Genomic DNA, 57,671 nt, shown 5'->3' with positions numbered 1-57,671 from the left:
AGCGAAGGGAAAAGTAGCTCCATTTATTGCGACTTTAGCAACAATGACTATTTTTCGTGGGTTGACGCTTGTTTATATGGACGGACGTCCGATCACTGGTCTTGGTGATCATTTAATGTTTCAAATGTTTGGCCGCGGTTATTTTCTCGGTATTCCGGTACCAGCTGTTACAATGATGATCGCTTTTGCAGTACTGTACTTTATTTTGAAGAAAACGACATTTGGCCGCCGTACATTTGCAATTGGTGGAAATGAAGAAGCAGCAGCACTATCAGGTATTAATGTTACGAGAATTAAAGTAATGATTTACGGTCTTTCCGGAATTTTGGCAGCGCTTGCAGGTATTGTCTTAACATCACGATTAGATTCTGCACAGCCGACTGCAGGTACTTCTTATGAATTAGATGCAATTGCAGCAGTTGTATTAGGTGGAACAAGTCTTTCTGGGGGAAGAGGATGGATTGTTGGTACATTCATCGGTGTACTTATTATCGGTGTACTAAATAACGGTTTAAATTTATTAGGTGTATCTTCTTTCTTCCAACAAGTTGTAAAAGGACTTGTAATCTTATTAGCTGTATTAATTGATCGTAGAAAAGAAGCGTAATGGAGGGACAGTTCATGAAGAAATGGTTACTTATACTCGTTGCATGTATTATGGTCATTACTGCTGGTTGTTCAATGGAACCGCCAGAATGGGCAAAGGATTCTAGCGATAAAGGTCGAAATAAAACTATTAAAGTTGGATTCTCTGTTTCAACTTTAAATAATCCCTTCTTTGTAACTTTGAAAAAGGGTGCAGAAAAGAAGGCGAAAGAAAGCGGCATTGAATTGATTGCTGTTGATGCACAAAATGATGCAGCAAAGCAAACAAATGATGTTGAAGATTTAATTCAAAAAGGTGTCGATGTAGTTGTTATTAACCCGACCGATTCAGATGCTGTTGCTTCAGCAGTAAGTGCTGCAAATGCAGCGAACGTTCCTGTTATTACAGTAGACCGCGTTGCAAATTCAGGTAAGGTTGTTTCTCACATTGCCTCTAATAACATCGAAGGTGGTCAAATGGCTAGTGATTACATTCGTGAATTAGTCGGCGAAGGAGCAAATGTTGCTGAGTTAGAAGGCATCCCTGGATCTTCTGCTGCTCGTGAACGTGGGAAAGGATTCCATAACGTAGCCGATAAGTCTTTAAAAGTAGTTGCCAAACAAGCGGCTGATTTTGATAGAGCGAAAGGATTATCTGTTATGGAAAACATTTTGCAAGCAAATAGCGATATTAAAGCCGTGTTTGCTCATAACGACGAGATGGCATTAGGTGCACTTGAAGCATTGAAGTCTGCTGGAAAAACAGATGTAGTAGTTGTTGGATTTGATGCAACAGAAGATGCTGTGAAAGCGGTTAACGATGGGCGTATGGCTGCAACAGTTGCTCAAAAACCGGAATTAATCGGAGAGAAGGCGATACAAACAGCAAAAGAGATAACACAAGGTAAAAAAGTGGACAAATCTATTCCGATTGAATTAGAGCTTATTAAGAAAAATAAATAAATATAAAATGAAAATTAGGAAGGAAGAACAACAAATGAAATTCTTTATTGATACAGCAAACATTAACGAAATTAAAGAGGCAAATGAATTAGGCGTATTAGCTGGAGTAACGACAAATCCATCACTTGTAGCAAAAGAAGGCGTAGATTTCCACGAGCGCATTCGTGAAATTTGCAACGTCGTAGAAGGACCTGTAAGTGCAGAAGTAATTAGTTTAGAAGCAGATAAAATGATCGAAGAAGGAAAAGAGTTAGCGAAAATTGCTCCAAACGTTGTTGTAAAAGTTCCAATGACAACAGAAGGTTTAAAAGCAGTAAAAGCGTTCTCTGACTTAGGAATTCGTACAAACGTTACATTAGTGTTCTCAGCAGTTCAAGCATTACTTGCAGCTCGTGCTGGTGCAACATACGTTTCACCATTCTTAGGTCGCTTAGATGATATCGGTCATAACGGTATGGACTTAATTCGCCAAATCGCAGAAATCTTTGCAATTCACGGTATCGAAACAGAAATTATCGCAGCATCTGTACGTCACAGTGTTCACGTAACTGACGCAGCATTAAATGGTGCACATATTGCAACAATCCCAGCAAACGTAATTGCTTCATTAGTGAAGCACCCATTAACAGATCAAGGAATTGAGAAATTCTTAGCTGATTGGGAAAAAACACAAGAGAAATAATAGAAAATCAAGAATCCTAGTTTAATTGACTAGGATTCTTTTTTTATTTAAAAGAATTTTCATGCAATTTTGCATATTGTCTTTTAAATTTTTTATATAAGCTATTTAATATATATCAAATCACTTTTTATGTTTCATATTTCGACATAAAACGGTAGAAGTTCTGACCAGAAAACTGGAGGGCATGATTCTATAACAGAAAGCTTAACGTTTATAGAATTATGCCTTTTTATCCCGCATTAACGGTCAGTAAGACTCCCACCTCAAAATTCAGCTGGGGCAAAGAAGTTAGGTGGGAAATCAACTGCCCGTAAATGCCCGATTGGTTCAACTAATAATCAGTGGGGATGAACAAACTCCCCACTGATTAAAGTTTCACTTTATATAGGGAGGGCAGTAAACAGGGATTTCGACAAAAATGCACTTATTTATCTGAATTTTAAGTTTTATAAAAGGAGAGAAATAGAATGAGAAGAAAAGCGCCATTTAAAGTGTTATCGTCATTAGCAATTGCGGCAATTATCGGATGTACATCTGTCATGAGTGCTCCATTAGCATACGCAGAAACGCCAGCAAAAGAGAAAGAAAATGTATCTACAACACCAATTGATTACAACTTAATTCAAGAAGATCGTTTAGCGGAAGCGTTGAAAGAAAGAGGAACAATTAATCCAGCATCTTCTAAGGAAGAGACGAAAAAAGCTGTAGAGAAATATATTGAAAAGAAACAAGGGGATCAGGCAAATAAAGAAATTTTCCCAGCCGATACTGCTAAAGAGGCATCTGATTTCGTGAAAAAAGTAAAAGAGAAAAAAATGGAAGAAAAGGAGAAAGTAAAGAAACCTGAAAAAAATGTTAGCCCTGAGCAAAAGCCTGAACCAAATAAAAAACAATTGAATGGGCAAGTTCCAACATCTAAAGCAAAGCAAGCGCCGTATAAGGGATCTGTTCGAACAGATAAGGTATTAGTATTACTCGTTGAATTTAGTGATTATAAACATAATAATATTGATCAAACGCCAGGGTATATGTATTCGAAGGACTTTAGTAGAGAGCATTATCAAAAGATGTTATTTGGTAATGAACCATACACGTTATTTGATGGTTCGAAAGTAAAAACATTTAAACAATATTACGAAGAGCAGTCTGGTGGTAGTTATACGACAGATGGATATGTAACGGAGTGGCTAACTGTTCCAGGAAAAGCATCTGACTACGGTGCGGATGGTAGTAGTGGTCACGATAATAAAGGACCAAAAGGCGCACGTGATTTAGTGAAAGAAGCTTTACATGCAGCTGCTGAGAAAGGGTTAGATTTATCTCAATTTGATCAGTTTGATAGATATGATACAAATGGTGATGGGAATCAAAATGAGCCTGACGGTGTAATTGATCATTTAATGATAATCCATGCAGGTGTTGGTCAAGAAGCTGGTGGTGGTAAATTAGGCGATGATGCCATTTGGTCACATCGTTCAAAATTAGCAATAGATCCAGTAGCAATTGAAGGGACAAAATCAAAGGTAGATTACTTTGGTGGCAAAGTAGCAGCACATGATTACACAATTGAACCAGAAGATGGAGCAGTAGGTGTATTTGCGCATGAATTTGGACATGACCTTGGCTTACCAGATGAATACGATACGAAATATACTGGAACTGGTTCACCTGTCGAAGCTTGGTCACTCATGAGTGGGGGAAGTTGGACAGGGAAAATTGCAGGAACAGAGCCAACTAGTTTCTCACCACAAAATAAAGATTTCTTACAAAAGAATATGGGTGGCAACTGGGCAAAAATTTTGGAAGTAGATTACGATAACATTAAGCGTGGTGTAGGAGTTCCTACATATATCGATCAAAGTGTTACAAAATCAAATCGTCCAGGCGTTGTACGTGTTAACTTACCAGGTAAAAGTGTCGAAACGATTAAGCCGGAGTTTGGAAAGCATGCATATTACAGTACAAGAGGAGATGATATGCATACAACACTAGAAACACCATTCTTTGATTTAACAAAAGGAACAAATGCAAAATTCGATTATAAAGCAAATTATGAGTTAGAAGCAGAGTGCGATTTTGTCGAAGTACATGCAGTAACAGAAGATGGAACGAAAACATTAATTGATAGACTTGGAGAAAAAGTAGTCCAAGGAGATAAAGATACAACAGATGGGAAATGGATAGATAAATCATATGATTTAAGTCAATTTAAAGGAAAAAAAGTGAAACTGCAATTCGATTATATTACAGATCCAGCTGTAACATATAAAGGTTTCGCGATGGATAATGTAAATGTAACTGTTGATGGACAAGTAGTATTTTCTGATGATGCAGAAGGAACACCTAACATGCAGTTAAATGGATTCGTTGTTTCTGATGGAACAGAGAAAAAAGCTCATTATTACTACTTAGAGTGGAGAAACTATGCAGGATCAGATAATGGATTAAAAGCAGGAAAAGGTCCAGTGTATAATACAGGTCTTGTCGTTTGGTACGCAGATGATAGCTTTAAAGATAACTGGGTTGGGGAGCATCCAGGTGAAGGCTTTCTTGGTGTTGTAGATTCGCATCCAGAGGCACTTGTTGGCAATTTAAACGGAAAACCAACTTACGGTAATACAGGTATGCAAATTGCAGACGCAGCATTTTCATTTGATCAAACACCAGCATGGAGTGTAAATTCATTAACACGTGGACAGTTTAACTATTCTGGATTACAAGGTGTTACAACTTTTGATGATTCAAAAGTATATAGTAATAAACAAATTGCAGACGCAGGAAGAAAAGTTCCGAATCTTGGACTTAAATTCCAAGTTGTTGGACAGGCAGAGGATAAATCAGCAGGTGCTGTTTGGATTAAACGTTAATAACAGAAAAGCACATTCTTCATATGAGGAATGTGCTTTTGAATTTGTACAGTAAGTTATTATTTTAGCTTATGTAATACAAGTGTCTGTTTATATGTAGTGTATCAAATTATGTAGGGAAAGGAAATATTTCCGAGGAAATTGTCGAAGTATCGTTGGTATTGATACACTTTTTTGTAAAAGAAGAAATGTAGTATTGCCTTTACCATTCAATTTATTTACATTGTTACTTAGCTACACACAAAAGTAATATATTCGGCAAAAAAAGACAATGATGGAATTATCCTATCATTGTCTTTTTTACTTTGTCTCTGCCTTTTATTTTGCTTCTTACGTAAATCATTCCGGCAAATGTTAATAAGAATGCAGTTCCAATAACGAAGCTGGCGCTAGGGGATGCCCCGATTGCTCCAACTGTAAAGGATCCAGCAACAACTCCTAATGAGAAGAAAGCATAAAACAATCCAAATGCTTTTCCGCGTTTATCATCTGTCGTATTTTCAACAAGTAATGCATTTATCGATGGGAAAAGGATAGCGAATCCAATGCCATAAATCATCATAACGATAAAGAGCATGCCTTTTGTTGCAAATAATCCAAGTAAAGATAATGCTAATGCCATTACTGCAATACCAATTAGCATTAGTTTTGAACGATTAAATCGATCGTAAATACGATTTGTTGGTAGTAAGAAGAAGAGGATAGCGGTAATACCGAATACACTTAACATCATGCCTGTTGTAGATGCTTTAAGCGCTAATGCCTCAACTTTCACTGGTAACATATAAGTGACAATTCCTTGTGAAAACATGAGTGTGAAAGCACCAATATATGCCTGTAATAACGGTTCTGATTTCAATAGTTCAAACATATCTTCTTTATTCATCATTTGTGTTCTTGAAGTATCTTTTCTTGATACGTTATTTGGTAAGAAGAAGAGAGATACGATTGTACCAAGAACCATTAAAATAGAAATGGTAATGAACACCCACTCTATACCAGCAGTTGCTTTCATAATCCCGCTGAAGGCAGGTCCTACAATTGCCGCTGTTCCAACAGCAGCACCAGATAGGGCCATTGCCTTACCTTGTCTTGCTGAATTTGTTTGTTTTGATAAAAACGTAAAGGCAGCAGGAATTAAAAATCCGTCACTAAACCCATGCATAAAGCGCACAACTAATAGTTGTTCACCACTTTGAACAACGGTGTATAACAAGACTATGAAACTCGTGAGTCCCATGCTTATATAAAGTATTTTTTTTGCACCAAATTTATCGACAGCAGCGCCAGCAATAATATTACCAATCATATTAGCGAATGAGTACATGCCGACAACTAGCCCAATAATAAGAGGGGATCCTCCAAGACTTTGAGCGAACGTACTCATAATAGGTAATTGTGAAAATGTATCTAGAAACGCTACGATAACAATAAAGTAAATAAAATATTTCAAGCGATATTCACCTCTCCTATGCTATTATGGCATAATGCTAATTTCAACCGCAATGAAATTGAGTTAACAGATGTGGAAAAAAGTACAAAGTGACAAAATATTGAACGTTATTTGTTAAAATTTAGTGGAAATGAGATTGTTTTTTTGAAATATATGGATAGAAGTATTATAATAGATTTGTAAACTTCACCAGGTTAAGTATATACATAGAGAGGGATGTATAAAATGAAAGCATTACTTTGGCATAATCAACGTGATGTAAGAGTAGAAGAAGTACCAGAACCAACTGTAAAACCAGGAGCAGTTAAGATTAAAGTTAAATGGTGTGGTATCTGCGGGACAGACCTGCATGAATATTTAGCAGGACCTATTTTTATTCCAACAGAAGAGCATCCATTAACACATGTAAAAGCACCGGTTATTTTAGGTCATGAGTTTAGCGGTGAGGTAGTTGAAATCGGTGAAGGCGTTACATCTCATAAAGTGGGAGACCGCGTCGTTGTAGAACCAATTTATTCTTGTGGTAAATGTGAAGCTTGTAAACATGGACATTACAATGTTTGTGAACAACTTGTTTTCCACGGTCTTGGCGGAGAAGGCGGCGGTTTCTCTGAATATACAGTAGTACCAGAAGATATGGTTCACCATATTCCAGATGAAATGACGTATGAACAAGGTGCACTTGTAGAACCAGCAGCTGTAGCAGTTCATGCAGTACGTCAAAGTAAATTAAAAGAAGGGGAAGCTGTAGCAGTATTTGGTTGTGGTCCAATTGGACTTCTTGTTATCCAAGCAGCTAAAGCAGCAGGAGCAACTCCTGTTATTGCAGTCGAGCTTTCTAAAGAACGTCAAGAGTTAGCAAAATTAGCAGGTGCGGATTACGTATTAAATCCAGCTACTCAAGATGTATTAGCAGAAATTCGTAACTTAACAAATGGTTTAGGTGTAAATGTGAGCTTTGAAGTAACAGGTGTTGAAGTAGTACTTCGTCAAGCAATTGAAAGTACAAGTTTCGAAGGACAAACTGTAATTGTTAGTGTATGGGAAAAAGACGCAACAATTACTCCAAACAATCTTGTACTAAAAGAAAAAGAAGTGGTTGGTATTTTAGGATACCGTCATATCTTCCCAGCTGTTATTAAATTAATTAGCTCTGGCCAAATTCAAGCAGAGAAATTAATTACGAAAAAAATCACAGTGGATCAAGTTGTTGAAGAAGGATTTGAAGCACTTGTAAAAGATAAAACACAAGTGAAAATTCTTGTTTCACCTAAATAATATAGAATAGTAAAAAGTAGCTCTTTTCTAGAAATAGAAGAGGGCTACTTTTTTTCTGTACAGAAAGGTGATAGACTTTCCTGTAACTACAGGTATTTTGTTTGGAAGGGGAAGTCTAATGCTTTCATTTATGTTGACATTGAAACGGATGCTAAAAGCTTGTTTACGAGCGTGGAAAGATAAAGAATTTCAAGTATTATTCGTATTAACATTTTTAACATTAATGTCTGGTACAATTTTTTATAGTACAGTTGAAGGATTACGTCCTCTTGACGCTTTATATTTTAGTGTGGTCACGTTGACGACTGTCGGTGATGCGAATTTTAGTCCGCAAACTGATTTTGGAAAGATATTTACAATCTTATACATATTTATTGGAATTGGATTAGTGTTTGGATTTATTCATAAGTTGGCAGTTAATGTCCAACTGCCAAGTATATTATCGAATAGAAAAAAAGAGTAAAGCATGTGTATGCTTTACTCTTTTTTTACATTAGTTTAGATAAGCCTTAATAATAGTTTATTAAAATGAAAGTGCATTCATTCATTATATTCACTATGTATAAAGTTATAATGATATGAACATTTGCATATTTTAATTTAGTGATAGAAATTTCGTGAAAGGTGGGATATTCTAGTCATAGGTTAACCGGACGACATCATAGGATCCTAACAAAAAGTTTACAATAATTCGATTATAAAATGGAGGATTTCAGATGAAAAAGAAAGTACTTGCTTTAGCAGCAGCTATTACAGTAGTAGCTCCTTTACAAAGCGTTGCATTTGCTCATGAAAATGATGGGGGAAGTAAAATAAAAATAGTTCACCGCTGGTCTGCTGAAGATAAACATAAAGAAGGTGTAAATTCTCATTTATGGATTGTAAACCGTGCGATTGATATTATGTCTCGCAATACAACACTTGTAAAACAAGATCGAGTTGCACAATTAAATGAATGGCGTACGGAGTTAGAGAACGGTATTTATGCTGCTGACTATGAAAATCCTTATTATGATAATAGCACATTTGCTTCACATTTCTATGATCCAGACAATGGAAAAACATATATTCCATTTGCAAAGCAGGCAAAAGAAACTGGCGCTAAATATTTTAAATTAGCTGGTGAATCATACAAAAATAAAGATATGAAACAAGCATTCTTCTATTTAGGATTATCTCTTCATTATTTAGGAGATGTAAACCAACCGATGCATGCGGCAAACTTTACAAATCTTTCATATCCACAAGGATTCCATTCTAAATATGAAAACTTTGTAGATACGATAAAAGATAATTATAAAGTAACGGATGGAAATGGATATTGGAACTGGAAAGGTACAAATCCAGAAGAGTGGATTCATGGAGCGGCAGTAGTAGCGAAACAAGATTACTCTGGAATTGTAAATGATAATACGAAAGATTGGTTCGTAAAAGCAGCTGTGTCACAAGAATATGCAGATAAATGGCGCGCTGAAGTTACACCAATGACAGGTAAGCGATTAATGGATGCACAACGTGTTACTGCTGGATACATTCAGCTTTGGTTTGATACGTACGGAGATCGTTAAGTATTTAAAAAAGGTCAAATCTCACAATAGAGTATTTGACCTTTTTATTACTATACAAATGGAGGTATGGAACGTGAAAGGTAAATTGCTAAAAGGTGTACTTAGCTTTGGGATTGGTTTAGGAGTTTTATACGGAGGTTCTTCAGTGCAAGCAGATACGTCTACAGATCAAAACAACACTTTGAAAGTGATGACGCACAACGTGTATATGCTATCAACTAACTTATATCCGAACTGGGGACAAAGTCAGCGTGCCGATTTAATTGGGGCGGCAGATTATATTAAGAATCAGGATGTAGTTATATTAAATGAAGTGTTCGATAATAGCGCATCAGATCGTTTGTTAGGGAATTTGAAGAAAGAATATCCAAATCAAACAGCAGTATTAGGTCGTAGTAATGGAAATGAATGGGATAAAACGTTAGGTAGCTATTCATCTTCAACGCCTGAAGATGGAGGCGTTGCAATCGTGAGTAAATGGCCGATCGTTGAAAAGATTCAATATGTATTTGCAAAAGGATGCGGACCAGATAATTTATCAAATAAAGGGTTTGTATACACGAAAATTAAGAAAAATGATCGTTTCGTTCATGTAATTGGGACACACTTGCAGGCTGAAGATAGTATGTGTGGAAAAACTTCACCTGCATCTGTACGTACAAACCAGCTAAAAGAAATTCAAGATTTTATTAAAAATAAGAATATACCAAATGACGAGTACGTTCTATTTGGTGGTGATATGAACGTGAATAAAATAAATGCAGAGAACAATAGTGACTCAGAGTACGCATCCATGTTTAAAACATTGCATGCGTCAATTCCATCTTATACGGGACATACAGCAACTTGGGATGCAACGACAAACAGTATTGCAAAATATAATTTCCCTGATAGTCCTGCCGAGTATTTAGATTATATTATTGCAAGTAAGGACCATGCGAATCCATCATTTATAGAGAATAAAGTATTACAACCAAAATCTCCACAGTGGACTGTTACATCATGGCTCAAAAAATATACGTATGATGATTATTCTGATCATTATCCAGTAGCAGCAACTATTTCTATGAAGTAGTCCTAAAAAAGTTTCTTCTTAAATAGGAAGAAACTTTTTTATTTTGTAGAGGAGATTCCAACTTTCTTTCCAATATGTATAAGACATATAGAGAAGAGGAGAGAAAGAATGTGGATCGAGGAATTTTTAAAGAAGTTCCATTACCTTGTGCATTTTTGGATGAAGTAGCTTTAGATAGAAATATTCAATTGATTATAGAATTAAGTGGAAATAAGAAGATTCGTATAGCGAGTAAATCGTTACGTTCTGTTCCGGTTATGCAAAAGATTTTAGCTGCAAATGATCGTTTTCAAGGTATTATGTGTTTTTCACCTAGGGAAGTTTTGTTTTTAATTGAACAAGGATTCAATGATTTATTGCTCGGATATCCTGCTTATGATGAAAGAGCGTTACATGAAATAAGTTTGCTAACAAAGCAAGGGCTCATTATAACTTGTATGGTGGATTGTGAAGATCATATTGTTTATTTAGAAAAAATTGCTGAGAAATCTAAAGGATGTTTTCGTGTTTGTTTAGATATTGATATGAGTAGTCGTTTTCTTAAGTTCCATTTTGGGGTCAAAAGATCACCGGTAAAAGATGTGCAAGGTGCTTTGAAAATAGTAAAAAGGTTGAAAGAATCATCATTTTTAATATTAGATGGTGTAATGGGATATGAAGCCCAAATTGCAGGGGTAGGAGATCGGATACCGAATCAACGAGTGAAAAGTAAAGTAATTTCACATTTAAAGAAGAAATCAGTGTTAGAAGTTAAAGAAAGAAGAGGGCATATCGTAAAAGAAATACAAAATCTAGGTATTGAACTAAGGTTCGTAAATGGGGGAGGCACAGGAAGTATAAAAACAACTGAGCAAGATCATTCAGTTTCAGAGATTACAATAGGTTCGGCTTTTTATGCCCCGAAGCTGTTTGATTATTATAAAGAGGTGCAATTTCATCCAGCTGTCGGATTTGCTTTACCAGTTGTGCGTAAACCAGCCCCAACAATTTACACTTGTCTAGGTGGTGGATATATTGCCTCAGGCGCAATTGGGAAAGATAAAGAACCTGAAATTTGGAGGCCGGGTGGTGCCAAACTATTAGCTGTAGAAGGCGCGGGTGAAGTGCAAACACCGATTTTCTATAATGGTGAGGAACGAGTAGAGATAGGAGATTCTATCTTGTTTCGCCATAGTAAAGCTGGAGAATTATGTGAGCGGTTTCCGTTTTTATATCGTGTGAAAGAAGGAGAGATTGTTGGGGAGTATTCAACATATCGGGGGGATGGCCAATGCTTTCTATAAAGGGACAAAAATGGAGAAATTGGACAGGGAATGTAGAAGGAACACCGCATTATACGATGTATCCAGAAAGTATACAAGATGTAGTAGAAGTTATAGAGCTTGCGCGAAAGAAAGGGAAGAAAATTCGTGTTGTCGGTTCAGGACACTCGTTTACACCCCTTGTGCAAACGGAAGAAATTTTAGTTTCTTTAGATGAATTGAAGGGAATTGTGAATATTGATACGGAGAAAATGGTTGCCGAAGTATGGGCAGGAACAAAGTTACATGAGCTAGGGAAGTTACTTGAGGAAAAAGGTTATGCGCAAGAAAATTTAGGGGATATTGATTCACAATCTATTGCAGGAGCAATTAGTACGGGGACGCATGGAACGGGTATTACCTTTGGAAGTTTATCAACACAAGTTATAGAAATTACGGCAGTTTTATCTACAGGTGAGACTATAGTTTGTTCGGAAACGGAGAATGTAGAATATTGGAGGGCCTTTCAGTTGTCACTTGGGATGCTAGGTATCATTGTAAGGATAAAATTGAAAGTTATCAGGGCGTATTCACTTGTGTATGAAAGTGAAAAACAATCATTATCTACTGTAATGAACAAATTAGAAGAATATAAGAAGAATCGCCACTTTGAATTTTTTGTTTTTCCTTATTCAGATGAAGTGCAAGTGAAAGTTACAAACGAAACAACGGGTAAAAAAAGTGATTTGAAATGGCATAAATTAAAGGTAGAGTTACTAGAAAATAAGATGTTTTCTTTGTTATCTAAAGGATGTAAATGGTTTCCTTCTATAAGTAAAGGAGTAAGTCGATTATCGGCTAAAGCTGTACCGAATACAAAAATAATTGGTCCGAGTTATGAAGTATTTGCTACATCGCGTGCGGTTCCATTTTATGAAATGGAGTATAGTGTTCCTTCAAAGTATATGCAGGCCGTTGTAGAAGAAATTTCAAACCTTATTGAAAAGAAAAAGTATAAAGTACACTTCCCAATTGAATGCCGTTATGTGAAAAGGGATGACATATGGCTCAGTCCAGCGTATGGAAGAGATTCTGCGTATATAGCTGTTCATATGTATAAAGGTATGAAGTATGCTGCTTATTTTGGTGAAGTGGAGAAAATTTTTCTAAAGTATGAAGGACGCCCGCATTGGGGGAAAATGCATACGTTAACGTATGAAAAATTACAAAATATATATCCAGAATTGCATTCGTTTCTAAAGGTGAGGAAATTATTAGATGAAGCAGAAATGTTTTCAAACCCTTACACAGAAAAGTTATTTACGATTATGAAAAAAAGCTGACAAAGTATTACTTGTCAGCTTTTTTTAGTACGATCGCATTTCTTGTTTGACTAATTCGCTCGTAAAATAGTAACTTATCACGACTAAATACATGTAATAAAACATGAATAATAAATAGACCGTTAATTACGAGTTGGAATAATAATATAACTACTAATACTAAAGGTTCTTTAAGATTTAAGATAGAGCTACTAGAAAGAATATAATTGATTCCACCTAAAACGAAATAGAATATACCATAACGGATGAATAGTTCCTTCAACGTAATACGATCTGATTTTCCTTTCACGTAAATACGAAGTAAAGCTTTACCAATTGTCTTTCCATTCGTAAAGTATGGAATGATAATAAAGTAAATAAAGATCGAACACGTTATGAAAATGAGTTCGTATATGTTCGTGTAAGATTGAATATTAGAAACAAAGAAAGAATTTCCTTTGTTTTTAATGAAAGGTACAACGATGGATAAGAAAATCCAATCAATTTGCATCGCGATAAAGCGACGAACGAATCCGACTGGTTTCGTTTCTAAATCAATATGACTATCTAATTCGCTTGCTTTCGGAAGGAAGTACGTAAATATTGGTGCAATGATAAAGCCGATTATGCCGCCTAATGTATTTAAAAACAGATCGTCTATATCAAATAAGCGGTACGCACAATTGTATATACCGTATAGTCCAGTCACTTGTGTTAGCTCGAAAAAGAGTGAAAGACAAAAAGAAATACAAATTGTTTGTAAGAAACTACGTCGGAAATAATAACGTAAGTAAATACCGAATGGAACGGTTAATAGAACGTTAAATGCTACTTGTAAAAACGCAGATTCTTTTAATAGGTAGAAATAAGTAGCTGGTTTCGTTAAAATTGCCGAAGTATGATTACTAATTTCTTGTATGAAATAAAATGGTGATAGTTGCATGTGCTGCGTATTAGCCGGTTGTAGGCTACAAGTATCATATGTTTGTGGTAACGGCAAAATCACAAGAAAATAGGCATTTAATAAGTAAAGTAATAATGAGTACAAAATCAATGAACGCCATTTATTTAAATAACCATACTTTCGGTAGTTAAATATTAAAAAAGGTATTAAGAGAAACATTGCTAAAATAGGAAATAAAATAAATGCTGTTTTTATTGGAAATATATATGCAGTCAAAATGAAGCTCCTTTCAATGAAAATTCGTTTATCATTATAACGTTAAAAGAGCCTAAAAACAAAATTGAAATATTTAGAAATAGAAAAAATTACAAATTTCAATAGAATTAAGTTATACTAAATTTAATATGAGGATATTATGATTATTACAAGTTGAGAGAGGGTACAAGATATGCGATATGAACTTTTTTCTGTAAGTGGGGATCATATTACAACTTTTGAAAGTGCATGGCGTTTTCAGGAGGGAGAACAGATTTTTGTTCATGATGATCAAATAAAACGAAATTTTATTATTATCCGCCTAACGCATGATGTATTTCAACAAAATAAACATGTTATTCGTTTGTATTGTCAAGAAAAGAAAGTATATGCATAAAAAAGCGAGTCATCCTAGTGTAATAGAATGACTCGCTTTTGATTTGCAAGTTTCACTTTATAAGAAAATAAGAGTAAGTACACCTACGATAATGCAATAGAAAGAGAAATATTTTAAATTTCCTTTTGCCATAATGTTCATAAACCATTTTAACGAAATATACGTCATAATAAATGTTGCGATAAATGCAACGACATATGGTACGAATAATGTGTCTAGATTTGGATCTTTTGCAATGTCTGTAATACTTAGTAATAAACCACCTAAGCTAACAGGGATATATAGTAAGAATGAGAAACGAAGAGCCGTTTCCTGCTTCATACCAAGTAACATCGCTGCTACAATTGTTGCACCTGATCGGCTTATTCCAGGAATTAGTGCGCAAGCTTGTGCTAATCCGACAATGATTGCATCTTTCATAGAAAGATCGCCATCATTTTTACGTCCACGCAAGTTTCTAATAATCCAAAGGCCGACAGCGGTAATAAGAAGGGAAATCCCAACCATTTTCACACCTTTTAAGTACTGATCGATGTAATCTTTAAATAAAACACCAATAACACCTGCTGGAATGGTCGCAATAACAAGGTAAATAATAAAGAAGAAATCTGATTTTGCATCTTCTGCTCTTGTAAATATATAAGATAGACCATTCTTCGTTAGACGAATTAAATCATTTCTATAAATAAGTAATACAGCTAATAATGAAGCTGAATTAACAAGTAGTTCAAAGCTAAACCCTTCTATTTTTAGTCCTAGCAAATGCTGTGCTAAAACGAGGTGACCGCTTGAAGAAATCGGAATCGGTTCTGTTAGTCCTTGGAACAGACCAAGAATTAAATATTTTAAAATGTAGTAAAATTGTTCCATAATAACCTCCTTGTTTAATAGTTGAAAGAAACAACTTGTCCATTATAACAAAGATACGGATGAATATTGAGAAGAAATAAATATTCGAAATATAATAAAAATCCCTTATAACAGCATAAGGGATTTTTATTATTAATGAGAACCTACTGTTTCTTCAAGACTTTTCGTTAATTGAACATCGACTTTCTCAGCATCATGAATGTGATTCATAATAGTAGTATTTAACTTTTGGAACATTTGTTGTGTATTAGCGAATTCTCGTAATATATCATCATTACAAGACTTTTGGTTTTCAATAGCTCTAATAACATTAGTAGCACCGTTTTGTAACGTTTGAATCATAATTAAAATATTTTCAATTCTAGCATTTGTATCAGCACTCATTTCTACACCTTCATCGACTAAATGCAAATTATCTTTTGTATTATCGTATGCTTTTTCAATTTCTTCTTGAATTTTTTTCGTTAAGTTACCAATGTTTTTTGTACTTTCTGCTGTACTTTCCGCTAGTTTTCTTACTTCATTGGCAACGACAGCGAAGCCTTTACCGTGTTCTCCAGCACGTGCAGCTTCAATGCTTGCATTTAAAGCAAGTAAATTTGTTTGTGCTGCAATGTTTTGAATGACTTCTACAATTTGCTCGATTTCTTTTGAGCGTTCACTTAAATGATTCATACTATTAGACGTGCGCTGAGATTGTTCACCTAATTTATTAATTACAATAAGTAAACGATGAACAGATTCTTTTCCTTCGTTAGAACAATCAATAATTTCTTCAATAGATTGAATTAAGCTTTGTTCTTTTTGTAACATTTCGTTATTCAATTCATTGGAATGTGTCGTACGTGTTGAAACATTTTCGAAACATGAGCTTAATTGTTGAACTAAACTTTGAAGCGTATTGTGCTGGTTATTTACAAGTTTATGCTCTTGAACAACGCTTTGTACACAATCGTGGATAGAAGAAATGGTCTCTTGTTGTTCAATATCCTTTTGTTTTAATTTTGCTTCAAGTTCCTGGATACGATTTTCTAATTGATCAATTTTATGTTGGAGAGATTTCTTTTGCGTAAACATATATTTATTTCAACCGCCTTTAGAAGTTATATTTTCTCTATATTTGGATTTTAGCATCTTTTATAATTTTTAAATATAGGAATTGTTAAATATTTAAGAATCTATTACATTTTATGCATAATTCCCTTTTTTTCGTCATGAAAAATAAACTGTATTTAATGGTATTGTAAACAAACTGTAAAATAAATCATGTATAACTGTATAAGAAGGGAGTCGGATTATGAACTATTTTAAGCGAATCAGTAGTCTTGTATTAGCAGGCATTATCGGTCTATCTAGTACAGTCGCTGTTAAAGCAGAGTCAAACGACGAGAAACTTAACAACATGCAACAGCAATTGCAGCAAAACGATGCAGATATGCAAAAGAAAGAGCAAGAGAAGCAAGCTGTTAGTAAAGAAATTCAAGGTATCGAAAACGAACTACATAATTTAAATAATACAATTGCAAAAAATAAAGAGGATCAAGCTGCTATTCAACGTAAAATTGATGAAACACATAAGCAGATTGAGCAAAAAAAGGAAGAAATTGTCGTTTTAGAGGATAAAGTCCTTGCTCGTAAAGATATTATGAGAAAACGTATGGTTTCTGTTCAAAACAGTTCAAATACAAGTTTAGTAGTAGAAGTTGTAGTAGAGTCAAAAAACTTTGCAGATTTCTTACAACGTATGAACGCAGTTTCTACTATTCTAGAAGCTGATAAAGAAATTTTACGTCTACAGGAACAAGATCTTCGTCAAATTGAAGCAGACAAGAAAACAATTGACGAAAAAGAAGCATCTTTAGTAGTAGACAAACAAAAATTAGCAAAAGCGCAAGCTGATTTGCAAGATAACTTGAAAAAGCGTCAAGATAACTTACAAACAGTTCAAGCTAAATATAACCAGATTGCAAGCCAACTTAATTTAGCAGCAGAAGAAAAAGCTAAAATTGAGTCAAATATGAAGGCAGTACAAGAAACAATTGCTCGTGAACAAGAAGCAGCAAGAATTGCAGCAGAAGAACGTGCAAAAGCAGAAGCAGCTGCAAAGGCTGAGCAAGAAGCTTTAGCGAAAGCACAAGCAGAAATTGCTGAAAAGCAAAAACAAGAAAAAGCTAATAAACCAGCTGAACCAGTTGCTAATAATAATTCGAAGGTAGAACCTCCACAACCTGAACCATCTCCTAAGCCAACTGCTGGTGGGAAAGAAATTTATGTAGAAGCTACAGCTTATACAGCTGATCCAGCGGAAAATGGTTATGCGCCAGGTCAACAAGTATTTTCTGCATGGGGACACTATAACTTAACTGCAAACCCAGGAATGAAATTAATTGCTGTAGATCCAAATGTTATTCCATTAGGTAAAACTGTAAATGTTGAAGGTTATGGAGTCGCAATTGCAGCAGATACTGGTGGAGCGATTAAAGGTAACAGAATTGATGTGTTAATGCCTGATAAAGGGTCTTCTAGTCAATGGGGAAGAAAAATCGTTAAAGTTACAATTTTAAACTAACACGTAATCCAACTTTACAATACGTAGAGTTGGATTTTTTTATAAAAACAATGTTAAGTTGAGTTTACATTTTGTTAAGGGTAGCATACAATGATGGTGAGAGGTGGTAAATTTGACCATTTTAAATAGAGTGAAGGAATTAAGAGCTCGATTTAATTTTTCGCAAAGTGTATTAGCAGAAAAGGTTGGAGTGACGAGACAAACAATCGCGGCAATTGAAAAAGGGGATTATGTTCCTTCCTTGTTATTAGCGCTTACGATTTGCGATGTGTTCGAGCTCAAGATGGAAGATGTGTTTGTTTTAAATAAGGAGGGGGAAGAGGATGAATAGAATTGTTGCTTCGTATATTATAAATTTATTTTACAGTGTATTAGCATGCTGGGCATTCGTAGAGTTTTATGATTTTTATATACAGTTTGCTGATATTATTAAAAATGAAAGTTTACCATCTAAAATAACAATGAGTTTGACACCTGTTGTATTAATATTTATTGTAGCTATCATATTAGCGTATTTTAAAAGATTGCATAAAAAGAAATATAACAAATCATCATTGCGATTATATCCTTTATTATTTCCCCAAGAGGATGAACGGGAGAAGGATATTACAGATAAAGCATGCCGCACAACATTTGTATCATTATGGTTTGTATTACCTTGTGCACTAGGATTATTAATATTTACACCTGTAGCAAATTTATATATTTCGGCATACCCTTTATATGTTGTGTATTTGATTTATTTAATTCAAATGACAGTATTCCACATATCTCTATACAGAAATAAATTAGCTTAAAAAGAAACCTTCTTGCCCATGCAAGAAGGTTTCTTTTCAGCTTATACTTGTACATATAGCAATATTATCTTATCATTTTATGTAGAGTAAGATTTTGTAAGGGAAAGGAATTGTATATGAATAAGCAAAGAATTTATAGTATAGTAGCAATCCTCCTATTTGTTGTAGGTGGTGTATTAATCGGCAAGCCATTTTATGATGGATATCAAGCTGAAAAGAAACAGACTGAAAATGTACAGGCTGTCCAAAAGATGGATTATGAAAAACATGAGACGGAATTTGTAGATGCTTCGAAAATTAATCAACCAGATTTGGCAGAAGTAGCGAACGCATCTTTAGATAAGAAACAAGTAATTGGTCGTATTTCGATTCCAAGTGTTTCATTAGAACTTCCTGTTTTAAAGTCTTCTACTGAGAAAAACCTATTATCAGGTGCAGCAACAGTAAAAGAAAATCAAGTGATGGGAAAAGGGAATTATGCATTAGCAGGACATAACATGTCTAAAAAAGGTGTTTTATTTAGTGATATAGCTTCTCTAAAAAAAGGCGATAAAATTTATTTGTATGATAATGAAAACGAATATGAATATGCGGTTACTGGTGTATCTGAAGTAACTCCTGATAAGTGGGAAGTTGTTGAAGATCATGGGAAAGATGAGATAACGCTAATTACATGTGTATCAGTGAAAGATAATTCTAAACGTTACGTTGTTGCTGGTGATTTAGTAGGAACGAAGGCGAAGAAATAAAAAAGAAGGTCAACTCTTTAGAGAGTTGACCTTCTTTTTTACTAATGTTGAGAAATAATAGAATATTTTTGTTGGTATTTAAGTATTTTTCTATTTATGTATAATAAAGTTAGAATTCAAGATTTTGGGAGGAACAAGAGTGAAACAACAGGTGAAGAAACTTCTTTTAACAACAAGTGTAGCGTTATTGGTAGCTCCAATTTCAGCCTATGCGCATCCAGGACGTACAGATGCTAATGGGGGACATACGTGTCGTACAAATTGTGAAAAATGGGGATTGCAGTACGGGGAATATCATTATCACAATAAACCAGCTTCTAGTAGTGGTGCAACAAGTCCAGCTCCTAGTCAAAATAATAATGGTGCTGTAGAAGCTGAAAGACAAGCGGAAGCGCAGCGTAAAGCTGAAGAAGAGAGACAGCGTGTAGCGGAGGAACAAAGAAAGGCAGAGGAAGAGAGACAACGTGTAGCTGAAGAGCAAAGAAAAGCAGAAGAGGCACGTAAACGAGAGGAAGCACAGCGTCAAGCTGATATGGAAAAAGGGCAGCTTGAGGGACAAAAAAGTGGAGAGACTGATTTTAAAGCAGGGAAAAATGATGCGGAATCACATTTAGCTGGGAAATCAGATACATATAAAGAAGCATTCAAAACTGCTTATGCTGCATCTTGGTCTTTAGAAGAGCAGAAGAAAACGCATTTTGAAAAAGGAAAAGAGCAAGGTTTAGCACAAGAGACGATGGAAGATAGTCAAATTGCTCCAGAGTTTAAGCCAAACTTTGCAGAAGGTTTCCAAGTAGGGAATAAAGAAAGAACAGAAAAAATTGAAAAAGAGCAAGCTGAACTAGGGGAAAAGGCAGGTAAGGAATTAGCTGGAAAGAATCCTGGAAATAGAGAGAAAGATGTATACGTGAAAGCATATGAAACAGCGTATGAAAAAGGCTATAAGTCTACAAAAAAGGCAGTAGAAAAAGCTGGATATAAGTATGCATTTGAGAACTATGATTTGAAAGTTCCTGCTAAGTATGAAAAGAATGAATCGTTAAAGAAATGGTTTACTGAAGGGTTTAAATCAAATGAAAAAGCAGCGGAAATTCGAGAGGAAGGATATAAAAAGGGAGATAGCTGGCTCTCATTCTTCTATAAAAATTTCGTGCCAAGTGAATATAAAGAACATAAAGAGCTGTATGAGCAAGCTATAGAAAAAGGTAAGAAAGCATAAAAAAGATGAGGGGAAATCCCTCATCTTTTTTTAATCCATCCATTTCACTAATTTCTTAGAAATTAATAATAAAACACAACCTAATACAATTGCTACAGCGCCAATAACTGTAAATACTTCAGCATATCCAAGTGAAGTTGTGAAGCTTGCAAGTTGTCCACCTAAAATGTTGGCGATTCCTGAGCTTGCTAACCATACTCCCATTAATAAAGAAGCAAGTTTTACTGGGGCAAGTGCACTAACCATTGATAGTCCAACAGGTGATAAGAATAGCTCACCTAACGTATGGAAAAGATACGTAAAGACGATAAATAGTAAGTTTGCTTTTTCTGTAATGTTATGTTCATCACTACCTGTTTTTAATGTAGCAATAACGAGAATGATATAACCGATACCGAGCAAGATCATACCAAGTCCCATTTTTGTTGGGATTTTTAGGTCCCCTTTTTTTCTAGTTGCAAGTTTTGCCCATAATGCCGAAATGACTGGAGCAAGTAAAATAATAAATAATGGATTGACCGATTGGAACCAAGATGTTGGAATTTCCCATCCGAACACAGAGCGGTCTACAAATTTGTTTGTATATAATGTTAATGAGCTACCAGCTTGTTCAAAGCCAGCCCAGAAGAAGACAACGAAGCATGTTAAAATGACGATAACTGCAGTACGTTGTTTTTCTTTTTTTGTTAACGGTGTATCACCTACTGATGGTTGTCCATCTGTTGTTTGTAAATCGCGAGTTGGTTTTTTACCAATATCACCAAGGAAGCGATTGGATAGTGTTGTAAATAAAATTTGTCCAATGATCATTCCGATTGAAGCGGCTAAGAATCCGTAACGGAATCCGTAATGTACAACGCCATCAACCGTTGTTTTGAATAAATTTTCTGATAAAAATCCGCAAACGAGTGGAGCTAAAAATGATCCGACATTAATACCCATATAGAAAATGGTAAATGCACTATCACGTTTTGGATCGTTCTCTTCATATAATTCCCCAACCAGTGTAGAGATGTTCGGTTTGAAGAATCCGTTACCGATAATAATAAGCGCTAATCCGAGGTATAGGCCGACTTGGTTTTGCAAGGCAAATAGTGTAAGGTTACCGATTGCCATTGTTATACCACCAATTGTGATTGCTTTTCGTCTACCTAGGAACCGGTCTGTTAAGTATCCACCAATCATTGGTGTGAAATAACAGGCTCCAGTGTAAAATCCGTAAATAGAGAGTGCCCATGCGGGACTAAACCCAAGACCACCGCTTACTAAAGCTGTCGTTAAATATAATGTTAATAATCCTCGTAATCCATAGTAACTAAATCTTTCCCACATTTCTGTAAAGAAGAGTAAGTATAAACCTGGAGGATGTTTCTTTTTTCTTTGTTGTTCTTTTTCTAGTTGTATCGCTGATTCCATGTTATTTTCCTCCTGACACAAACAAAAACAAAGTTAATAATTTTGTACATTTAATATTTTACCTTATTAAATATTATAAGTCAATAAAGGTTGATTTTTCAGAAGAAATTGGAAAAGGGATATAGCTATAGAATGAGTGTTTCTTTTATGTTAGACTATGGACTATGTTTTCTTTGTAAAGAAGCGGTTTATTGCACTTTTTTATATGTGAAATTGATTTCATAAAAGGTGAAATTATAGAAGGAGAAAGAGATGAAATTGTTACAGAAAAAAGAAATTTTACTTGTTAGTCTTATGTTATTCTCGATGTTCTTTGGAGCGGGGAATCTTATATTTCCACCTTTCCTTGGGTATGAAGCAGGAGAACATGTGTGGATTTCATTAGTAGGGTTTATTATATCAGCAACAGGTCTTCCGATATTGGGAGTTATTGCGATTGCAAAAGCAGGAAGTTTTCAAACGCTAGCGGGTAGAGTTCATTCTTCATTCGCCATTATTTTTCCATGTATCGTGTATGTATTTATTGGACCAGGCCTTGGCATTCCGCGTGCAGGAAGTCTCGCTTTTGAGATGGGACCGGGTCAGTTATTCCCGGAAGCAGGTAGCGTAATCTTATTATGTTACACAGTTATTTTCTTTAGTATTGTGTACTGGTTAAGTTTATCCCCGTCTAAATTAATGGGGTTGTTCGGAAAAGTTTTAACACCGTTATTATTAGGTATGATTGCTCTTATCTTTATAAAAAGCATGTTTACATCAGTAGGTAGTGTGAAAGAGGCTGCTGGAAATTATGGACAAGCGCCTATGTTCCAAGGGTTTTTAGATGGATATTTAACGATGGATGCATTAGCAGCTTTAATTTTTGGGATTGTGATTGCAAATGCTCTTCGTGCAAAAGGTATTGAAGATGATAAAGGTTTAGCGAAATATATGAGTATTGCTGGAATTGGTGCAGGACTATTATTATCTATTATTTATGTCATACTTGGATATGTCGGTTCAATGAGTGGGTCATTGGGGATATTTGATAATGGCGCGCAAGTGTTAGCACAAGTGATGACTACATTATTTGGACAAGGCGGAGTCGTTTTATTAGGACTTATTTTTACGATTGCGTGCTTATGTGTTTCAATCGGACTTGTTACATCTTGTAGTCAATTTTTCGCAAGTGCATTTCCAAAAGTAGCGTATAAAGTGTGGGCATTTATCTTAAGTTTTGTTAGTATGATTTTAGCTAATTTAGGATTAACACAAATTTTAAAAGTATCAGTACCAATTCTTGGATTTATTTATCCAGTTGCATTGACGCTTATTATTTTAGGGCTATTCCATAAGTATATTGGAAAGTATGTATGCATATATCCAGTTACAATTGTGATTGTAGCAGTATTTAGTGCAATCGATATTTTCAATAAAAATGTGATGATGAATCAGTGGACATTAGTATTGAAATACATTCCGTTTTATATAGAAGGTGTTGGGTGGATCATTCCAGCTATTATAGGTGCTTGTATTGGTGTTATCGTGAGTAGTGTTTTAAATAAGAAGAAATGAGTAAAAAGGTGTTTTCCTATTTCGGAAAACACCTTTCTTTTTTTGGGAAAAATAGTATTGAAAATGAATAGACTAAGAGTATGATAAAGATAATTGGTAATATATAGGTTTCGAACGGATGATGAGGGGGGAGCGCATGAAGGAGGATTTAAATAAGAAAATAGAAGCACTCGAAACGGCAATTGAAACGATGCAAGAAGCACTTTTTGAATTGAAAGCAAAACAAAGAGAAATAGAAGTAGAAAATGCTCAGCAACATGTTAGTAAGGAAAAGAAAGAATATATTGAAACGGTGATGGAGGAAAAACAAAAAGTAGAAGTAGCTACAATAAAAGAGCCTGTGCAAGAACGTGAGGTAAAACAAGTGGATATATCTGCTTTTAAGCCGGAACCATTTAATATTATTAAGTTTTGCCAAACGTGGTTACCACGCATATTTGTCGGTATTATGTTGCTTGGAGTAATTTGGTTATTTAAAGCAGGGGTAGATGCAGGATTATTAACACCAGCAATACGAATTGTGTTTGGTATTGTCCTATCAATCGGTTTTTATTATATAGGGGATATTCAAATTAAACGCGAGCGGCAAGCATTAGGGTTAGTACTAGCAGGAGGAAGTATTACGGGTATAGTTTTAACGACATTTGCGGCACATTATTTATATGGATTTATTCCAGCGAGTGTTGCGTTTGTATGTAATATTGCATGGGTCATTTTAGGTATTTATATAGCGAAGAGGTATCAATCGGAATATCTTACTATATTCGTAGCGGTAGGAGCTTTCTTCGTGCCGTTCTTATTAAATAGTACAACTCCTAATCCGTATGTTTTCTTTGGATATGAGATGATACTAACGCTCAGCTTATTATGGTATGCGTTGAAAAATCGTTATCAGTATTTATATATGATTTCTTATGTTGTTGCTGCTATTGTTCTTTTTGTCTTCTTTGCTGTTATGTCAATGTTAGTAGAGGATTTGCAAGTCCAGTTAACAGTAGTTTATGGTTTAATTCACTTACTATTATTTTGGCATATGTTTACGGAGAGAAGTTTTATAGTAGAGCCACGCTTGGCGATATTTAGTGCGAATGCAGTCTTCTTTATATTAGCCATTTCAAAAATACCTGAATTTACAACATGGGGATTAATGATAAGTGCACTCGTGCACGCTATTATGTTTGTGTTTGAATATAGGAAGAATAGACATTCTACATTTACAAATCTTTTATTTGGTTTCGCAATGGGAGCATTTAGTTTAGCGATTTTATATGAGTATAGTTTAGTGAATGCAGCGATTGTACTATTATTACAAGGTTTCCTTGGTATGTTTACTTCTATTAAAGGAAAACAACAGATAAAATTGTATGTTAGTGCGACGGTTTACGCAATTGGAATGATACAGACTATTTTTAGCCCGTTTGATCAATTTATTTCGGCAGGCTTTGTTGCCCATCTTATTTTAATTGGAACGCTCTATTATTGCATGAAACAAGCAAAAGAAGTATTAGCAAGCTTTGGCAAGTATGTGTATTCTATAGCACTCTATTGGTTTATGGTGATTGTATTTATTACAATTACTAGAATCGGTGAAGTTTTGTCCACAGATGGAAGCATAATAAGCATATCTGTATCGTTATTATGGATGGTATATGCATTATTTGCAGTTTGGTTTGGACGGAATAAAAATATGAATGAAATATTGTATGCAGGCTTAGTCGTGTTAGTCGTAACGATAGGAAAGCTATTTCTTCTAGACTTACCAGAAGTTTCAATGATGATTAGGGCAGTGTTATTTTTAATAGTAGGTAGTATAGGTATCGTTATTTCAAGAATGTTTTTCTCAAAAGAAGAGAAGTGAGAAGAAGGCAATCCATATCTGGATTGCCTTTTTCATTATTTCTTATTAATCGTTACAGCTTCATTATATTTCGCTGTTGTATTTTGGCGTAAACGAAGTGTTGCTTGTCCAGTCGTATTTGGATCGATTTGTACGTTCACAATTTTTTCAGCAGAACCTAAGCTATTTGTTGTGAAAGAAAATGCACTACTATATCCGAAAGTAGATGGCCAAGTGCCGTTTGTATTTTGAACTTTTGCTACTTGTGTACCGCCAGTAGTGAATATACCTAAAGAGTAATTAGTGTATGTTGTATTTGGTAATAAGTTATTTACTTGAATTTTGATTTGGAACACTTCATTGTTTGGTAGAGTGCTAGGGTGTGTAACTACGTAGTCATTTGCTGTTACTGCACCGTTATAGCCATATGAACCAGGTTTAAAAGTATTTGTATTAAACCATTGATAACCTGCATTTGGCGCACTCCAAGGTTCAGGTTGTGGCTCAGTTGATAAGCTTGGTTGTTCAAATGTTTGTAAAGTGGTAGGTAAATCAAGTTGTAAACCATTTACTTGATCTAAACTTGTAAATGTTTCTTTATTCGATAGCCAATTTACGATATTTTCTAGTAAGATAGCATCGTTTTCTTCTTTATATCCATCGTAAGTTTTCTTTGTTTGACCAGAGTCTTCACGAACGTATTTTGGCGTAGCATCTTCAACAGGAGAAGAGTCTCCAATAAAGGCAGCTTTTCCAAGTCCTACTTTTGCGATCGCAGCATAAGGACCTTCTGCAACACCACCGCCGTTATATACACCGCTATCGACAGCGTTATTCCATTTTGACGGATTCTCTGGAAGATAAACAATTCCTTTTGCTAGTTTTGGATTTGTAATTGCTAAAGTAGAACCAGCATGCATTGCTACAGATGAAACCCCTTCTGTAATTCCGAATGATTGTTCAGGTGATACAATATTTTTAGCGGAAACATCACCGATTGCATTATAGCGGAAGCGAATACCGAAGTTGTCAGATAGCCAATCAGAGCTTTCTACTCCTTGCATAGCTTGTGAATTGGCTTCTTCGTTAGGCATTCCTTTTGCTGGATTATCCCAAGCACCGCGTCTATATCCGTTAAATACTTCAGAAGAGTCCCAACGATTTTTATTACGATCTGCATTATAATGATCGGCAATGAAGAAGATACTACCGCCATTTTTCACGTATTGTAACATAGCATCTTGTTCAGATTTTTTGTAAGGAATATTTGCTTCTGGAACGATAAACACATTGTAGTCTTTTAAATCTTCGTATGTAATCGGTGTTGATTTACGTAGTTCTTTTACATGATAGCCGTTTTGGGCAATGCCGTTTCCGAAATCAGAAAAGCCACCATCAATAACCCAGTCAGCAGTCCCGGCAGTTTGACCGTGTGTATTATCGAATAATACTTTTTTCCCATTGTTTTGATTTACAACTTTTGCAGCAATTTCAGGAGCTGGGTCTACAGAGCTTTCTGCATAAGTAGACGGTATGAACGAAGTCCCTATACTTAGTGTAATTGCTGTTGCTAAAGAAAATGTAATCCATTTTTTATTCTTCATAGAAGAATCCCCCTAATAATAAATATATGTGCTTTAATAATGTAATTTATTTTTCTGTAAAAATAAAGACGGAAAACATAAAAAATATTAAAAATTTGTAAAAATACCGTGAAATTTGTTGAGAAATATTTATAGAGATTTAAAAATATCCCTTCCAAGTAATAAGGAAGGGATGTTTTGCTTAACTAATTTTTGAATTAGGTGTTTCATCAATTTTATGAAAACCTTTCATGTAATACACGACAGCTAAACCGATAAGCCAAATTGGTCCAACAATTAATGCAATCCTTGTATCTTCTGAATACGCCATTATACATAATACGAGTGCAAGGAAAGCAAGTGAGAAATATGAACTTAATGGGTATAAAGGCATTTTATACGATAACTTTTGTTTGTTTTGCGTCGGCAAACTTTTACGGAACTTAATTTGAGCGACTAATATAATACCCCAAGTCCAAATTGCCCCGAAAGTTGAAATACTAGTGAGCCATGTAAATACTTTTGCAGGCACAAGATAGTTTAATATAACACCAACGAGTAAAACGATTGCTGTTGCTACAATTCCTTGACTTGGAATGCCATTTTTATTTAAACGACCGAATCTTTCAGGAGCTTTTTTCTGCTGAGCTAATGTATACAGCATGCGGCCTGTACTAAATAAACCACCATTACAAGAAGAAAGAGCTGCTGTTAATACGACAAAGTTAATAATTCCTGCTGCTTTTGCGATACCGATTTGCTGGAATGTTAATACAAATGGACTTCCTTTCTCACCAAGTTCGTTCCATGGATAAATTGCCATCATAACGAATAGAGCCCCAACGTAGAACAGTAATATTCTCCAAAATACGTTATCGATTGCTTTTGCGAGTGTTTTTTTCGGGTTTTGCGCTTCACCCGCTGTAACGCCGATTAATTCAACGCCTAAATAAGCGAATAGCACCATTTGCATGGAGAGGAGTAACCCAGAAAAACCATTTGGGAACCAGCCACCATGTGACCAAAGGTTTGAAATGCCAGTAGCGATACCACCGTTTCCGAAGCCAAATAAAATAATACCAGCCCCAACTACTATCATACAGATAATTGTGACAATTTTAATGAGAGCAAACCAAAATTCAAGTTCTCCAAATACTTTTACAGATAAAAAGTTGAAAGCACTCATTAATAATAGAGCGAGTAAAGCCCAAGTCCAGCGCGGAATATCTGGGAACCAGTACTGCATGTAAATGCCAGCAGCCGTAATTTCAGCCATGCAAGTAACAACCCATAAGAACCAGTAGTTCCAACCAGTAATATAGCCAGCTAGTGGTCCAAGATAATCATATGCATATTTACTAAAAGAGCCAGCAACAGGTTGTTCAATTGCCATTTCTCCGAGTGCTCGCATAATGAAAAAAATAACGAGTCCAGCAATCATATAGCCTAGTAAAATAGAAGGGCCAGCTAGTTTAATAGCAGAAGCAGATCCTAAAAATAGTCCAACGCCAATAGCTGAACCGAGTGACATTAAAGTAATATGTCGTTCTTTTAAACCGCGGTTTAAAGTTCCAGATTTGTTTGTGTGCTGCATAAGAAGAATCCCCCTTGTAGAGTGAACGATATTTGAATGCGTTTACTAAATATTTAACTATTTCAAATTATAAAACATTTCTATCTGTTATGCTACAAAAATAATCATTATTAACTGTACTACATCTGTGCTTGTCAGACTTAAACTTAAAATTCGAACTATTAGCGAATATATTGACTCTTCTTTTTATTGATTGTTAAGATTAAGTATTATATTTTCTCACATACTAGTAAGAAAAGAATGTGTGATAATAATTTAGATGTAGGAAGGGTACATAACCATGTTTCAATTACAAAAATATAACACTTCTGTGAAGCAAGAGCTTTTAGCTGGCATCACAACTTTTTTTACATTTGCGTATATTCTTGTCATCAATCCGAAAATATTATCTGATGCAGGTGTACCATTTGATCAAGCTTTTACGGCAACGATTATTGCGACTGTTGTAGGGACGCTATGTATGGCGTTTTTAGCTAACTATCCAATTGTTATTGCTCCAGCTATGGGAATGAATGCGTATTTTGCTTATTCTGTTGTTCAACAGGCAGAGGGGATTACATATGTCATTGCGTTTTCAGCAGTATTTGTAACAGGTATCATTTTTCTTTTATTATCTTTCACTTCATTTAGGCAAAAGCTTATTGTCGCAATTCCTGATAGTTTAAAACATGCAATTGCAGGTGGAATTGGGTTATTTATTGCTTTCATTGGATTACGTCTATCTGGAATTATCGTTGATCATCCATCTAACTTAGTTACGATTGGTGATTTCCATTCTCCAGCCGTTATTTTAACTTTAGTTGGTTTGATTTTAGCGGCGGTATTAATGGCATTGCGTGTGAGCGGTGCATTATTTATTAGTATGATTGTGACAGGAATTATCGCCTTCTTTACAGGGCAGCTGAAGTTTACGGATAAAATTGTTGCGATGCCTCATTTACCAGAGGGGATTATCGTTTCAAATCCAATCAACGCCTTTTCAGATGTAATTGAATACGGATTATATGGCGTTGTATTTTCATTTTTACTTGTACTGTTATTTGATACAACAGGAGCATTACTCGGTTTAATTAAACAAGCAGGTTTAATTACAGATAATACAGAGAAACGTTTTGGTAAAGCATTTATTGCGGATGCAATTGGCGGTACTACAGGCTCTATCTTTGGGACAAGCCCAACAGCAGCGACGATTGAATCGTCAGCTGGTATTGCTGCAGGTGGTAAAACGGGATTAACAGGTATTGTAGTAGTCGGCCTAACGATTATAACGGCATTCTTTAGCCCTGTTATTGCTTCTTTATCAAGCGTAGCCGCTATTACAGCTCCTTCATTAATTATTGTAGGTAGTTTAATGGCACAAAGTATTCGTGATATTAATTGGAATGAATTTGAAGATGCATTACCAGCATTTTTAATTTTCGTTGGTATTCCGTTAACGTCTAGTATTGCGAATGGAATTGCAATTGGATTTTTAGTGTATCCAGTCTTAAAAATTGTGAAAGGGAAAGGGATGGAAGTACATCCATTACTATACTTATTTACAATTTTATTTGGATGTCATTTATTCTTATAATATAGGAGAGGGGGCTTCTTATGAGGGGCTCCTTTTTTGTGTATAATAAAGTGAAACTATAAGTAGTTACGAAAAATATAAATTACATAATGGAATATATATGTTACAATAAGGTGGAGGTGGAACATGGATGGCTGTAAGTAAAATAAAAGTCGCGCGTGTTCAGTTAGATTTAACACAGCAACAATTAGCAGAAAAAGTAGGCGTTACAAGGCAAACGATTAGTTTAATTGAGAAGGGGAAATACAACCCATCTTTAGATTTATGTTTGAAAATTTGTTATGCAGTAGATAAAACTTTGAATGATTTATTTTGGGAGGAAAAGGAGTGAGGGGATGAGAATCGTGAAAGATGAACGCTTAATGATTGAGGGGCTAAAACATATTAGACTCGTTTTCATCTTACAAAATATTGTCATACTAGGTATTGTTTTTTATCGCTACGTTTTGCAAGATGCAGGATATGAAAGTGTTTCGGATTTATTAATGGTATTTATGGTCGGGATAGTAGTTATTAATTTTTTAAACTTGAAAAATTCAGTGGAAGTGTATGAGCATACGGGCGGAGTATCACGCAGTTATCTTATGAAGCTATTATTCATTCCTGTAGGTATTGTTATTGGTATTTTAGCTATTTGTATCGTTGTAACACCAGATATTTCGATAAAGGAAATCAGTTTGACAGGACTTATTATGTTAGCTTGTTTTTTAGTTCCTAGTCTGTTTATATACATATATATGAAAAAGATAAAAAGTGAAGATTGAAATATAAGAAAAGCTTTCCCGTATTGTGGAAAGCTTTTCTTATATTCTTTTATATAGTACTTTATGAAGACCAATTGGTTCAATTTCAAAGATTTCACCATGTTCTTGGAAGCCTAAGCGCTTGTAATAGTCAGACACAGTAATTCGGCCATTACACCATAATATATTTGCTTGACGCTCTTGTAAGATTTGTTCTGCTTTCTGAATTAAGGAGCTTCCAGCGTGGTTGTTTCGAAATTCAGGTAATGTGGCCATTCCTCGTAGACGATAATGAATACCTGTAGGTAGGTCAGGATATATTTCTTTTGAGAAGGAAGCGATACTAATTAGTTTATCATTTATAAATGCCCCTAGGTGAAAGCTGTCTGTTTCATAGTCGGAAGGATATTTACAATCTGCTAATGTTTGACTCGGGCGCAAAATTTTTTGACGTAATACGTAAGTTTCAGATCCGTCAATATTTTTCACGGTAATCATATTAACATCCTTTCTTATAACGCTTTTTCTGTTAATTGTATAAAGAAATAGGCAGGTGCGGCGAAAAGTCCGAGTATGCTAGCGGTTCCGAGAAGGAGTGAAAGTAAGAGGCAAGAGTACTTTATTCCATTCGACTTTTTCCATCCGTAACTACAAATTTCAATACTAACACCGATGAGAATAATGGCACCTAGTATTTCGGCTAATAATAAAAGAGCTAAAGTTACAATAGACATAATGTGATCCATCCTCATAATATGTGATAGTAACATTTTACCATATGAAATGGAAAAAAATGCCCCTCAATTATGTGAGGGGCATTTTTTTATTCTAATATGTTTTTTAGTGTATCGATATGTTCTTTTGAGCCTGTTACAAGTAATGTATCACCGTGTTGTAGTCTTGTATCACCATGTGGGATTAATGCTTTATTTCCACGATAAATTTGAATGACTAGTACATCACCTAAAAATGGAAGGCGACGAAGTGCAACACCGTTATATTTATTGCTACGTAGTTCAACCTCACGGACTGTTTCGTTTGCTGTTGTAATTAAGCGAACGAGACTCGGTTTATCAATTAGCGCACGTAATAGAATACGTGTAGAGTTAATTGTTGAGAAGACAGCGATATGTTCTTGTGTTGCTTTTTCTTGTAGAAGTGGATCTTCTACACTTGCAATAACATGTTCAACACCTAGTTCTTTTGCGTGTTCTGCTAATAATAAGTTTTGCTCATCATCACTTGTTGCAACAACAACTCGGTCTGCATGAAAGGCTGTTTGTTCAGTTAACGATGCAATTGTGATGTCATCTAATTTCACGATAGGGAAGTCATGTGATTTCGCTTCCTGATCATTTATTTTGTTTTGACGCATCATATATAGTGTTACGTCATAATCTTCTCGTTTTAAATCAAGTGATAACGGAAGGGTAATTCTGCTCGCACCAATAATAGAAACTTTTGGTTTTGGTGTTTCCACTTTTGGGAACATCTTTTTAAATAATATAGGCGCAAAAATACAAGTAATAACTGCGCTTAAAATAAGGGAAGCAGATAAACTTGGACTGATGATCCCTAACTTTTCACCAATTTGTGCAGCTGCAATAACTAAAGAAAGTGTCGATGTTAATAAGATGGCACTCCCCAGTACGATATTACGTGGATACCATTTTCGTAAAACGAGTGATGGTAACAGTTTTGAGATAAAGAGTCCTACAATTAGAATTGGAATCATGAGCATACTAGAAGGCTCTTTAAAAATAGACCAAACCTCTAAATTTACACCAACCATTACGAAGAAAATAGGAATGAAGAAACCGTATCCGATAGAATCCAGTTTTTCAACCATATCTTCATTTGGTGATAATAATGATACGAGTACACCTGCTAAGAAGGCACCTAAAATATTTTCAGCTCCAACGGATTCAGATAACCCAACTAATATTAAGATGAGTGCAAAAACAGCTCGTGTATCAATTTGTACACTTCCAGCTTTTAAGCTATCCAAGTATGGAATGTTTTTAAAACGTTTTGCAACGAAGTAAATAACAATACCAGCGCCGAATAGAAGAAGAAGGAGCCACATGCTTTGGCCGCTCTCGGAATTTAATCCGACGAATACAGCGAGTAAAATCATTGTAACTAAATCCGCAATAACAGCGACTAATAAAATGATTTGCCCAATTGCTGTTTTTCCTAAGTTATTCTCTTTTAATGTTGGTACGACAACACCTAAAGAGATTGTTGAAATGATTAAAGTCATAAACATTGCATTATCTACAAATCCTAGCCATACGAATAGTAGTGATAGGGCATAAGATAAGATGAAAATAAAGAAGAAGATAATGCTTGCTGCTTGGAATGTGTTTGGTTCGTTTGTCGTGTTCTTTTTCCCTTTTTGTTTAAAGATAGAAAAATCAATTTCTAAACCGCTTAAAAACATAAGAAAGATAAATCCTAGTGTCGATAAGACTTGAAGCCACATATCTGGCTCAATAATATTAAACCCACTTTTACCTACAAAGATTCCTGCGATGATTTCTGCAACAACGACAGGAAGTGCTTTTAATTTAAAGCGTTGTAACAAAAGGGGAACGAAAAACGCGATTGCAACGACAACCATAAGTGATAGAACAGAAGTGTGATGTTCCATTGCGTTCTCTCCCTTCAAATAAATATAGTACCTATTTAGCCATATAATAGGTAGAAAAGCAACGCATATGGATTCGATTTCATAAAGAAAGAGTTTTCTTAACATTTGTCATAATAAGTATATTTTTCATGATTCTGTTGTTAATTCCGTAATGTGGATGTAATAGGGGAGGGAATAAAAAAAGACTGCTGAGCAATCTCAGCAGTCTTTTCCATGTACATTACATTGAGAAGAAGATCCATACAGTTAAACCAACTGTTGCAGTTGCAACGAAGAAACTGTAGATCATAGTAAGAATTTGAACTCTTCCTTCTCCTTCTTTTAAATGCATGAACATAATTAATTGTAACAACGCTTGCGCAACAGCCATTATGATAATGGTAGTTAAGATCGTTGATAGTGGCAGGGTTGTGTAAAGTGCCACGTATAAAGCTAGAAACGTTAGTGCAAGCGATAAAATAAATCCGAAAACGTGTGACCAAGGGAATCCGCTATGCGCATGCCCGTTTGCTTGGTTGTTATTTTGACCCATTTACGCCACCATCCCGTTCAAGTAAACTAGTGTGTAAATAAAGACCCAAACTAGATCAAGGAAATGCCAGTATAAGCTGATAATGAATACTTTACGAGCTGTAACTGGTGTTAAACCTCGTTTTAAAATTTGGATAATAACACAAATTGCCCAAATGATACCGCCTGTTACGTGGGCTCCGTGTGTTCCAAGAAGAACGAAGAATCCAGATAGGAAAGCACTTGTTTGAATTGTTGCGCCTTCACCAATATACATAATGAACTCTTCAATTTCGAAGAATAGGAAGCCTGCACCTAAAAGTAATGTAAGGACGAACCATCCAAGCATTGCTTTTTGGTTGTGCTTACGCATTTCGTGAATCACGATACCACATGTGAAACTACTTGTTAAAAGTAGTAATGTTTGAATTAAAAGCGTTTTAAGTTCAAACAGTTGTGCTGGTGTTGGACCATCTGCCGTACGACCAGCAAGTACTAGATAAGAGGCGAAAAGTGTTGCGAACAGCATAATTTCAGCCCCAAGAAAAATCCAGAATCCTAGGATATTCAATCTGCTTTGTTCGGATTGATATTCCAAGGGTAAGCTTTTATCTAAAGCCGCCATATCATTTCACCTCTCATGCTACATGTTCTGATTTTTTAATTTCATCAACACTAATATAGTAACCTTCATCGTAATCGAATGAACGATAGATTAAGCAAGCTAAAATACCAATGCCGCCGATTGCTGCAAGCCAGAACCAGCTAAATACTAATGCGAAACCTGCAAGACCGAAGAATCCAGACGCAATAATAGGCACGCCAGAGTTACTTGGCATGTGAATTGGTTTAATATCTTCTGCTGCTGGTGTAACTGTTTCTCCGCGTTTCTTCATGTACCAGAAAGCATCAGCTTCTTTGATTTCAGGAAGTTTTGCGAAGTTGTAATGTTGTACAGGAGATTGAGTTGCCCATTCAAGTGTACGGCCATCCCATGGATCTCCAGTTGTGTCACGTTCTCCGTGACGAGCACTCCAAATTACGTTGTAACAAAGAAGTACGAAACCAATACCCATCATTACTGCACCGACAGATGCGATTTGGTTTAGCCATCCCCATCCAAGGCTTTCAGAGTAAGTGTACATACGACGAGTCATACCGTCTAAACCTAAGAAGTACATTGGGAAGAAACAGATGTTGAATCCGCTCATAAAGATCCAGAATGTCCATTTACCTAGGCGTTCATTTAACATATGACCAGTCATTTTTGGATACCAGAATGTGAATCCAGCAAGCATAGCGAATACTGTACCTGCGATTAATACGTAGTGGAAGTGAGCGATTAGGAAGTAGCTGTTATGGTACTGATAATCAGCTGCTGCCATACCAAGCATAACCCCTGTAACCCCACCGACTACGAAGTTTGGAATAAATGCCAATGACCAAAGCATTGGAACTGTAAAACGAATACGTCCTTTATACAGTGTAAACAACCAGTTAAAGATCTTAACCCCGGTTGGAATCGAAATCGCCATTGTCGAAATCGAGAAGAATGAGTTAACCGCTGGACCTGCACCCATCGTGAAGAAGTGGTGAAGCCATACGACGAAACTTAGTAAAGAAATTGCAACCATTGAGTATACCATCGCACTGTAACCGAATAGACGCTTACGTGAGAATGTACTAATGATTTCAGAGAAAATACCGAATGCCGGTAAAATAACGATATATACTTCAGGGTGACCCCATACCCAGAATAGGTTGGCCCATAACATTGGCATACCGCCGCTCGCCATCGTAAAGAAGTGAGCATCGAATAGACGGTCAAATGTCATTAATGCAAGAGCAACTGTTAATACTGGGAAAGCGAAAATAATGATAATTGTTGTAATTAAGATTGACCAAGTAAACATTGGCATTCTCATTAAAGTCATACCAGGTGTACGCATTTTTAAGATAGTAACAAGGAAGTTAATACCTGTCATTAACGTACCGAGACCTGAAATCTGTAATGCAATTGCGTAGTAGTTATTTCCTACACCAGAAGTAAACTCTGTACCTGCCATTGGGAAGTAAGAAGTCCACCCAGCGTCTGGAGAACCACCAATTACGAAAGCGATGTTGAATAACATTGCTCCGACAAAGAATAACCAGAAACTTAAAGCATTTAAGAACGGATATGCAACGTCACGAGCACCAATTTGTAATGGTACTACAAGGTTCATTAATCCCATAACGAATGGCATCGCCATGAAAAGAATCATAACTGTACCGTGTGTTGTGAAGATTCCGTTATAGTGTTCAGCGTTTAAATAAGTTGTTTCTGGGAATGTTAACTGTGCACGGATCATTAAACCGTCCATACCACCACGGAATAACATAATAACCGCAGAGATAATATACATGGCCCCAATTTTTTTATGGTCAACAGTTGTTAACCATTCGTCCCAAAGCCATTTCCATTTTTTATACTTTGTTAGTACGAAAATGATTGCTAATGTCACAAGAACGATAGAAGCGTCTGCACCGTAAATAATCGGGTCACCTGTGACAAAAAATTCATCAAGCTTCACTTTGTTCACTCCAATCTGTTGGAATTATAGCTATTATTTTTTGTTTTTGTAGTAGTTGTAATCACAATATTCAAGTGATTTTGGATCTACATAACTTAAGTGATGGCTAGAGAATGTCATACGACCAACTACACCAGGTTTAACAATTTCGTTGTACTTATCTTCTGTTAGTTTAGGAGCAGTTTGTTGTACTTCTTTAACCCACTTGTCATATTTCTCTTTAGTTTTTGCTTCAACTTCGAACTCCATGTGAGTAAATCCTTCACCAGAGAAGTTCGCGCTACGCCCTAGGTAAGAACCTGGCTTATCAGCTTGTAAATAAAGGTCCATAATCATGCCATCCATTGTGTACTTCATACCACCAAGTTCTGGTACCCAGAAAGCATTCATTGGGCCGACAGAAGTCAGTTTGAATTGAATTGGTACACCAGCTGGGATGTTTAAATAGTTAACGGTTTCAATTTTTTCCTCTGGGTAACTGAATAACCATTTCCAGTTTGCAGATGTAACATAAATCTCCACTGGTTTAATATGTTTGGACTCTTTCGGAACCTCTTCCGAAGCATAAGTTGCTTTTACTGTTGGAATCGATAATGCGATAACGATAATAACAGGAACAAGCGTCCAAATGATTTCTAATAATGTGTTACCGTGTTGTTCAGGTGGCTCATAGTCCATATTCTCTGGTTTTTCACGATAACGAATCAAGATGACTGTAAACAAGATGAATACAATTGCGATAATTAATGACATAAGCAAGAATGACCAAACAATTAAATCATACTGTGCTTTTGCAACAGGTCCTTGCGGATTTAATACTGCGAGTTTTTTATCACAGCCACCGAGGAACAGAAGTAATGATAACGGAAGAAGCGAAGCCAACTTCCAAAACGCTTTCTTTAGTTGCACGATTGAAAATCTCCTTTCTCCTTGGATTGAAACTATGCCAATAAAACAATATAAACCTATTAATTTATAGAAGGCAATAGTTTTTGAGATATTGTTAAAAAATAGACACAAATGCACACTTTTTAAGGTGAATATCATTTGTAACTTGATTACATTGTAAACTATTTTCCAGAGAAAAATACGATTGTGAAAATTTTAAGATAAATAAAGTTATACCAGGATACCCAAGAAATAGAAAAAAGCTATCTTATGATAAGAAAGATAGCTGAATATTTTGTATATTTAGTTTACTTCTTTTTTTAGACTTATTTGTTGTTCAAATGTGACAATTTTTTTATATTTCACTTGATATAAAATGTAACAAATAACCATAAATGGAATACCGCAATAAAGAGCGATTCTCTGATCTGGAATGAAAGCTAAACTTACAAATGTAATGAAATTGAGTGAGAATGCTACGATTGGAACGAGCGGATAAAGTGGTGTGCGATATTTTAAATCATTGATGTCACCACCGTTTTTCACGAAGTTTCTACGGAAGAAAAACTGTGAAGCCGCAATTGACATCCAAACGACAACGGCAGCCATTGCTGCGATAGATGTTAAAACTAAAAAGACAGTATCTGCTGCAAATATACTTGTTAATAGGGATAGACTTGCAAAGATTAGACTGAAAATCAATGCGTTTAATGGTACACCTTTTTTCGTTAGCTTCGTAAATGCTGGACTTGCCATTCCTTGTTTTGCCATTGCCCAAAGCATACGTGAATTTGCGTATAGACCAGAATTGGCTACGGATAATACAGCTGTAATAATAACAAAGTTCATAATGTCTGCTGCATATGGAATACCAGCTACATCAAATACAAGTACAAATGGACTTTCGACTAGATTAGCCTCTTGCCACGGGAGTAAACCTACAACAACTGATATGGCTAGGACGAAGAAGAATAGCGTTCGCCAAATGGTATTTTTGATTGCTTTTGGAATTGTTTTTTCAGGATTCTCACTTTCTCCTGAAGCGATTCCGATTAATTCTGTTCCTTGGAAAGAATAATTCACTGTAATCATCGTAAGAAGAACAGCCAATGCACCATTCGGAAATAATCCGCCATTTTCAGTGAAATTGTGAAGCATTGGAGCTGGTTTTCCGTTAAAGTCTAGTAGACCGAACATAACTGCACCACCGAGTACGATGAAAATAACGATGGTTGCGACTTTTACACTAGCGAACCAAAATTCTGCTTCTGCATATGCTTTTGCTGATAGAGCGTTTACAAGAAAGAGTGCTGCTGCAAATGTAACACACCAAATCCACGAAGAAACATCTGGAAACCAGCGTTTCATTAAAATACTTACAGTTGTTAACTCTACTCCAACTGTAACAGCCCAATTTAACCAATACATCCAACCGACAACAAAACCAAAACCAGGTGAAATAAATTTGCTTGCATAGCTTTGGAATGAACCTGCTTCTGGCATAGCAACAGATAATTCACCAAGACATAACATCGTTAAATACATAACAAATCCACCGACTAAAAATGCAAGAATAGCACCACCAGGGCCGGCGTTATGGACGATTTGACCAGATCCCATAAATAGGCCAGTTCCGATAACACCACCAAGTGCAATCATAAATAGGTGTCTACTTTTCATTGTACGTTTTAAATCTGTTTGTTCTACTTGTTGATTCATATGCCCCTCACCCCGTTATTTTTTATATGTGTTAACTGGTTTTCATTCTGAGTCTTTAATCATTAGTGGGGGATATGACACATACTCGGTTTATTTACTATGAAATGAATGGAGTATGTAAAAAACGAACTATGACTAAATACCCTAAGAATGTTTTTATTAACAAGGTGATATCTTCACTATGTTAATTATTTCGATTTTAGCAAAAAAATTCAGAAAAGTATATTGTTTTTTCTTTTTATTAAAAATAATTAGAATTTTATAACGATGTAGTTGTGAACAATAATTCACAGAATCTTTCTAGCAAACTAGTAAGAAGAAAGGTACAATGGTAAGAGGTATGTCTGTAAAATAATAATTAATGGAGTTTTGTTTAAAATGAAAAAGTTAAAATATCTTTTTGTTTTTGGAATTATATTTGCTGCAGCGTTTTTTATAGGGAAAGATAAGATTATACAAAAGGCACAAGTGCTACGCTTAGATTTTCTATCTGAAATGAAAGAAGCGGCTATGATTGAAAATGTTCCGTTTATAAAGCAGTTACCAGAATTACCTCGTGGATGTGAAGTGACAAGCTTAGCTATGTTGCTACAATATAAAGGTGTACAAGTAGATAAGATGCAACTTGCTAGTGAAATTCATCGAGTTCCATTTGAACAAAATGGTTTGCGCGGAAATCCTTATGAGGGGTTTGTTGGAAATATTTATACGAAAGCTGAACCAGGATATGGTGTATACAATAAACCAATCTTTAATTTAGCAGAAAAATATGTTTCTGAAAAAGTAATTAATTTAACAGATAGAGACGTGAAAGATCTATATAAAGTAATTAGTTCTGGTTCTCCAGTATGGGTTATTATTAATACAACGTTTCAGCCGCTAGCTGAAAGTAGTTTTGAAACATGGAATACAAGTTCTGGTGAAGTGAAAATTACATATTTTGAGCATAGTGTAGTAGTAGTTGGATACGATCAAAACTTTGTATATGTAAATGATCCACTAAAAAATAATCCACGTTTCGCTGTTCCACGAGCAGAGTTTGAGAAAGCGTGGGAGCAAATGGGGAAACAAGCAATTACTATTTTATAATAATGAAAAAGCCATCTTTTGATGGCTTTTTATTTTTAAGTAACCATGATAGAAAATTCAGAAGATTCTTTTAAAAGTTAACAATTCACGTTATAATAACATTTAACTTGGTGAAGAAGGGGAGAAGAGAAATGGATGTTGCAAAAGAACTTGTTTTGTCAAAGGATCAGTTGGTTGAGTGGAGAAGGCATTTTCATAAGTATCCAGAGTTATCTTTTCAAGAAGAGAAAACATCGCAGTTTGTATTCGATATACTTCGGGAAATTCCATGTTTAGAAGTATCAAGACCTACTAAATATAGTGTAATGGCAAGGTTGATTGGAAAGCAGCCTGGTAAAATAGTTGCGGTTCGAGCTGACATGGATGCTCTTCCTATTCATGAAGAAAATGAGTTTGACTTTATTTCTACATATCCGGGTGTAATGCATGCATGTGGCCATGATGGACATATAGCGATATTACTTGGAGTTGTACATAAGTTAGTAGAAGCAAGAGAGAAGATTAAAGGGGAGATTCGTTTTCTATTCCAACATGCTGAAGAAAATTTTCCTGGTGGTGCAGAGGAAATGGTTGCAGCGGGTGTAATGGAAGGGGTCGATTATATTATTGGTGCTCACCTTTGGGCATCGTTAGAGGTTGGAAAAGTAGGTGTAATTTATGGTCCCGCAATGGCTGCTCCAGATGTTTTTAAAATTATAATAGAAGGAAAAGGTGGCCATGCTGGAATCCCTCATGAAACAGTTGATAGTATTTCAATCGGTACACAAGTGGTTTCGCAACTTCAGCAAATTGTATCTCGGCTCACGAATCCGTTAGATTCTCTTGTAGTATCTGTTACGCAATTTCACGCTGGGACAACTCATAATGTGATTCCAGAGCAAGCGGAGATTGAAGGGACAGTGCGGAGTTTAAGACATGAGTTGCGAGAAGAAACAGAGAAAAGAATTGAACAGATTGTAAAGCATGTGACGGAAGCTTACGGAGCGAAATATACGTTTTCGTATGAATATGGATATCGTCCAGTCGTAAATGATTATGAAGTTACAGAGATTATTGAGCAAACAGCATTACAGCTTTATGGAAGGGAACGAGTTACTCGTTTACAGCCGACGATGGCTGGAGAAGATTTTTCAGCGTTTTTACAAAAAGTACCAGGTACATTCTTTTTTATCGGTGCAGGAAATAAAGAGAAAGGAATTATATATCCTCATCATCACCCTCGTTTTACGATTGATGAAGATGCATTACCGATTGGTGTGCAAGTCTTTGTATCATCGATTATGAATTTCATAAGTAAAGGAGAATGAGATGAAGAAAATACACGTATTAGCGCTTATTCCAGTTTTTTGTTTAGTTGTTGGACCCGTATTTGCTAATTCAGTTACTCCTTACATATTAGGGATGCCATTTTTATTATTTTGGGTATTATTATCAGTGCTTATTACATCTTTTTGTATGGGGATTGTGTACGTATTTGATCCTGCTAATAAGGGGGATGTAAAATGACCGCATTACTTATCATTATTTTATTTTTGTTTCTCGCACTATTTTTAGGAATTCGGGCACAACACGGAAAAGATATGAATTTAGAGCAATGGTCAGTTGGAGGAAGAGGCTTTGGTACTATTTTTGTTTTTCTTCTTATGGCAGGTGAAATTTATACGACATTCACATTTTTAGGTGGGAGTGGATGGGCGTATAGTAAAGGAGCACCTACTTTTTATATTTTAGGTTATGGTGCGTTAGCTTATATTTTATCTTATTTTTTATTACCACCAGTTTGGAAGTATGCAAAAGAGCATAATCTAGTTTCACAGCCAGATTTTTTTGTGAAGAAATATAAGAGTCAGGCACTTGGCCTTATCGTTTCTATCATTGGGGTTATTTCGATTATCCCATACCTTGTTTTACAGTTAAAAGGATTAGGAATTATCGTTTCGGAAGCGTCTTATGGAAGGGTATCGCCAGTTATAGCAGTGTGGATTGGCGCAATTGTTATAACGATATATGTAATGGTTTCAGGTATACACGGCTCTGCTTGGACGGCCGCTTTGAAGGATATTATGATCCTATTTATCGTTATGTTTTTAGGTATATATTTACCGCACCATTATTACGGAGGATTTCAGCCGATGTTTGAAGCCGTAGAGGCAGCAAAACCAGGATTTTTATCTTTACCTGATGAAGGAATGAGCATTTCTTGGTTTGTTTCTACTATTGTATTAACAGCTCTCGGTTTCTATATGTGGCCCCATACATTCGCCTCTGCTTTCTCTGCAAAAAATGAAAAAGTATTTCGTAAAAATGCGGCCATTATGCCACTGTATTCTTTAGTTTTACTTTTCGTGTTCTTTGCAGGGTTTGCAGCTATCTTACAAGTTCCTGGATTAAAGGGAGGGGATGTAGACCTTTCGTTATTCCGTCTGGCTCTTCAAACTTTTGATCCTTGGTTTATTGGGATTATTGGTAGTGCCGGAGTTTTAACGGCATTAGTTCCAGGTTCTATGCTTGTCATGGCTGCTTCTACATTATTAGCGAAAAATATTTACCGAACAATGGTCCCATCTGCTTCGGATCGACAGGTGGCAAAAACAGCGAAATTATTTGTTCCTGTAGTAACGCTTGTAGCTGTTTTGTTTACTTTTAAAGGTGGAGAAACGATAGGAGCACTTCTTTTAATGGGATATAGTATAGTGACACAGCTTTTCCCTGCACTTGTATGTAGTCTGTTTCCACGTCAGGTTATTACGAAGCAAGGAGCGATTGCAGGGATGGGGATTGGGTTGTTAGTGGTTGCGTATATTACTTTATCGGGTTCAACTATAGCTACGATGTTTCCGAATTTCCCTCAATATATAAAAGATTTAAATGTAGGTATAGTCGCGTTGTTAATGAATATAATGGTGATGTTTATCGTTAGCGGGTTCACGAAAAATGTGTCTATAAAGACAGACAATATAATAGTAGAAAAGTAATTCTTATGCTAGAGCTATCTTTGAAAAGAGATAGCTCTTTTTTGTATATATTTTCTTCGATTAGCGGAATCTAACTAAAAACTTGTTGAAAAGGAAGTTAGGTGGGGGACTTGTTAGAGCTAAAAGGTAACTTATTTGAAGTTATGAAAAAAATTAGGGATGAGTTAGGTTCACCGAATGATTTAACAATTAGGGAAGTTGCCCTTGCTGGCAGTTTTACACGTTGTGCTGTTATTTTTCTGTGTGGGTTAACAGATAAGGATAATGTTTATAAATATGTAGTTCGTACACTTCAATATGAAGAAGTACAAAAAGAAGCAGCTATCGTTCAAACTTTATTGGATCGTTTTATTTCTATTGCAGAAGTTGGTAAGAAGACAACATTTCCGGATATTATAAATGCGATTTTAGCGGGAGATACAGTTATATTAATTGATAATATTCAAACTGCTATCGTGATTAATAGTAGAGCTTGGGAAAAAAGAAGTTTAGAACCGCCAGTAACAGAAGATTTAATACGTGGACCGAGGATAGGATTAAATGAAGATATTAACGTGAATAAAATGTTAATTCGCCGTAGTTTACGTGACCCAAAGCTGAGATTTCAATCTTATATTATGGGAAAGAGATCCCAAAAAGAAGTGACTTTAGTATATATAGAAGACATTATTAATCCTTACATTGTAAAAGAGCTAGATCGGCGTCTTCAATCCATAGTGACAGATGTCGTTTTTGAGACGGGTACAATTGAGCAATTAATTCAAGATAATAATTTGTCGCCGTTTCCGCAGTTTTTGAATACGGAAAGGCCTGATAATATTGTGGCCTCATTAGCGAAAGGAAAGGCAGCTATTTTGGTGGATGGATCCCCGTTTGCGCTTATAGCTCCGCTAGTATTTGTCGATATTTTTCAATCTGTGGAAGATCATTATGAGCGTTGGGTAATAGGAACTTTATTAAGAATTTTGCGGATGGGTTCTGGTATAGTTGCAATTTTAATGCCGGCGATGTATGTAGCGCTCGTCTCATATCACCAAGGACTTATTCCTTCTAAATTGGCTTATTCGATTGCTGGAGCAAGAGAAGGTGTTCCGTTTCCTGCCTATATTGAAACGTTAATGATGGCATTAACGATGGAGTTAATACGAGAAGCAGGAATTAGGTTGCCGAAACCGATGGGACAAACAATTGGGATTGTAGGTGGTCTTGTAATTGGAGAGGCAGCGGTGAATGCAGGAATTGTAAATCCGTTTTTAGTTATCATTATTGCGGTTACAGCTATTGCTACATTTTCACTTCCAGTGTATAGCATCACAATTACGTTTCGGATTTTACTTTTCGTCTTTGTATTAGCAGCAACGGCTTTTGGGTTGTATGGAATCATTCTAGCTCTTATTGCGCTTGCTGTTCATATTACAAATTTAACAAGTGTTGGTGTACCGTATACAACTCCAATTGCTCCTGCATTTTATAAAGATTGGAAAGAAGAGTTTATTCGCATGCCAAAATCAATGCTGAAAGAGAGACCTGAATATTTACAAACAAAAGATTCTACAGTACGTCCAAAGGAGCGAGAATAATTGAAACCATTTGAGTATGGCGATGAAGAAATTGGATCTCGGGAAATTGGGTTTGCGGTATCATCGACCATTATTGGTATAGGCGCATTATCTATGCCAAGGGATATTGCAAACCAAACATTATTTTCAGATGGTTGGATTATTTTGCTTTTGGGTGGATTAATATGTGCAGTTTTAGGTTGGTTTGTAACGAGGGTAGCTATTTTATTCCCGAAACAAAACTTTGTTCAATATACAAGTGCGCATTTGACGAAGCCTGTTGCGTACACGATTAGTAGCATTTTAGTATTAACGTTTGCTGCTTTGACAGCATATGAATCGCGAATGATTTCAATTATTTCCCAAACGTATTTGTTTAGTGATACACCAATACAACTACTGTCTTTCTTTTTCTTATTAGTTGTTATTTATGGAATAGCAGGATCTAGAGCAGCTTTATTAAGGTTAAATGTTCTATTTTTACCTATTGTTTTAATTGCGATAGTGCTTCTTTCTTTATTGAATATAAATTTAATGGAAATAAATAATTTACTACCAGCCTTTCAAACGAAAGTGAGTCAATATGCTGTTGGAGTTAAAAATTCTATTTTTACGTTTATTGGATTTGAAGTAGCTCTGTTTTATGCTGTGTTGCTGAATGATAAGGCGGCAAAAAAAGCACCAATGGCAGTTGCGAAAGCGGTAATGGTAAATGTGTTGTCGTACATTTTAATTTATGTAACTTGTATTAGTGTTTTTACGTATATGACAACTCGTGGATTGACGTACCCAACAATTGAATTAGGGAAAGAAATTGAAATTGGTGGAGGGTTTTTAGAAAGATTTGATGCAATTTTTTTTACAACTTGGATTATTACTATTTATAACACTACAGCAATGTATTATGATGTCGCATCGTTATTATTTTGCGCTATGTTTCCGAAAGTGAAGAAACATATTTTCATTTTTGTAAGTGCCCCGATTATTTTTATGGTGAATATGATACCTAGTAGTTTAAATGCTTTATCAAATTATGGAACTTATTTAGCTTGGATAGATATGGGGTTTGTCGTGTTAGCACCTTTGTTAGTTTTTATTGTATATAAAATAAGAAGAAGGAATGGTAGAAATGAAACACCTTCTTAAAATTATAATGGTTATGGTTTTAGTTGGATCTATCAGTGGGTGTTCTGAGCTAGAAGAAATAGAAGAAAGAGGATTTGTAGTAGGTGCAGCCTATGATATCGTGAAAAAAAAGAAATCGAATCCGATTATGAAAGGGACGTATCAGATGGTGCTTCCCAGTAAGCTAGCGCAACAAGGGGGACAAGGTGGTGGAGATAGTGAAAATTATATTAATGTGAGTGCGAAAGCAGATAGTGTCTTTGAGCAAATCCGAATTATTGCTAAAAAAATTAGTCGAACATTATTTTTTCCGCATATACAAGTCATTATTTTTTCGGAAGAATTACTGGCGAATCCGTATGTTTTGCAAAATACGTTAGATGTATATATTCGCGATCATGAAATGAGGAGAAATATTCGTTTGTTTGTTTCGAAGAAGAATGCCGAATCTATTTTAAAACAGAGTGCAAAACCTGAAAATTTACCGGCGCAGTACATTGATATGTTAGCTGAACATCCTCCGAAAAATGCCCAAATGATTGAGGCTGCAAGAATTGGTGAGGTTCAGGAAAAGATGATTGCGAGCCGAAGCTTCGTATTACCTATTCTTGAATTAACAAAGCAAGGTGTACAAATGAACGGGGCAGCGTTGTTTCGTGGGAAGGATAATAAGTGTGTAGGTAGTTTGAATGGGGAAGAAACATTAGGAATGAATTATATAGTAGGTAAAAAAATTGGAGGTTTTTTTACTATCCGCAAAAAGAATCAACTTATTACATATGAAATTCATAAGTTGCGTCGGAAAATTAAAGTATCTACAACAAATGTTACAAAACCAAAGTTTAATATTCACTTATTTTTGGAAGGTACAATAGCTGAGTTACACTTTAGTGATCATAAAAAGGTCTTGAATGAAAAACGTTTAGAGAAGGATATTTCGAAGGAAATGGAGACGCGCATCCGAAAATCCGTTCAGCTTGTTCAAAAAAATATAAGGTAGATGTATTAGAATTAGGGGAAGTGTATAAGCGGCATAATTATAAAGAGTGGAAAAAAATAAGTAAGAATTGGGATCAAGGTGAAAATTACTTTAGTGATGCTGAGGTTACTGTTCATGTTCATCCAACAATTGAACATACGGGTTCAGCTTTACCAAAAAGAGTAAAGTAAGGTGATGGAGGTTGTTTACTGGATTAGGGATTAGTTGCACAATATTAATGGCAGTTCTTCCGGGAGCTATATACTACATTCATAAAAAAATTACAACGTATGGAGCGCAGCCTTGGAATAATGATGTGCAAAAAAAGAAACCTGAATAATTTCAGGTTTCTTTCGCACAAAGCATATGTGAAGGGGGATACCTTCTATGTATGCTTTGTTTTTATACAAGCCCTAACCAATGTACCAATTGTGTAGAGAGGAATGTCACAACAATAGCGATAACGGTAGGGATTGCAAACGATAAGAATGTCCATTTTGCACTTTTTGTTTCTTTATATATGTTAACCAGTGTCGTTCCACATGGGAAATGAAGAAGTGAGAACAACATTGTGTTTAACGCCGTTAACCAAGTCCAACCATTTTCTAAGAATAGATTTTTAATTTGATTAAAATCATCTATTTCAGTTAAAGCTCCGGTTGATAAGTAAGACATTAATAAAATCGGGATAACAATTTCGTTCGCTGGTAGTCCAAGAATGAACGCAGCTAGAATAAATCCGTCAAGTCCTAACATTTTAGCGAATGGATCTAGGAAGTTTACAAAATACATAAGTAGGCTTGTGTCACCGATGAAAATATTAGCAAGTAACCAAGTTAATGCAGCCGCAGGAGCAGCTACAACAACAGCTCGTTTTAAAACATAGACGGATTTATCGAGTGTTGCACGCACAATTGTATTCCAAACCTTTGGCTTACGGTATGGTGGTAACTCGAGTGTGTAGTGAGTTGGAACGCCTTTTAAAGCTGTTTTTGATAGTACCCAAGAAACGGTTAATGTCATAACGATACCAATTACAACCATTCCAACTACAACTCCAGCAGTAACCAATGTTTGCATACTACCTGTATAACCGGCAGCCATAAATAATGAAGCCATTAAAATTAACATAGGCCAGCGACCGTTACAAGGAACGAAGTTGTTTGTTAAGATTGCAAGCATACGTTCACGTGGTGATTCAATAATACGTGTTGACATAATGGCTGCTGCATTACAACCAAAGCCCATTGCCATTGTTAAAGATTGTTTACCATGTGCACCAGAGCGTTTGAATAAGCGGTCCATATTAAACGCAACTCGTGGTAAGTATCCGTAGTTTTCTAATAGTGCAAACATAGGGAAAAAGATGGCCATAGGTGGTAACATAACGCTAATAACAGCACCGATACCACGGAATAAACCAAGTATTAAAATGCCATGTAGCCATTCAGGTGCATGTGCTGCTTGAAAACAAGATGTTAAATATCCTTCGGCCCATCCGAAGAACTCAGCAATCATATCAGATGGTACGTTAGCCCCTGCAATTGTAAGATAAAAAATGATAGATAAAATACCAAGCATAATTGGGAATCCCCAGATTGGAGATGTGAAAATTTTATCTAGTTTTTCAGAACGATACAATTTATCCGTATTTGTATATTGAACAGATTCTTTACATATGCTTGCAGATGTTCGGTAAATATCTCCGACAATATCATCTCGTATATCCTCTTTTGATAGTGCTTGTGCATGTTGAATAATATAGTCTAATGGAAGAGCTTTACTGGCTGAGTGAGATTCCATTCATTACGACCTCCCTTACAAGTGGTTCATTATGGTGTTTTTGAAGTGTAGTTAAGAAATTTTTATCTCCATCTAATATACGTAACGCAATCCAGCGTGCTGGATACGTATCACCGAACACTTTATAAATTTGTGGTTCTAATTCCTGAATCATATTCTCGATTTTTTCGCTGTAAGAAATTTTAATTGGTGTTGGAATTAGCTTTTTATTTGCTACTTTGGCAATAACATTTAGTAAATGACCGATGCCTACTCGGTTACGAGCGGAAATTTTAACTACAGGTACACCGAGTGATTTTGCTAATTTCTTTTCATCAATAACGATGCCTTTTTTCTCAGCTTCATCAATTAAGTTAATACAAATGACTACGTTGCTCGTCATTTCCATCACTTGGAGTGCTAAATTTAAATTTCGCTCCATAGCAGTTGCATCGACAACAACTACAGTTACTTCTGGTTTTTCAAATATAATATAATCCCTTGCTACTTCTTCATCTGCAGAATTTGAATATAGTGAGTAAGTTCCAGGTAAATCTATTAATGTATATTTACTACCGTTATGTTCATATTCCCCTTCAGCTTTTAAAACAGTTTTTCCTGTCCAGTTTCCAGTATGTTGTTTTAAGCCTGTTAAAGTATTAAATAATGTACTTTTCCCGGTATTCGGGTTGCCGGCTAAAGCAATGCGATGTTTGCTCATCTGAAATCATCTCCTATTAATATCCCGAAAATAAGGGAGCTTTCTTCCTTACGTAGTGCAATAGTGGTGTTGCTTACTTGATAAGCGACCGGATCTCCAAGTGGACTGCGTTGTAATACTTTAATTGTTGCCCCAGGGATAAATCCTAAATCTAATAAACGTCGTTTCATAGTTCCTTCTAATTGTATCTTCTCAATTTGTACAAACTCTCCTGTCTTAAATTCGGAAAGTGGTTTTATATTAGCCGATACCATAAAAGTTACCTCATCTCTATATTGTTAGTTTAAGTTTAAAAAGTTTCCTTAGGTAAACTTTTTGTTAGTAATATAGTAGACTACATTGGATGATGCTGTCAATTGGTACTTTAAAAATATTCATTTATTTTTAGAATTGTTCCAATTTATTTAGTTGTACTAAAAAATATTACTGAAATTCTGTGTAATGTGCATAAATTAGGCGTGTAAAAGTAACAAAATACAGCGGAATTGTAAATGTAACTTTAACTAAAAGGGAAAAAGAGTGAAAAACATTTACATTTAATTTACATTGTTAAGAGTAAATTTACATTACAGCTTAATTAGTGTGGATTTTGTTGGGTTCTTTAACTATAAATGTTGGGATTCCTAGTTTTTAAGGATTATTATCGTCATTTACTTAAAATTAAAAATTGCTTAACACTCACATAATATTATTGTCCTACAATGAATTTGTGTTCGAAAGAAGTAGATAAATGTGAAAAGTGATAATCCAAATGGGGGTACAAGACATGGTCATGAAAAAGGGTATTAAATTTTCTTTAGCAGCTTTAGTGGTAGCGGGTTCATTAGTGGGATGTGGAAAAGCAGAAGAGACATCAGGTAAAGATGCTAAAGGAAGCGATAATGCAAAACAAGAATTGTCAGGTACGATAGCAGCTGCAGGCTCTACAGCACTTCAACCTCTTGCAGAGGAAGCTGGAAAGAAATTTATGGAGAAAAATTCAAACGTTTCTATTCAAGTGCAAGGTGGCGGTAGTGGAACTGGAATTAACCAAGTAGCTTCTGGTGCGGTCCAAATTGGTAACTCAGATGTTCCATCTGCAGATAAAATAAAAGATGCTGATAAGGCGAAAGAATTAGTAGATAACAAGGTGGCGGGTATTGCATTCGCACTTGTCGTAAATAAAGATGTAAAAGTTGATAACTTAACAGTACAACAAGTACAAGATATCTTCACTGGAAAAGTAACAAACTGGAAAGAGGTAGGCGGGAAAGATGAAAAAATCAACGTAATTAACCGTCCAGCTTCTTCTGGTACACGTGCTACATTTGAAAAAACAATTATGAAAGATGCGAAAATTAATGACGGAACTGGTACTACACAAGATTCTAACGGTGCAGTAGAGCAAGCGATTAATTCTACTCCAGGTTCAGTAAGTTATTTAGCAATGTCTTACATGGTTGGCGAGAAAAAAGGTGCGCTACAAACAGTGAAAATTGATGGTGCTGAACCAAAAGTTGAAAACATTGCGTCTGGTAAATATCCATTCTGGTCTTACGAGTACATGGTAACGAAAGGTGAAGCGAAAGAAGCAACAAAAGCTTACATTGACTATGTAAAAGGTAAAGATTTTGAAAAGCAAGTAGAAGATATGGGTTATATTCCAATGTCTAAATTAAATAAGTAATAAAATTTATGGGGCTGGCTGCAAGGCCAGTCCTGTTCATTTCAATTTATGAAGTGGGGTCTGTCCTGTGATGAAGGGGAAAAAACAAATTAATTACGTGAAAAGTGAATATATAGGAAGATCACTTGTTACGTTTTGTGGTATTTTTATTGTTTTAGTTACATTAGCTATTATTGCGTTTATTTGCGGTAAAGGAATTCAATCTTTTACGCAAAGTGGTATCTCGTTTACTGAGATGTTAACATCGACAAAATGGAGTCCAAATGCTGATGAGGGAACTTTCGGGGCTGTAATTTTCATTGTAGGTTCAACGGTGGTTTCGTTAGGTGCGGTTATTATTAGTGCACCAATTGCTATAGCTCTTGCTATATTCATGAATTTAATTTCGCCGAAGTTTGGAAATAAAGTATTGAAGCCTGTTTTAGAATTATTAGTTGGTATTCCTTCGGTTGTATACGGATTATTAGGGGTTACAATTTTAGTACCGCTATTACGTGATTCGTTTGGGGGAGTAGGGTTTAGTTTAATTGCAGGTATTATTGTCCTGAGTATTATGATTTTACCTACTATTGCTAGTATCGCTTCTGATGCAATACGCTCTGTTCCATTTGATTATTTAGAAGCTTCTTATGGTTTAGGATCAACGAAATGGCAAGCGATTAGCCGAGTAATTGTTCCTGCTGCGAAAAAAGGGATTTTAACAGGTGTTGTTTTAGGTTTAGCGCGTGCTTTTGGTGAAGCGTTAGCGGTTCAAATGGTAATTGGGAATACGGTTAAATTACCAGAAGGAATATATAGTCCGACAGCAACGTTAACTGGTATTTTGACAATGGATATGACAAATACATTAAACGGAACTGCTTGGAACAATGCGCTATGGACTTTAGCAATGATTTTACTTGTTATTTCATTCCTGTTTATTTTAGTTATTCGAGCAATTGGGCAAAGAGGTGAGCGATAATAATGAATGCAAGGACGGTAAATAAAGTTTGGACAGGTATCTTTTATGCGGTTGCGGCTTTAGTCGTAGCTTTACTAGTGTTCTTAGTATTTGAGATTTTACAAAAGGGATGGGGTTTTTGGGATCCTAATTTCCTGTTTGGAGAACCAAGCAATACAAGAGCTGGTGGTGGGATTGGTCCGCAGTTATTCAATTCATTCTATATGCTTGTTATAACGCTTATTATATCTATTCCACTTGGATTAGGCGCTGGAATATATTTAGCAGAGTATGCAAAACAAGGACGTTTTTTAAACTTTGTTCGTTTATGTATCGAGACAATGGCATCTTTACCTTCTATTGTTGTTGGTTTATTCGGTTTGTTAGTGTTCGTTACAATGACAGGATGGGGATACACAGTAATGGGTGGTGCCCTTGCTTTAACGATTTTAAACTTGCCAGGTTTAACACGTGTTTGTGAAAATGCGATTTCAGAAGTTCCTGCTAATGTGAAAGAGGCGAGCCTTGGGTTAGGTGCAACAAAGTGGCAAACGATCACTCGTATTATTATCCCGTCGTCATTACCGCAAATTATTACAGGTGTTATTTTAGCGGCAGGTCGTATATTTGGTGAAGCAGCAGCATTAATTTACACAGCGGGTTTAACATCTCCAATTTTAAATTCAGCAGCGGACTTCTCAAGTCCTGCTCATCCTTTAAATCCATTTAGACCAGCTGAAACGTTAGCGGTTCACATTTGGAAGTTAAATTCTGAAGGGATTATCCCAGATGCGAAGTTAATTGCGACAAAATCTGCAGCTGTATTAATTATTATGGTATTACTATTCAATGTTATTTCACGATTAGTAGCATCTATATTGCACAAACGTTTTACAGGAGCGAAAAGAAAAAGTAAAACGACGAAGAAGGTAAAAGCAGCATAAATGATAAAGAGGAACTCTCTATTTATAAGTAGGGAGTTCCTTTTGTGTTTTAGTATAGAAGGAATGGAAGTAACGGGAATTGAATTATATAGATGAACAGGTGCAAATGAAGGGGTGGAGGAATTGTTTTTTCTGCAAATGTCAGGATTTCCTGGATCGGGAAAATCGACAGTTTCTAAGTATATAGCGAAGTTAACAGGTGCTGTAATTGTAGATCATGACGTTTTGAAATCGGCATTGTTACAATCGTTAGAAATGAAAGGGATTGAATCGACGGTTGTTGGAGGAGTATCATACGATGTTGAATGGGCATTGATTGATTCTTATTTAGAACAAGGGCATAGTGTGATATTGGATAGTCCATGTTTGTATGAAGGGATGGTTGAAAAGGGAATAAAACTGTCTAATAAACATGGTATAAAATATAAATATATCGAATGTTATCTTAATGATATGGAAGAGATTAATAATAGGCTGCAAACACGTAAGCGTATGGTCAGTCAGGTTGGACGAGTGGATTCCGAAGTAGCTTTTAAAAAGTGGTTAGATGGTAGTAAAAGACCTTTATATAGTGAATATCTTATTGTGGATTCTAGTGAACCGCTAGAGCGGTATGTGGAAAAAATGATGGATTATATGAGCAGGTAGAGAAAAAGCGTTATCTTCATTCATGAAGATAACGCTTTTCTTTTAAATATCAGGTGTTTCTGTAGAAGTGTTTATTTTTCTACGAGAGCGCCTTTTTCTCCCGATTTTATCTAATAGTTCATACATAACTGGAACGACTACTAATGTAAGAACAGTTGAGACTGCCAAACCACCGATAACAACAACGGCTAGGCTTTTTGATACCATACTTCCTGCTTGTGATTGGCCAAATAGGAGTGGGAGCATAGCAACAATTGTTGTAATAGCTGTCATAATAATGGGACGTAATCTAGTGGAACCTGCTTCGAGTAAGGCTTCTCGCGTTTCCATACCATGTTCCCGGTTTTGTTGTACTCTTTCTATTAATACGATAGCGTTTGTAACGACAATCCCGATTAACATTAATGCACCGATCAAGGAATTTACATCAACTGGTGTTCCTGAAATGATTAATCCTAAAATACCGCCGACAGCAGCTAATGGCAAGGAGAACAAGATTGCAAAAGGAGCACGTGCCTGCCCGAAGGTAATAACCATAATTAAATATACAATCCCAATTGCAATCCCCATAATCTTGAATAAATCTGTGAAGTTCTCTTGCATAGATTCAGTGGCGCCTGCGATATTTACTTTTGCTCCGCTAGGTAAATCTAGGCCGGCTATCGCTTTGTTCACTTCAGTGCTTACCTTGCTTAAATCTTCATTTGAAGCTTCTGCGGTAATTTGAATGGTTTCTTTTCCATCTTTATGGAAAACTTCTGTTTGAAGTTGCTTTTCTGAAATAGTTGCAATGTCTTTTAAAGGAATTGGTCCATTAATAGGTGATAGTATGTTTGTGTTTAAAATGTCTTCTTGTTTAGTAATACTTTCTTTTTTATGTTCTATCATAATAGTAGTTTTTTCGTTATTGATTGAAAGTTCACCAATAGGTGATTTCTTCATAAGGAATGCCACTTGTTGAGCTGCTAATTCTGGTGTTAATCCTAGTTGTTCGGCCTTTGTTTGATCAACATGGATTTGCCATTCTTTCTTAGAGTCATCTAAATTCGTTTTTACTTTAGAAAGATCATCCATATCCTTTAGTTTTGTTTCGACGATAGTAGCAGCCTCTTTTAAATTTGTTTCGTTAGTGGCTGTTACGTTGAATTGCAAATTATTGCCGCTGCCAGAGCTTGAATAACTCATTTTTATATAATCAAGTTCCGCGGGTTCAAAAGTTTTATGTTCTTTCTTTAACTCTTTAATATACTGATCAATATCAGAACCTTTTTTAAAGACTACCAATATACTTGCGAGATTATTTTTCGTCGTTTGCCCCCATTGTGCATCTTCTGCGCTAGATCCCATTCGTAAAATAACATCCGTTACATCTGAATTAGAAAGTAGCTTCTTTTCGAAATCAAAAGCTTTTTGTTTTTGTGTTTCAGGAGCGTAATCAGCCGGAAAAGTCATGTTAATAGATAACATTGTGTCGTCTTCAGATTTTATATTCGCTTTCGGTAGTAATACATAGGCGGCGATCGATCCTGCGAATAATAAAAAAGAAGTAAGTAGAATAATGAATTTATGCGAAAGAGCCCACTTTAATGTAGCGACATATCGTGGTGAAGAACTTGGTTTTTTATGTTTTGTTTTTTTGAGTAGTAAAAAAGCCATAAGTGGAACAACTGTTAGTGCAACGATTAAGGATGATAGTATAGAATATACGACTGCTAATACCATAGGTAACATTAATTTTCCGATTACTCCTGATACGAGACCAATAGGTAAAAAAACAGCGACCGTTGTTAAAGTAGAAGAAGTAATTGCGACGGCGACCTCTTTCGTTGCATCGAGAATAATATCTTTAGAGAAAGCTTCTTTTTGTAAACGTCGGAAAATATTCTCAATGACAACGATGCTATCATCGACGAGACGTCCAACTGCAACGGCTAAACCACCAAGTGTTAGAGTGTTAAGTGTGATGTTAGATTGGTGTAGTAAAAAGAGTGTTAATAAAATAGATAATGGAATACTGACAACAGCAATGAGTGTCGTTCGGAAGTTGCGTAAAAAGATTAAGATAATTAGAGTTGCAGCAATTGCTCCAAGGATTACTTCTTTTCCCATGCTAGTAACAGCATTTTCAACTTGTTCATGAGTTGACGCTAAAAGTTTAATAGAAAATTGATCTTTATATTGTTTACTTATATCTTTAATTTTTTTATCGATTTCTTTTCCGATTGCAACTGCATTTTTACTTGGCTCTTTCATGATGATTAATCCAGTGCCTTCTTCGCCATTTATATGTGAGATTGTATCGTAGTGTTGTTTAAGTTCAATTTGAGCAACATCTTGCAATTTTACTTGAGGTGCAACGGTGATGTTTTTAATGTCATCTACATTTTTTATATCCCCGATGACACGAAGGTTATATTCTTCTTTATTAACGGTAACAGCTCCAGCTGGAGTGGAAGTTTCTTTTCCTTGTAAAACTTTTAATATTTGTTCCGGTGTTACGTTTTTATCTTTTAATTGGTTTGGATCTAGTATAATAGATAATTCAGAAGTTGATTTTCCGAAAAACATAACGTTGGCAACACCATCAATGCTTTCGAGTTGTGGTACGATTTCTTTTTCGATTTGTTTTTCATCTGCTTTTGAAAATCCGTTTTGCTTTTGGATTGCAATTTGAGCGAGTGGAATCATAGAAGTATTTAATTGGCTAACTATCGGTTTTGTTGCATCTTTAGGTAATTTAATTGTAGTAAGGGCCTTCTCAACTTCACGTGTGGCATCTTTCATATTTGCTTTGGATGTATACGCGATATCGATGCGTGATAATCCTTCGTGAGTAGAAGAGGTGATGTTGTCAATGTGTTCTAAGTTGCGAAATTGTTTTTCAAGGGGAGCGGTTACTTCTTTTGTCATTGCTTCGGCGTCGAGTCCTGGAGATAAGGTTGTAACGGTGACTGCGGGATTATCGATACTAGGTAAAAATTCCATAGGTAATTTAGAGCCGGAATAAACACCGAGTATGGAAATGAGAAAAACCATGATGATAACAGCGGCGCGGTTTTTTAATGAAAACTTCGTTAACCTATCCATAAAGTAATTCCTCCATTGGCTTATTTGTAGTTGAGTACGTCTTTTCTTACTATATAACAAAAAATGGATATTTTTCATTAATTAAATGTAAAAAAATTCTAACAATAATCTTAAGTTGATGTTTCGTTGGAATTTCGTTATCTATCCCGCCGTTGGTCGGACGATAAAATTCTCGCCTCGAATTCGGTTGGGGTGGAGCTATCTGCCAACAACCGGTTCTTTCAATTAGTAATGATTTGTGTGGAGGGACAAAAAATCAACATGTTCGTATTATTAGGAAGTGGCGAAGCTATTTTCTTTTTAAATGTGGACTTTAATGTAGAAGAGAATGAAAAGGTGGGAGGGATTATGAAAGGCAGTTTGGTTAATTAGAGTGTATTGGTATACAATCAAAATACTTATTTTCAGTAGAGAGAATAAAAGGTTTTACTATAGAAGAAAGTAGGATAGATAATTTTTTTGTTTTTTTTATAAAAAACACTTGTTATTTAAAAACCATGATGGTATATTAATAAACGTCGCTGATGCGGAAACGCAGAAAACGATAAAAAAGAAATTTTAAAACTTAGTTGACATCGAAAAATGAAGATGTTAATATGATGAAGTCGCTTCTGAAGCGATGGACAAGTTCTTTGAAAACTGAACGAAACAAACAACGTGAAACGTCAATTTTTATTTTAGATGCTAGACAAACTAACTTTATTGGAGAGTTTGATCCT

52 protein-coding genes and 1 pseudogene (1 of these 53 running past the window's edge) are annotated in these 57,671 nt (G+C 35.6%); 34 read left to right on the top strand and 19 right to left on the bottom strand.

All coding sequences use genetic code 11. From position 1 onward, the window contains the following. From PDK19_RS15555 to inhA2, 4 genes are all read left to right on the top strand, one after another. On the top strand, nt 1-607 hold the 3' portion of the coding sequence (locus PDK19_RS15555) for an ABC transporter permease subunit (RefSeq protein WP_001074626.1). It extends 329 nt beyond the left edge of the window; only the last 607 of its 936 coding nucleotides appear in the window; its start codon lies off the left edge, out of view; it ends in the stop codon at nt 605-607. Between the two features lie 14 nt (nt 608-621). Further along, entirely contained in the window at nt 622-1,548 is a 927-nt protein-coding gene (rbsB, locus tag PDK19_RS15550; RefSeq protein ID WP_262722907.1) for a ribose ABC transporter substrate-binding protein RbsB, read from the top strand. A 34-nt stretch (nt 1,549-1,582) separates the two neighbouring features. Further along, on the top strand, nt 1,583-2,230 hold the full coding sequence (gene fsa / locus PDK19_RS15545) for a fructose-6-phosphate aldolase (protein WP_000667670.1): 648 nt from the start codon (nt 1,583-1,585) through the stop codon (nt 2,228-2,230). A gap of 467 nt (nt 2,231-2,697) precedes the next feature. Then, nucleotides 2,698-5,097 carry a M6 family metalloprotease immune inhibitor InhA2 gene (gene inhA2 / locus PDK19_RS15540; protein WP_049112110.1) on the top strand — a complete coding sequence of 800 codons (2,400 nt, stop codon included), beginning with the start codon at nt 2,698-2,700 and terminating at the stop codon, nt 5,095-5,097. Nucleotides 5,098-5,377: 280 nt separating this feature from the next. Here inhA2 and PDK19_RS15535 read toward each other — a convergent pair whose 3' ends face one another. Beyond that, the gene (locus PDK19_RS15535; protein ID WP_000873249.1) at nt 5,378-6,550 is read right to left on the bottom strand and encodes an MFS transporter; all 1,173 of its coding nucleotides are present in this window, start codon (nt 6,548-6,550) and stop codon (nt 5,378-5,380) included. A gap of 225 nt (nt 6,551-6,775) precedes the next feature. Here PDK19_RS15535 and bdhA point away from each other — a divergent pair, with 225 nt between their 5' ends. From bdhA to PDK19_RS15505, 6 genes are all read left to right on the top strand, one after another. Beyond that, nucleotides 6,776-7,828 (top strand): (R,R)-butanediol dehydrogenase, encoded by a 1,053-nt coding sequence (gene bdhA, locus PDK19_RS15530; RefSeq protein WP_000645822.1) that lies wholly within the window; start codon nt 6,776-6,778, stop codon nt 7,826-7,828. Nucleotides 7,829-7,946: 118 nt separating this feature from the next. Then, complete coding sequence (locus PDK19_RS15525) at nt 7,947-8,291, top strand: potassium channel family protein (RefSeq protein ID WP_000948231.1); 345 nt, start codon at nt 7,947-7,949, stop codon at nt 8,289-8,291. 253 nt (nt 8,292-8,544) lie between these two features. Continuing rightward, nucleotides 8,545-9,396 carry a phospholipase CerA gene (gene cerA, locus PDK19_RS15520; RefSeq protein WP_000731014.1) on the top strand — a complete coding sequence of 284 codons (852 nt, stop codon included), beginning with the start codon at nt 8,545-8,547 and terminating at the stop codon, nt 9,394-9,396. Nucleotides 9,397-9,454: 58 nt separating this feature from the next. Continuing rightward, a complete protein-coding gene (gene sph, locus PDK19_RS15515) occupies nt 9,455-10,471 on the top strand; it encodes a sphingomyelinase C (RefSeq protein WP_225991017.1) in 1,017 nt (338 codons plus the stop codon). Nucleotides 10,472-10,581: 110 nt separating this feature from the next. Further along, nucleotides 10,582-11,754, top strand: coding sequence for an amino acid deaminase/aldolase (locus PDK19_RS15510; RefSeq protein WP_270707517.1), 1,173 nt, complete (start codon nt 10,582-10,584; stop codon nt 11,752-11,754). After that, nucleotides 11,742-13,055, top strand: coding sequence for a D-arabinono-1,4-lactone oxidase (locus tag PDK19_RS15505; RefSeq protein WP_270707515.1), 1,314 nt, complete (start codon nt 11,742-11,744; stop codon nt 13,053-13,055). Before PDK19_RS15510 ends, PDK19_RS15505 begins: the two co-directional genes overlap by 13 nt. Nucleotides 13,056-13,062: 7 nt before the next feature. Here the strand turns inward: PDK19_RS15505 and PDK19_RS15500 are convergent, their stop codons facing one another. Further along, entirely contained in the window at nt 13,063-14,214 is a 1,152-nt protein-coding gene (locus PDK19_RS15500) for a VanZ family protein (RefSeq protein WP_270707513.1), read from the bottom strand. A 172-nt stretch (nt 14,215-14,386) separates the two neighbouring features. Between PDK19_RS15500 and PDK19_RS15495 the strand changes: the two genes are divergently transcribed. After that, nucleotides 14,387-14,590 carry a hypothetical protein gene (locus tag PDK19_RS15495; protein WP_001268330.1) on the top strand — a complete coding sequence of 68 codons (204 nt, stop codon included), beginning with the start codon at nt 14,387-14,389 and terminating at the stop codon, nt 14,588-14,590. A 57-nt stretch (nt 14,591-14,647) separates the two neighbouring features. Here the strand turns inward: PDK19_RS15495 and PDK19_RS15490 are convergent, their stop codons facing one another. Together PDK19_RS15490 and PDK19_RS15485 are read right to left on the bottom strand one after the other, a co-directional pair. Further along, nucleotides 14,648-15,460: an undecaprenyl-diphosphate phosphatase gene (locus tag PDK19_RS15490; protein ID WP_000434784.1), complete on the bottom strand. Its 813-nt coding sequence runs from the start codon at nt 15,458-15,460 to the stop codon at nt 14,648-14,650. Between the two features lie 132 nt (nt 15,461-15,592). Beyond that, nucleotides 15,593-16,273, bottom strand: coding sequence for a methyl-accepting chemotaxis protein (locus PDK19_RS15485; protein WP_412678139.1), 681 nt, complete (start codon nt 16,271-16,273; stop codon nt 15,593-15,595). A gap of 484 nt (nt 16,274-16,757) precedes the next feature. Here PDK19_RS15485 and PDK19_RS15480 point away from each other — a divergent pair, with 484 nt between their 5' ends. The 5 genes from PDK19_RS15480 (at nt 16,758) to PDK19_RS15460 (ending at nt 20,794) form a co-directional block, all read left to right on the top strand. Next, complete coding sequence (locus tag PDK19_RS15480; protein ID WP_074615645.1) at nt 16,758-18,029, top strand: 3D domain-containing protein; 1,272 nt, start codon at nt 16,758-16,760, stop codon at nt 18,027-18,029. Between the two features lie 112 nt (nt 18,030-18,141). Then, nucleotides 18,142-18,360 carry a helix-turn-helix transcriptional regulator gene (locus PDK19_RS15475; RefSeq protein ID WP_000154009.1) on the top strand — a complete coding sequence of 73 codons (219 nt, stop codon included), beginning with the start codon at nt 18,142-18,144 and terminating at the stop codon, nt 18,358-18,360. Next, complete coding sequence (locus PDK19_RS15470) at nt 18,353-18,826, top strand: hypothetical protein (protein ID WP_001080035.1); 474 nt, start codon at nt 18,353-18,355, stop codon at nt 18,824-18,826. The genes PDK19_RS15475 and PDK19_RS15470 overlap by 8 nt, the downstream gene beginning before the upstream one ends. Nucleotides 18,827-18,942: 116 nt before the next feature. Continuing rightward, nucleotides 18,943-19,575 carry a class A sortase gene (locus tag PDK19_RS15465; RefSeq protein WP_001041721.1) on the top strand — a complete coding sequence of 211 codons (633 nt, stop codon included), beginning with the start codon at nt 18,943-18,945 and terminating at the stop codon, nt 19,573-19,575. A 139-nt stretch (nt 19,576-19,714) separates the two neighbouring features. Continuing rightward, the gene (locus tag PDK19_RS15460) at nt 19,715-20,794 is read left to right on the top strand and encodes a YHYH domain-containing protein (protein WP_270707510.1); all 1,080 of its coding nucleotides are present in this window, start codon (nt 19,715-19,717) and stop codon (nt 20,792-20,794) included. A gap of 30 nt (nt 20,795-20,824) precedes the next feature. Here PDK19_RS15460 and PDK19_RS15455 read toward each other — a convergent pair whose 3' ends face one another. After that, entirely contained in the window at nt 20,825-22,210 is a 1,386-nt protein-coding gene (locus PDK19_RS15455; RefSeq protein WP_074615643.1) for a peptide MFS transporter, read from the bottom strand. Nucleotides 22,211-22,462: 252 nt separating this feature from the next. Between PDK19_RS15455 and brnQ1 the strand changes: the two genes are divergently transcribed. Then, a complete protein-coding gene (gene brnQ1, locus PDK19_RS15450) occupies nt 22,463-23,764 on the top strand; it encodes a branched-chain amino acid transport system II carrier protein BrnQ1 (RefSeq protein ID WP_074615642.1) in 1,302 nt (433 codons plus the stop codon). A gap of 136 nt (nt 23,765-23,900) precedes the next feature. Then, complete coding sequence (locus PDK19_RS15445) at nt 23,901-25,622, top strand: DUF2339 domain-containing protein (RefSeq protein ID WP_014893310.1); 1,722 nt, start codon at nt 23,901-23,903, stop codon at nt 25,620-25,622. A 35-nt stretch (nt 25,623-25,657) separates the two neighbouring features. Here PDK19_RS15445 and PDK19_RS15440 read toward each other — a convergent pair whose 3' ends face one another. Both PDK19_RS15440 and PDK19_RS15435 read right to left on the bottom strand, forming a co-directional pair. Continuing rightward, the gene (locus PDK19_RS15440; RefSeq protein WP_074615641.1) at nt 25,658-27,205 is read right to left on the bottom strand and encodes a DNA-binding protein; all 1,548 of its coding nucleotides are present in this window, start codon (nt 27,203-27,205) and stop codon (nt 25,658-25,660) included. Between the two features lie 181 nt (nt 27,206-27,386). Next, on the bottom strand, nt 27,387-28,778 hold the full coding sequence (locus tag PDK19_RS15435; RefSeq protein WP_001164906.1) for an amino acid permease: 1,392 nt from the start codon (nt 28,776-28,778) through the stop codon (nt 27,387-27,389). Nucleotides 28,779-29,058: 280 nt separating this feature from the next. On the opposite strand from PDK19_RS15435, the gene PDK19_RS15430 reads away from it, so the two are divergent. From PDK19_RS15430 to PDK19_RS15420, 3 genes are all read left to right on the top strand, one after another. Next, nucleotides 29,059-30,351, top strand: a complete 1,293-nt coding sequence (locus tag PDK19_RS15430) for an NCS2 family permease (protein ID WP_000487210.1) — start codon at nt 29,059-29,061, stop codon at nt 30,349-30,351. A gap of 130 nt (nt 30,352-30,481) precedes the next feature. Continuing rightward, nucleotides 30,482-30,682, top strand: coding sequence for a helix-turn-helix transcriptional regulator (locus tag PDK19_RS15425; protein WP_000301182.1), 201 nt, complete (start codon nt 30,482-30,484; stop codon nt 30,680-30,682). Between the two features lie 4 nt (nt 30,683-30,686). After that, a complete protein-coding gene (locus PDK19_RS15420) occupies nt 30,687-31,115 on the top strand; it encodes a hypothetical protein (protein WP_014893309.1) in 429 nt (142 codons plus the stop codon). Nucleotides 31,116-31,154: 39 nt separating this feature from the next. Here PDK19_RS15420 and PDK19_RS15415 read toward each other — a convergent pair whose 3' ends face one another. The 8 genes from PDK19_RS15415 to PDK19_RS15380 form a co-directional block, all read right to left on the bottom strand. Next, complete coding sequence (locus PDK19_RS15415) at nt 31,155-31,592, bottom strand: GNAT family N-acetyltransferase (protein ID WP_000633754.1); 438 nt, start codon at nt 31,590-31,592, stop codon at nt 31,155-31,157. Between the two features lie 14 nt (nt 31,593-31,606). Then, a complete protein-coding gene (locus PDK19_RS15410) occupies nt 31,607-31,864 on the bottom strand; it encodes a DUF4022 family protein (protein ID WP_011040011.1) in 258 nt (85 codons plus the stop codon). Nucleotides 31,865-31,917: 53 nt separating this feature from the next. Then, nucleotides 31,918-33,747, bottom strand: coding sequence for a monovalent cation:proton antiporter family protein (locus PDK19_RS15405; RefSeq protein ID WP_000399976.1), 1,830 nt, complete (start codon nt 33,745-33,747; stop codon nt 31,918-31,920). A 220-nt stretch (nt 33,748-33,967) separates the two neighbouring features. Further along, nucleotides 33,968-34,279 (bottom strand): cytochrome aa3 quinol oxidase subunit IV, encoded by a 312-nt coding sequence (gene qoxD / locus PDK19_RS15400; RefSeq protein WP_000531385.1) that lies wholly within the window; start codon nt 34,277-34,279, stop codon nt 33,968-33,970. Further along, nucleotides 34,280-34,882: a cytochrome aa3 quinol oxidase subunit III gene (gene qoxC / locus PDK19_RS15395; RefSeq protein ID WP_000729317.1), complete on the bottom strand. Its 603-nt coding sequence runs from the start codon at nt 34,880-34,882 to the stop codon at nt 34,280-34,282. It lies immediately after the preceding gene. A 13-nt stretch (nt 34,883-34,895) separates the two neighbouring features. Further along, nucleotides 34,896-36,830, bottom strand: coding sequence for a cytochrome aa3 quinol oxidase subunit I (gene qoxB, locus PDK19_RS15390; protein ID WP_000762378.1), 1,935 nt, complete (start codon nt 36,828-36,830; stop codon nt 34,896-34,898). Nucleotides 36,831-36,863: 33 nt separating this feature from the next. Then, nucleotides 36,864-37,739, bottom strand: coding sequence for a cytochrome aa3 quinol oxidase subunit II (locus PDK19_RS15385; RefSeq protein ID WP_001176167.1), 876 nt, complete (start codon nt 37,737-37,739; stop codon nt 36,864-36,866). Nucleotides 37,740-38,021: 282 nt separating this feature from the next. Beyond that, nucleotides 38,022-39,437 carry an amino acid permease gene (locus PDK19_RS15380; protein WP_001076070.1) on the bottom strand — a complete coding sequence of 472 codons (1,416 nt, stop codon included), beginning with the start codon at nt 39,435-39,437 and terminating at the stop codon, nt 38,022-38,024. Between the two features lie 378 nt (nt 39,438-39,815). On the opposite strand from PDK19_RS15380, the gene PDK19_RS15375 reads away from it, so the two are divergent. From PDK19_RS15375 to PDK19_RS15340, 8 genes and pseudogenes are all read left to right on the top strand, one after another. Further along, nucleotides 39,816-40,526: a C39 family peptidase gene (locus tag PDK19_RS15375; RefSeq protein WP_000734471.1), complete on the top strand. Its 711-nt coding sequence runs from the start codon at nt 39,816-39,818 to the stop codon at nt 40,524-40,526. A 131-nt stretch (nt 40,527-40,657) separates the two neighbouring features. Continuing rightward, the gene (locus tag PDK19_RS15370; protein ID WP_000382094.1) at nt 40,658-41,833 is read left to right on the top strand and encodes an amidohydrolase; all 1,176 of its coding nucleotides are present in this window, start codon (nt 40,658-40,660) and stop codon (nt 41,831-41,833) included. Nucleotide 41,834: 1 nt separating this feature from the next. Then, complete coding sequence (locus PDK19_RS15365) at nt 41,835-42,032, top strand: DUF3311 domain-containing protein (RefSeq protein ID WP_014893308.1); 198 nt, start codon at nt 41,835-41,837, stop codon at nt 42,030-42,032. Continuing rightward, nucleotides 42,029-43,501 carry a sodium:solute symporter family protein gene (locus tag PDK19_RS15360; protein ID WP_000125907.1) on the top strand — a complete coding sequence of 491 codons (1,473 nt, stop codon included), beginning with the start codon at nt 42,029-42,031 and terminating at the stop codon, nt 43,499-43,501. Before PDK19_RS15365 ends, PDK19_RS15360 begins: the two co-directional genes overlap by 4 nt. A 101-nt stretch (nt 43,502-43,602) precedes the next feature. Then, entirely contained in the window at nt 43,603-45,081 is a 1,479-nt protein-coding gene (gerLA, locus tag PDK19_RS15355) for a spore germination protein GerLA (protein ID WP_014893307.1), read from the top strand. Then, nucleotides 45,082-46,206 (top strand): spore germination protein GerLB, encoded by a 1,125-nt coding sequence (gerLB, locus tag PDK19_RS15350; RefSeq protein ID WP_000802001.1) that lies wholly within the window; start codon nt 45,082-45,084, stop codon nt 46,204-46,206. After that, nucleotides 46,190-47,355 (top strand): annotated as a pseudogene (locus PDK19_RS15345) (Ger(x)C family spore germination protein). The gene gerLB and the pseudogene PDK19_RS15345 overlap by 17 nt, the downstream one beginning before the upstream one ends. A gap of 11 nt (nt 47,356-47,366) precedes the next feature. Beyond that, nucleotides 47,367-47,504: a hypothetical protein gene (locus PDK19_RS15340; protein ID WP_000493992.1), complete on the top strand. Its 138-nt coding sequence runs from the start codon at nt 47,367-47,369 to the stop codon at nt 47,502-47,504. A gap of 62 nt (nt 47,505-47,566) precedes the next feature. Here the strand turns inward: PDK19_RS15340 and PDK19_RS15335 are convergent, their stop codons facing one another. Genes PDK19_RS15335 through PDK19_RS15325 form a run of 3 tightly spaced genes read right to left on the bottom strand, consistent with a single transcriptional unit; the run spans nt 47,567 to nt 49,921 of the window. After that, complete coding sequence (locus PDK19_RS15335; RefSeq protein WP_000443585.1) at nt 47,567-48,967, bottom strand: nucleoside recognition domain-containing protein; 1,401 nt, start codon at nt 48,965-48,967, stop codon at nt 47,567-47,569. Next, nucleotides 48,945-49,667: a FeoB small GTPase domain-containing protein gene (locus PDK19_RS15330; protein ID WP_000033861.1), complete on the bottom strand. Its 723-nt coding sequence runs from the start codon at nt 49,665-49,667 to the stop codon at nt 48,945-48,947. Before PDK19_RS15330 ends, PDK19_RS15335 begins: the two co-directional genes overlap by 23 nt. Continuing rightward, complete coding sequence (locus PDK19_RS15325; RefSeq protein ID WP_000252983.1) at nt 49,664-49,921, bottom strand: FeoA family protein; 258 nt, start codon at nt 49,919-49,921, stop codon at nt 49,664-49,666. The genes PDK19_RS15330 and PDK19_RS15325 overlap by 4 nt, the downstream gene beginning before the upstream one ends. 512 nt (nt 49,922-50,433) lie before the next feature. Here PDK19_RS15325 and PDK19_RS15320 point away from each other — a divergent pair. From PDK19_RS15320 to PDK19_RS15305, 4 genes are all read left to right on the top strand, one after another. After that, on the top strand, nt 50,434-51,333 hold the full coding sequence (locus tag PDK19_RS15320; protein WP_000245119.1) for a phosphate ABC transporter substrate-binding protein PstS: 900 nt from the start codon (nt 50,434-50,436) through the stop codon (nt 51,331-51,333). A 70-nt stretch (nt 51,334-51,403) separates the two neighbouring features. Beyond that, complete coding sequence (pstC, locus tag PDK19_RS15315; protein WP_011040013.1) at nt 51,404-52,294, top strand: phosphate ABC transporter permease subunit PstC; 891 nt, start codon at nt 51,404-51,406, stop codon at nt 52,292-52,294. Nucleotides 52,295-52,296: 2 nt separating this feature from the next. Then, nucleotides 52,297-53,217, top strand: coding sequence for a phosphate ABC transporter permease PstA (gene pstA, locus PDK19_RS15310; RefSeq protein WP_000994138.1), 921 nt, complete (start codon nt 52,297-52,299; stop codon nt 53,215-53,217). Nucleotides 53,218-53,340: 123 nt separating this feature from the next. After that, nucleotides 53,341-53,865, top strand: coding sequence for an AAA family ATPase (locus PDK19_RS15305; RefSeq protein WP_000465762.1), 525 nt, complete (start codon nt 53,341-53,343; stop codon nt 53,863-53,865). A 42-nt stretch (nt 53,866-53,907) separates the two neighbouring features. On the opposite strand, the gene PDK19_RS15300 is transcribed toward PDK19_RS15305, so the two are convergent. Further along, nucleotides 53,908-56,952 carry an efflux RND transporter permease subunit gene (locus PDK19_RS15300; RefSeq protein ID WP_270707499.1) on the bottom strand — a complete coding sequence of 1,015 codons (3,045 nt, stop codon included), beginning with the start codon at nt 56,950-56,952 and terminating at the stop codon, nt 53,908-53,910. A gap of 126 nt (nt 56,953-57,078) precedes the next feature. Here PDK19_RS15300 and PDK19_RS15295 point away from each other — a divergent pair, with 126 nt between their 5' ends. Then, nucleotides 57,079-57,324, top strand: a complete 246-nt coding sequence (locus PDK19_RS15295) for a hypothetical protein (protein ID WP_011040015.1) — start codon at nt 57,079-57,081, stop codon at nt 57,322-57,324. The last annotated feature ends 347 nt before the right edge of the window (nt 57,325-57,671 follow it).

The organism is Bacillus cereus group sp. BcHK124, assembly GCF_027712065.1.
Classification (GTDB): Bacteria; Bacillota; Bacilli; order Bacillales; family Bacillaceae_G; genus Bacillus_A; species Bacillus_A pacificus.
This window is presented reverse-complemented; position numbering and strand designations above follow the sequence as displayed.

Coding starts and splice junctions, on each gene's coding strand:
- rbsB (WP_262722907.1), top strand. CDS start 622: ATGAAGAAATGGTTACTTATACTCGTTGCATGTATTATGGTCATTACT.
- fsa (WP_000667670.1), top strand. CDS start 1,583: ATGAAATTCTTTATTGATACAGCAAACATTAACGAAATTAAAGAGGCA.
- inhA2 (WP_049112110.1), top strand. CDS start 2,698: ATGAGAAGAAAAGCGCCATTTAAAGTGTTATCGTCATTAGCAATTGCG.
- bdhA (WP_000645822.1), top strand. CDS start 6,776: ATGAAAGCATTACTTTGGCATAATCAACGTGATGTAAGAGTAGAAGAA.
- PDK19_RS15525 (WP_000948231.1), top strand. CDS start 7,947: ATGCTTTCATTTATGTTGACATTGAAACGGATGCTAAAAGCTTGTTTA.
- cerA (WP_000731014.1), top strand. CDS start 8,545: ATGAAAAAGAAAGTACTTGCTTTAGCAGCAGCTATTACAGTAGTAGCT.
- sph (WP_225991017.1), top strand. CDS start 9,455: ATGGAGGTATGGAACGTGAAAGGTAAATTGCTAAAAGGTGTACTTAGC.
- PDK19_RS15505 (WP_270707515.1), top strand. CDS start 11,742: ATGCTTTCTATAAAGGGACAAAAATGGAGAAATTGGACAGGGAATGTA.
- PDK19_RS15495 (WP_001268330.1), top strand. CDS start 14,387: ATGCGATATGAACTTTTTTCTGTAAGTGGGGATCATATTACAACTTTT.
- PDK19_RS15490 (WP_000434784.1), bottom strand. CDS start 15,460: ATGGAACAATTTTACTACATTTTAAAATATTTAATTCTTGGTCTGTTC.
- PDK19_RS15485 (WP_412678139.1), bottom strand. CDS start 16,273: ATGTTACAAAAAGAACAAAGCTTAATTCAATCTATTGAAGAAATTATT.
- PDK19_RS15480 (WP_074615645.1), top strand. CDS start 16,758: ATGAACTATTTTAAGCGAATCAGTAGTCTTGTATTAGCAGGCATTATC.
- PDK19_RS15470 (WP_001080035.1), top strand. CDS start 18,353: ATGAATAGAATTGTTGCTTCGTATATTATAAATTTATTTTACAGTGTA.
- PDK19_RS15465 (WP_001041721.1), top strand. CDS start 18,943: ATGAATAAGCAAAGAATTTATAGTATAGTAGCAATCCTCCTATTTGTT.
- PDK19_RS15455 (WP_074615643.1), bottom strand. CDS start 22,210: ATGGAATCAGCGATACAACTAGAAAAAGAACAACAAAGAAAAAAGAAA.
- brnQ1 (WP_074615642.1), top strand. CDS start 22,463: ATGAAATTGTTACAGAAAAAAGAAATTTTACTTGTTAGTCTTATGTTA.
- PDK19_RS15445 (WP_014893310.1), top strand. CDS start 23,901: ATGAAGGAGGATTTAAATAAGAAAATAGAAGCACTCGAAACGGCAATT.
- PDK19_RS15440 (WP_074615641.1), bottom strand. CDS start 27,205: ATGAAGAATAAAAAATGGATTACATTTTCTTTAGCAACAGCAATTACA.
- PDK19_RS15435 (WP_001164906.1), bottom strand. CDS start 28,778: ATGCAGCACACAAACAAATCTGGAACTTTAAACCGCGGTTTAAAAGAA.
- PDK19_RS15430 (WP_000487210.1), top strand. CDS start 29,059: ATGTTTCAATTACAAAAATATAACACTTCTGTGAAGCAAGAGCTTTTA.
- PDK19_RS15425 (WP_000301182.1), top strand. CDS start 30,482: ATGGCTGTAAGTAAAATAAAAGTCGCGCGTGTTCAGTTAGATTTAACA.
- PDK19_RS15420 (WP_014893309.1), top strand. CDS start 30,687: ATGAGAATCGTGAAAGATGAACGCTTAATGATTGAGGGGCTAAAACAT.
- PDK19_RS15415 (WP_000633754.1), bottom strand. CDS start 31,592: ATGATTACCGTGAAAAATATTGACGGATCTGAAACTTACGTATTACGT.
- PDK19_RS15410 (WP_011040011.1), bottom strand. CDS start 31,864: ATGTTACTATCACATATTATGAGGATGGATCACATTATGTCTATTGTA.
- PDK19_RS15405 (WP_000399976.1), bottom strand. CDS start 33,747: ATGGAACATCACACTTCTGTTCTATCACTTATGGTTGTCGTTGCAATC.
- qoxD (WP_000531385.1), bottom strand. CDS start 34,279: ATGGGTCAAAATAACAACCAAGCAAACGGGCATGCGCATAGCGGATTC.
- qoxC (WP_000729317.1), bottom strand. CDS start 34,882: ATGGCGGCTTTAGATAAAAGCTTACCCTTGGAATATCAATCCGAACAA.
- PDK19_RS15380 (WP_001076070.1), bottom strand. CDS start 39,437: ATGAATCAACAAGTAGAACAAACAGATTTAAAACGTACAATGAAAAGT.
- PDK19_RS15375 (WP_000734471.1), top strand. CDS start 39,816: ATGAAAAAGTTAAAATATCTTTTTGTTTTTGGAATTATATTTGCTGCA.
- PDK19_RS15370 (WP_000382094.1), top strand. CDS start 40,658: ATGGATGTTGCAAAAGAACTTGTTTTGTCAAAGGATCAGTTGGTTGAG.
- PDK19_RS15365 (WP_014893308.1), top strand. CDS start 41,835: ATGAAGAAAATACACGTATTAGCGCTTATTCCAGTTTTTTGTTTAGTT.
- PDK19_RS15360 (WP_000125907.1), top strand. CDS start 42,029: ATGACCGCATTACTTATCATTATTTTATTTTTGTTTCTCGCACTATTT.
- PDK19_RS15335 (WP_000443585.1), bottom strand. CDS start 48,967: ATGGAATCTCACTCAGCCAGTAAAGCTCTTCCATTAGACTATATTATT.
- PDK19_RS15330 (WP_000033861.1), bottom strand. CDS start 49,667: ATGAGCAAACATCGCATTGCTTTAGCCGGCAACCCGAATACCGGGAAA.
- PDK19_RS15325 (WP_000252983.1), bottom strand. CDS start 49,921: ATGGTATCGGCTAATATAAAACCACTTTCCGAATTTAAGACAGGAGAG.
- PDK19_RS15320 (WP_000245119.1), top strand. CDS start 50,434: ATGGTCATGAAAAAGGGTATTAAATTTTCTTTAGCAGCTTTAGTGGTA.
- pstC (WP_011040013.1), top strand. CDS start 51,404: ATGAAGGGGAAAAAACAAATTAATTACGTGAAAAGTGAATATATAGGA.
- pstA (WP_000994138.1), top strand. CDS start 52,297: ATGAATGCAAGGACGGTAAATAAAGTTTGGACAGGTATCTTTTATGCG.
- PDK19_RS15300 (WP_270707499.1), bottom strand. CDS start 56,952: ATGGATAGGTTAACGAAGTTTTCATTAAAAAACCGCGCCGCTGTTATC.